44 protein-coding genes (1 of these 44 running past the window's edge) are annotated in these 57,671 nt (G+C 55.6%); 14 read left to right on the top strand and 30 right to left on the bottom strand.

The window, feature by feature from the left end; genetic code table 11:
• The 4 genes from PEH01S_RS20325 to PEH01S_RS20310 form a co-directional block, all read right to left on the bottom strand.
• Positions 1-207 carry the beginning of a carbohydrate ABC transporter permease gene (locus tag PEH01S_RS20325; protein ID WP_127487702.1) on the bottom strand. It extends 663 nt beyond the left edge of the window, so 207 of the gene's 870 nt are visible here — the first part of the coding sequence; it begins with the start codon at positions 205-207; its stop codon lies beyond the left edge, outside the window.
• A gap of 37 nt (positions 208-244) precedes the next feature.
• Positions 245-1,204, bottom strand: a complete 960-nt coding sequence (locus PEH01S_RS20320) for an ABC transporter permease (RefSeq protein ID WP_246063010.1) — start codon at positions 1,202-1,204, stop codon at positions 245-247.
• A 178-nt stretch (positions 1,205-1,382) separates the two neighbouring features.
• Complete coding sequence (locus tag PEH01S_RS20315; RefSeq protein WP_127487700.1) at positions 1,383-3,605, bottom strand: helix-turn-helix domain-containing protein; 2,223 nt, start codon at positions 3,603-3,605, stop codon at positions 1,383-1,385.
• Between the two features lie 58 nt (positions 3,606-3,663).
• Positions 3,664-4,665: a LacI family DNA-binding transcriptional regulator gene (locus tag PEH01S_RS20310; protein ID WP_127487698.1), complete on the bottom strand. Its 1,002-nt coding sequence runs from the start codon at positions 4,663-4,665 to the stop codon at positions 3,664-3,666.
• A gap of 173 nt (positions 4,666-4,838) precedes the next feature.
• Here PEH01S_RS20310 and PEH01S_RS20305 point away from each other — a divergent pair, with 173 nt between their 5' ends.
• On the top strand, positions 4,839-7,247 hold the full coding sequence (locus tag PEH01S_RS20305) for a glycosyl hydrolase family 95 catalytic domain-containing protein (protein ID WP_127487695.1): 2,409 nt from the start codon (positions 4,839-4,841) through the stop codon (positions 7,245-7,247).
• A 74-nt stretch (positions 7,248-7,321) separates the two neighbouring features.
• Here the strand turns inward: PEH01S_RS20305 and PEH01S_RS20300 are convergent, their stop codons facing one another.
• Complete coding sequence (locus PEH01S_RS20300) at positions 7,322-7,654, bottom strand: DUF1904 family protein (protein ID WP_025848001.1); 333 nt, start codon at positions 7,652-7,654, stop codon at positions 7,322-7,324.
• 31 nt (positions 7,655-7,685) lie between these two features.
• Positions 7,686-8,969: an MFS transporter gene (locus PEH01S_RS20295; protein ID WP_127487693.1), complete on the bottom strand. Its 1,284-nt coding sequence runs from the start codon at positions 8,967-8,969 to the stop codon at positions 7,686-7,688.
• 210 nt (positions 8,970-9,179) lie between these two features.
• Here PEH01S_RS20295 and PEH01S_RS20290 point away from each other — a divergent pair, with 210 nt between their 5' ends.
• From PEH01S_RS20290 to PEH01S_RS20270, 5 genes are read left to right on the top strand one after another with little or no spacing between them, the layout of a single operon-like run.
• Entirely contained in the window at positions 9,180-10,415 is a 1,236-nt protein-coding gene (locus PEH01S_RS20290; RefSeq protein WP_127487691.1) for a DUF418 domain-containing protein, read from the top strand.
• An 18-nt stretch (positions 10,416-10,433) separates the two neighbouring features.
• A complete protein-coding gene (locus tag PEH01S_RS20285; RefSeq protein ID WP_275452142.1) occupies positions 10,434-11,069 on the top strand; it encodes a TetR/AcrR family transcriptional regulator in 636 nt (211 codons plus the stop codon).
• 39 nt (positions 11,070-11,108) lie between these two features.
• Positions 11,109-12,614, top strand: a complete 1,506-nt coding sequence (locus PEH01S_RS20280) for an extracellular solute-binding protein (protein ID WP_127487714.1) — start codon at positions 11,109-11,111, stop codon at positions 12,612-12,614.
• Positions 12,614-14,458, top strand: coding sequence for a sensor histidine kinase (locus PEH01S_RS20275; protein ID WP_127487689.1), 1,845 nt, complete (start codon positions 12,614-12,616; stop codon positions 14,456-14,458). The genes PEH01S_RS20280 and PEH01S_RS20275 overlap by 1 nt, the downstream gene beginning before the upstream one ends.
• Positions 14,455-16,053 carry a response regulator transcription factor gene (locus PEH01S_RS20270; protein ID WP_127487687.1) on the top strand — a complete coding sequence of 533 codons (1,599 nt, stop codon included), beginning with the start codon at positions 14,455-14,457 and terminating at the stop codon, positions 16,051-16,053. The genes PEH01S_RS20275 and PEH01S_RS20270 overlap by 4 nt, the downstream gene beginning before the upstream one ends.
• An 84-nt stretch (positions 16,054-16,137) precedes the next feature.
• Here the strand turns inward: PEH01S_RS20270 and PEH01S_RS20265 are convergent, their stop codons facing one another.
• A complete protein-coding gene (locus PEH01S_RS20265; protein WP_025847988.1) occupies positions 16,138-17,184 on the bottom strand; it encodes a YrpD family protein in 1,047 nt (348 codons plus the stop codon).
• 287 nt (positions 17,185-17,471) lie between these two features.
• On the opposite strand from PEH01S_RS20265, the gene PEH01S_RS20260 reads away from it, so the two are divergent.
• The 3 genes from PEH01S_RS20260 to PEH01S_RS20250 all read left to right on the top strand — a co-directional run bounded on the left by PEH01S_RS20260 (position 17,472) and on the right by PEH01S_RS20250 (position 20,890).
• Positions 17,472-18,398 carry an ABC transporter permease gene (locus PEH01S_RS20260; protein WP_127487685.1) on the top strand — a complete coding sequence of 309 codons (927 nt, stop codon included), beginning with the start codon at positions 17,472-17,474 and terminating at the stop codon, positions 18,396-18,398.
• Positions 18,399-18,462: 64 nt separating this feature from the next.
• Positions 18,463-19,344, top strand: a complete 882-nt coding sequence (locus tag PEH01S_RS20255; RefSeq protein WP_407669453.1) for a carbohydrate ABC transporter permease — start codon at positions 18,463-18,465, stop codon at positions 19,342-19,344.
• Positions 19,345-19,405: 61 nt separating this feature from the next.
• Positions 19,406-20,890, top strand: a complete 1,485-nt coding sequence (locus PEH01S_RS20250; RefSeq protein ID WP_127487683.1) for an extracellular solute-binding protein — start codon at positions 19,406-19,408, stop codon at positions 20,888-20,890.
• Positions 20,891-20,944: 54 nt separating this feature from the next.
• Here PEH01S_RS20250 and gabT read toward each other — a convergent pair whose 3' ends face one another.
• The 10 genes from gabT to PEH01S_RS20200 all read right to left on the bottom strand — a co-directional run bounded on the left by gabT (position 20,945) and on the right by PEH01S_RS20200 (position 33,436).
• Positions 20,945-22,306, bottom strand: a complete 1,362-nt coding sequence (gabT, locus tag PEH01S_RS20245; RefSeq protein WP_127487681.1) for a 4-aminobutyrate--2-oxoglutarate transaminase — start codon at positions 22,304-22,306, stop codon at positions 20,945-20,947.
• A gap of 277 nt (positions 22,307-22,583) precedes the next feature.
• On the bottom strand, positions 22,584-23,300 hold the full coding sequence (locus tag PEH01S_RS20240; protein ID WP_127487679.1) for a hypothetical protein: 717 nt from the start codon (positions 23,298-23,300) through the stop codon (positions 22,584-22,586).
• A 289-nt stretch (positions 23,301-23,589) separates the two neighbouring features.
• Positions 23,590-24,651: a Gfo/Idh/MocA family protein gene (locus PEH01S_RS20235; protein WP_127487677.1), complete on the bottom strand. Its 1,062-nt coding sequence runs from the start codon at positions 24,649-24,651 to the stop codon at positions 23,590-23,592.
• 46 nt (positions 24,652-24,697) lie between these two features.
• Positions 24,698-26,272 carry an FAD-dependent oxidoreductase gene (locus tag PEH01S_RS20230; RefSeq protein WP_127487675.1) on the bottom strand — a complete coding sequence of 525 codons (1,575 nt, stop codon included), beginning with the start codon at positions 26,270-26,272 and terminating at the stop codon, positions 24,698-24,700.
• Positions 26,269-27,111 (bottom strand): sugar phosphate isomerase/epimerase family protein, encoded by an 843-nt coding sequence (locus PEH01S_RS20225; RefSeq protein WP_127487673.1) that lies wholly within the window; start codon positions 27,109-27,111, stop codon positions 26,269-26,271. Before PEH01S_RS20225 ends, PEH01S_RS20230 begins: the two co-directional genes overlap by 4 nt.
• A 181-nt stretch (positions 27,112-27,292) precedes the next feature.
• Positions 27,293-28,156: a protein phosphatase 2C domain-containing protein gene (locus PEH01S_RS20220; protein ID WP_025847974.1), complete on the bottom strand. Its 864-nt coding sequence runs from the start codon at positions 28,154-28,156 to the stop codon at positions 27,293-27,295.
• 41 nt (positions 28,157-28,197) lie between these two features.
• The gene (locus tag PEH01S_RS20215; RefSeq protein ID WP_164827953.1) at positions 28,198-29,421 is read right to left on the bottom strand and encodes an extracellular solute-binding protein; all 1,224 of its coding nucleotides are present in this window, start codon (positions 29,419-29,421) and stop codon (positions 28,198-28,200) included.
• A gap of 88 nt (positions 29,422-29,509) precedes the next feature.
• Positions 29,510-31,204, bottom strand: a complete 1,695-nt coding sequence (locus PEH01S_RS20210; RefSeq protein WP_127487669.1) for an ABC transporter permease — start codon at positions 31,202-31,204, stop codon at positions 29,510-29,512.
• Entirely contained in the window at positions 31,191-32,291 is a 1,101-nt protein-coding gene (locus PEH01S_RS20205) for an ABC transporter ATP-binding protein (RefSeq protein ID WP_127487667.1), read from the bottom strand. Before PEH01S_RS20205 ends, PEH01S_RS20210 begins: the two co-directional genes overlap by 14 nt.
• Positions 32,292-32,377: 86 nt before the next feature.
• A complete protein-coding gene (locus PEH01S_RS20200; protein WP_127487665.1) occupies positions 32,378-33,436 on the bottom strand; it encodes an ABC transporter substrate-binding protein in 1,059 nt (352 codons plus the stop codon).
• A 178-nt stretch (positions 33,437-33,614) separates the two neighbouring features.
• On the opposite strand from PEH01S_RS20200, the gene PEH01S_RS35845 reads away from it, so the two are divergent.
• Positions 33,615-33,743, top strand: coding sequence for a hypothetical protein (locus PEH01S_RS35845; protein WP_281281497.1), 129 nt, complete (start codon positions 33,615-33,617; stop codon positions 33,741-33,743).
• 606 nt (positions 33,744-34,349) lie between these two features.
• Here PEH01S_RS35845 and PEH01S_RS20195 read toward each other — a convergent pair.
• The 5 genes from PEH01S_RS20195 to PEH01S_RS20175 form a co-directional block, all read right to left on the bottom strand.
• Positions 34,350-35,939, bottom strand: coding sequence for a response regulator (locus PEH01S_RS20195; protein ID WP_127487663.1), 1,590 nt, complete (start codon positions 35,937-35,939; stop codon positions 34,350-34,352).
• Positions 35,932-37,749: a cache domain-containing sensor histidine kinase gene (locus tag PEH01S_RS20190; protein ID WP_025847961.1), complete on the bottom strand. Its 1,818-nt coding sequence runs from the start codon at positions 37,747-37,749 to the stop codon at positions 35,932-35,934. Before PEH01S_RS20190 ends, PEH01S_RS20195 begins: the two co-directional genes overlap by 8 nt.
• 197 nt (positions 37,750-37,946) lie before the next feature.
• Entirely contained in the window at positions 37,947-38,660 is a 714-nt protein-coding gene (locus tag PEH01S_RS20185; protein WP_025847959.1) for a DUF1963 domain-containing protein, read from the bottom strand.
• Between the two features lie 13 nt (positions 38,661-38,673).
• Positions 38,674-39,105, bottom strand: coding sequence for an immunity 22 family protein (locus tag PEH01S_RS20180; RefSeq protein ID WP_127487661.1), 432 nt, complete (start codon positions 39,103-39,105; stop codon positions 38,674-38,676).
• Between the two features lie 26 nt (positions 39,106-39,131).
• On the bottom strand, positions 39,132-39,602 hold the full coding sequence (locus tag PEH01S_RS20175; protein ID WP_025847954.1) for a MarR family winged helix-turn-helix transcriptional regulator: 471 nt from the start codon (positions 39,600-39,602) through the stop codon (positions 39,132-39,134).
• A 192-nt stretch (positions 39,603-39,794) separates the two neighbouring features.
• On the opposite strand from PEH01S_RS20175, the gene PEH01S_RS20170 reads away from it, so the two are divergent.
• From PEH01S_RS20170 to motB, 3 genes are all read left to right on the top strand, one after another.
• The gene (locus PEH01S_RS20170; RefSeq protein WP_127487659.1) at positions 39,795-41,177 is read left to right on the top strand and encodes an MFS transporter; all 1,383 of its coding nucleotides are present in this window, start codon (positions 39,795-39,797) and stop codon (positions 41,175-41,177) included.
• Positions 41,178-41,394: 217 nt separating this feature from the next.
• Complete coding sequence (gene motA, locus PEH01S_RS20165; protein ID WP_025847950.1) at positions 41,395-42,186, top strand: flagellar motor stator protein MotA; 792 nt, start codon at positions 41,395-41,397, stop codon at positions 42,184-42,186.
• Positions 42,179-43,009, top strand: coding sequence for a flagellar motor protein MotB (gene motB, locus PEH01S_RS20160; protein WP_127487657.1), 831 nt, complete (start codon positions 42,179-42,181; stop codon positions 43,007-43,009). The genes motA and motB overlap by 8 nt, the downstream gene beginning before the upstream one ends.
• A 68-nt stretch (positions 43,010-43,077) precedes the next feature.
• On the opposite strand, the gene PEH01S_RS35510 is transcribed toward motB, so the two are convergent.
• The 3 genes from PEH01S_RS35510 to PEH01S_RS20150 all read right to left on the bottom strand — a co-directional run bounded on the left by PEH01S_RS35510 (position 43,078) and on the right by PEH01S_RS20150 (position 50,827).
• Positions 43,078-46,731, bottom strand: coding sequence for an S-layer homology domain-containing protein (locus tag PEH01S_RS35510; protein ID WP_246063008.1), 3,654 nt, complete (start codon positions 46,729-46,731; stop codon positions 43,078-43,080).
• Positions 46,732-46,733: 2 nt separating this feature from the next.
• Positions 46,734-49,508 carry a phosphodiester glycosidase family protein gene (locus PEH01S_RS35505; protein WP_246063006.1) on the bottom strand — a complete coding sequence of 925 codons (2,775 nt, stop codon included), beginning with the start codon at positions 49,506-49,508 and terminating at the stop codon, positions 46,734-46,736.
• Positions 49,509-49,822: 314 nt separating this feature from the next.
• Positions 49,823-50,827 (bottom strand): helix-turn-helix domain-containing protein, encoded by a 1,005-nt coding sequence (locus PEH01S_RS20150; RefSeq protein WP_127487655.1) that lies wholly within the window; start codon positions 50,825-50,827, stop codon positions 49,823-49,825.
• A gap of 273 nt (positions 50,828-51,100) precedes the next feature.
• Between PEH01S_RS20150 and PEH01S_RS20145 the strand changes: the two genes are divergently transcribed.
• Positions 51,101-52,147 carry an RICIN domain-containing protein gene (locus PEH01S_RS20145; protein WP_127487653.1) on the top strand — a complete coding sequence of 349 codons (1,047 nt, stop codon included), beginning with the start codon at positions 51,101-51,103 and terminating at the stop codon, positions 52,145-52,147.
• Between the two features lie 170 nt (positions 52,148-52,317).
• Here PEH01S_RS20145 and PEH01S_RS20140 read toward each other — a convergent pair whose 3' ends face one another.
• The 5 genes from PEH01S_RS20140 to PEH01S_RS35155 form a co-directional block, all read right to left on the bottom strand.
• Positions 52,318-53,130 (bottom strand): GBS Bsp-like repeat-containing protein, encoded by an 813-nt coding sequence (locus tag PEH01S_RS20140; RefSeq protein WP_127487651.1) that lies wholly within the window; start codon positions 53,128-53,130, stop codon positions 52,318-52,320.
• A gap of 379 nt (positions 53,131-53,509) precedes the next feature.
• Positions 53,510-54,001 carry a hypothetical protein gene (locus tag PEH01S_RS20135; protein WP_127487649.1) on the bottom strand — a complete coding sequence of 164 codons (492 nt, stop codon included), beginning with the start codon at positions 53,999-54,001 and terminating at the stop codon, positions 53,510-53,512.
• Positions 54,002-54,221: 220 nt separating this feature from the next.
• Complete coding sequence (locus PEH01S_RS20130; RefSeq protein WP_127487647.1) at positions 54,222-55,553, bottom strand: IS3 family transposase; 1,332 nt, start codon at positions 55,551-55,553, stop codon at positions 54,222-54,224.
• Positions 55,554-55,679: 126 nt separating this feature from the next.
• Positions 55,680-56,075, bottom strand: coding sequence for a DUF4279 domain-containing protein (locus PEH01S_RS20125; RefSeq protein WP_127487645.1), 396 nt, complete (start codon positions 56,073-56,075; stop codon positions 55,680-55,682).
• A gap of 14 nt (positions 56,076-56,089) precedes the next feature.
• Positions 56,090-57,671: RHS repeat-associated core domain-containing protein (locus PEH01S_RS35155; RefSeq protein WP_246063005.1), on the bottom strand; the 1,582-nt coding region annotated here is incomplete at its 5' end.

Raw genomic sequence — 57,671 nt, 5'->3', positions numbered from 1 at the left:
GATTTTCGAGCCGCGAAGCAGCAGGCCGTACGATTCCAGCGTCCAGCCTTGCGGCCACAAGGCCACGGCGCCGGACATAACGGCATGCGGTTCGCTGAACGAAACCGATACGATATGCAGCAGCGGCAGCAGACAGCTCAGTCCGGCAATCAACAGCAGCAGCGCGTTGACGGCCAGGAACCATTTTTCTCCGGTCGTAGGTTTCATAGCCTTACAGCCTCCTCCATCTAAAATACAGTTGCCGTTACCATAGTCCCCGGTTAAACCGCCGGGCAATCGCATTCGAAGTGACCACCAGCACCAGCCCGACCGCCGATTCGAACAAGCCCATCGCGCTCGTCAGGCTGAACTCCCCCTTCTGGATGCCGAGCGTGTAAATATACGTGCTGATGACTTCGGATACGTCGGCGACGACGGAGTTTTGCAGCGTGTACACGGGGTCGAACCCGACCTCCATCACCTTGCCCATCGCCAAGATCAGCATCAGCACCACGGTCGGCGAGATGCCGGGCAGCGTCACATGCCAGATGCGCCGCCATTTGCTTGCGCCGTCGATGCTGGCCGCTTCGTACAGGCTCGGGTCGATCGTCGACAGCGCCGCCAAATAAATGATCGCGCTGAAGCCCGCTTCCTTCCAAATGCCCGAGCCGATGAAGATCGCCACCCATGACGTCTCGTTGTACAAGAAAGGAAACGGCTGCCCGAACCACTGGGCGATCCAATGATTGATCACGCCCGACTGCTGGGAAAAAAACGTCACGACGATGCCGCCCACGATGACCCACGATAAGAAGTGCGGCAAAAACACGAGCGTCTGCACGGACTTTTTGAACCATGCCTTCTTCACTTCGTTCAGCATAATCGCCAGCAGGATCGGGAACGGAAACCCGGCAACAATATGCAGCAGGCTGAGCATCAACGTATTGCGGATAATGAGCAGCGACTTCGGATTGTTGAACAGCAGCTGGAAGTTTTTCAGGCCGACCCACGGGCTCCCCCAGATGCCGTCGGCGAAGTTGTAGCTTTTGAAAGCGATAACAACTCCGGCCATCGGAATGTACTTGAACACGACGTAGAACGCGATGACCGGGAGAAACATAAGAAGAAGCGGGACATTGCGTCTGAACGTTCGGCTGCGCCGCAGCCGTGCGACCTGTTTGCTGCGCTCCAGCGAGATCGGCGCGGGATGCATGGATTGTTCCATCGATTCACCTCGGCTTTCGTGTAGTGAAACGAATGTACCCCGGCCGGGCGCTGCGGCACAATGGACAGTATTCTTCGAGGTCGCGTTTTTCCGCCGAACGGGCGAAAATGCCGATGCTTCGGGGAGGAGGACATTTTTCCGTGCGCCGGTCATTTTTCAGTTTTGGCGCTGCCGGCCGCTATTTTTTGCGGAATTCCCCGGGCGTCACCCCGGTTGCTTTCTTGAACACGCGCAAAAACGACCGGACGCTCGGATACCCGACCCGGGCCCCGATGTCCTGCACCGTCTCCTCCGTTTCCGTCAGCAGCCGCTTCGCCTCCTTGATCCGCAGCTCCGATACGTAATCGAGAAAATTTACGCCGAAGGCTTCCTTGAACATTTGGCTCAAATACTTCGGACTGACATTCAACTCGCCGCCCAAAAAAGTCAGGGACAAATTCGGGTTCGCATACTGCTCGTGAATGCAGTCCTTCATCCGCAGCATGAGCGTATGGTTCGTGCGCGCCGTTCTCAGCGCCTCCATCCGCCGGGCGCTTGCGGTGAGAATGACGGCGAACCTTTCCCGCCACTCGTCCAGCGTATCCGACTGCCCGATCGCCCGGTGCAGCTCCGGCAGCGTCTCGTCGTTCCACAGCCGGCCGAATTCCGGCGGAAGCTCCGTCATTTCGCGCTGCAGATGATAGATCAGCGAGTGCAGAACGGCCGACACGTCGTCCGCGGAAAACAACCCTTCCTTCAGCTCGGCAAACAGCCGGTTCATCTCCGCTTCCCATCCGGCTTCCCCGGCGCGGAACCGCTGCGCGATCGATCGCATAAGCTGCAAATGCTTGTACACCTCGCCCTGCGTCTTCGCCTGGATGCTTGACGCATCAATAATCCGGTCGGTTCCGAGCGCCGATTTGTATTTGAGCGCCTCCAACGCTTCGGCATGCGAGCCCGGAAGCTCGTCCAGCCGCAGCGCCAGCGTGCCGAGCCCCACCGTGACCGTAAACGACAAATGCTGGTTCGTCCACTGCTTCACGTTCTCGAACATGCTCGCCGCCGCCCCTGTATCCTCCGCCTCCGGCGGCAGATGCAGCAGCACGCTCAGCTCCCGGTTCGAGGTCCATTCCATCCAAGCCGGAAGGCCGGACTGCTGCGCAATTTCGGCGATGACGCTGCTCAGCGCGAATTTAAGCAAATATTGATCGCGCCGGCTGTACCGGCTGCACAGCTCGGCATATTTATCGATTTCGACCACGGCCATCGCCAATGCCGCGGTCCGCTCCGGCATGCCGAAGCGGCGCATTTCCGCTTGAAACCGTTCATCCGTCACCGGGCTGCCGCCCTCCAGCAGCTCCAGAAAAAAGTTGCGCTTGCGAAAAATAAGGTCTTCCTCATGCAGCTTCCGGTAGCTGATCGTCCGCTCCACCAGATCGTCGAGCGCCGTCTCGATGAACCGGAACTCATCCTGATCCGGGAGGCCCCGACTGCCTGCAAAAGCACTGTTCCGCTGCGAAGCGTAAGCGTCGATCCGATCCAGAATGGAGCGGATCGGCCGGTAATTGCGGCGGGTGACGAGCACGATCCAGACGGCCCCGGCCGCGACCAGCCCCACATGAAGCAGAGACCACAGCGACGTATACGAAAACCCGGCAAACGCCGAACGGTTCCTCTGCAGACCGCTTTCGACGGTCCACCCCGTATACTCCGACGTGACCGAGGCCAGCACCGCCGCCCCGTCTTCCCGGGATGACGCCAGCGTCCGGCGGCCTCCGTCCAGCAAGCGGACGAAGCTGACATCGGACTCGGTCATTTCCTTGATAGCGCTTGCAATAGCGGACGTGCGGACATTGACGACGACGATTCCCTTCTCCCCGCCAAGCAGCGGCACTTTGCGTACCTGCGACACGACGGTGACCGGCTGTCCCTGATCGTCGAATTCCCTGTACGACCGGGCGTCCGTCCAGCGGCTTCCGCCGGTCCCGTTCAGCGCTTCACGGATGAATTCCCGGTCCCCGAACTGCTCGATGCCCGCCATCAGATTCGGGCTGAGCACCGTCCGGTCGGAGGCACGCACCAAATAAATCGAATCGATAAACGGCGTATTGACGATGATTTCCCGAAGCTTGCCGGACGTTTCGTACAGGTCCAGCGCCGTTCGCTCCGAGTCCCGGCCGTTGTAGAAGCCCGCCAGCTTCTCGTTCGTCTGAATCTCCTTGATCAGCTGCCGGTCGACCGCCCGCATCGTCTGGTCGACAAGCTGCAGTACATGCCGGGCAAACACCTGATTGGCGCGGACGGCTTCCTTCTTGGCCAGCTCGCCCGCGGAAAAGACGGAGAGAAGAATCAAGGCGGCGGCCACCGACAAAAAGACGGGCAAATACGACAGCAGCAGCCGTTGAAACCAGTTTCTGCGCAAGCGTCACAGCTCCTTCCCGGTGATGAACTGCGGTATCCGGAAACACCGTACCGTCCGGCTACAACTGTCGGGTCGACCGGCGGACGTTCAGCTTGCCCGGCAGCACGATTTCCTGCGCGCCCAGCTCCGGGTCGCGCCACTGCCGGAACAACAGCTCCACGGCCATGCTCCCCATCAGCTTGCCGGACTGATTGACCGACGTAAAAAAGCCGGCATACCCTTCCGGCAGCGCCGCATACGTGTCGTCGAACGTGACAACGCTGAGCTCCTCGGGAATGCGCAGCCGAAGCTCGTTCGCAACCCCGATAAGCACCCCCAGTTGCCCGGGATCGGCCGCATAGACCGCCGTCGGCCGGTCCTCGCTCCGCAGCAGAGCGCGCAGCTCCGTCTCCACCGCAACGCCGCTCTCCACCAGCACCTCATAGCTTGGCGGCAGCTGGAGCTCCTGCTCCGTCAGCGCGAAGCGGTAGCCCTTCACCCGCTCCCGGTGCGTATAATGCCGGTTCGGTGAAAGCAGAGCGATGCGCCGATGGCCGAGCGAGAGCAGATGGTTCATCAGCGCGACGGAGCCCATGAAGTTGTCTCCTCGTACCAAATGCGCCTCCACGCCTTCCAGCTTCTGGTCGACGAGCACCATCGGAATGCCGCTTGCCGCCAGCAGCTCCGCATGCTCACGGTTCTTTTGATCGCCGCTGAGCACGATGATTCCTTCCACGCCGCGGTTGATCATCTTCGTCGTCAGCGCGACCTCCCGGCCCCCGTAGGAATTGCCGATCAGAATCATATAGTCCTGCTCGAACGCCTTCTCCTCGGCCCCGGCCATAATATCGATGCCGAACGAATGGCTCGCAATGTGCTTGCCGAACGGCAGAATCAAGCCGATCATCGCGCTGCCGTCCGGCGAGCGCTTCAGCTCCTCCGCATGAAAATGCAGCTCGCGCATCGCCTCCTGCACCTTCTGCCGGGCCGCGGGCGATACGGTGCCGCTGTTGTTAATGACCCGGGATACGGTCGATTTGGATACGCCCGCCCGTTTGGCTACCTCGTCCAATCTGGACATTGCCACTCCCCCTCTGCTGAACTCTATTTCGTAAATTATGCAGTTGCATGTTCTATCGCTTTCGTTGTATTATAGCATAAAAATCCAGAAACGTTGCAGAAACGTTGCAGATAATTCATTTTTTTGCATCAGCCCTATGCCTGTGCCGTGAGCCCGAAGGAGGACGAAAGACGATGAAGACAAGCACAACCCGGCTTCACCCGGATGGTACCGCTTACCGAAAGCATGTGATGAAAATGGCCAAACCGGCCGTCCGCTGGCAGGACGCGCTGCCGTCCGGCAACGGAACGCTGGGCGCGCTCGTGTACGGCAATATTCAGGAGGACACGATTCTCGTCAATCACGAAGCGTTATGGTACGGGGCCAAGACGAAGGAGCTGCCGGACCTGTCCGTTCACCTGCCCGAGCTGCGGGCGCTGCTCGATGCGGGGCGCTATGCGGAAGCGAACCGGCTGTATCCCGGCCGGATGCGCGAAGCCGGCTACTTCGCGAACACCGCCATGTATCAACCCGGCTTCGACCTGAAGGTGTTCCTGGAGCCTGCGGAAGGGTTCAAGGCCTACGAACGGACGCTCGATATGGAGACGGGCGAGATTGCCGTCGGCTGGAACGAAGGCGATGTCCGTCTCACGAAGCGGCTGTTCGTCTCGCGCACCGACGAAGCGGTCGTGCTGTCCGTGCGCAGCTCGGCGCCGGGCACGCTCCGGGCGGCGCTGGAGCTGACGGTGCACGACCCGGAGGCGGCGGCGGAGCGCGGCTTCTCGCACAACCGGTTCGTGCGGGACGATGTGCTGTGCGCGATCGGCAAGTATGCCGAGGCGCTGGAACCATACGGCGCCGCCGCACGGGTCGTCGTTCACGGCGGACGCCGCTATGTGCGGGAGCAGCGGCTGCAGGTAGAAGACGCCGACGCGGTTACGGTGCTGCTCCGCATCGACCCGAAGCTCGGCGGACCGGGCGCACTGGACCCGCTCACGAGCGGGTTGAGCGAGCTGCCGGCGGACTATGCGCTGCTGTTCGAGCGCCATGCGGCCGAGCACCGCGCGCTGTTTCTCCGCGCCGAGCTGGATTTACGCGTGTCCGAAGGCGCGGACGCCGGCAACGAGCAACTGCTGCTCGACGCCTACAGCGGCACCGTCCCGACGGCGCTCATCGAGCGCATGTACGACTACGGCCGCTACCTGCTGCTCTCCAGCTCCAGACCCGGCGGGCTGCCCGCCAATCTGCAGGGCGTCTGGAACGGCGATTACGCGCCGGCGTGGAGCAGCGCTTTTTTCAACAACGAGAATATCCAGATGAACTATTGGCAGGCACTGCCGGGCCATATGGCGGAGACGGCGCTGCCGTTCTTCGACCTCTTCGAGTCGCTGCTGGACGACATGCGCACGAACGCCCGCAAGTGGTACGGATGCCGGGGCATTCTCAGCCCGCTGTTCGCTTCCCCGGACTCCGGCTTGAAGAAAAACCTGCAGCCACACGTCGTCTATTTTTCCGCCGGCGCGGGCTGGCTGGCGCAGCATTTTTACGATTACTGGCTGTTTACCGGAGACCGGGCGTTTCTGGAGCGGCGGGCCGTACCGTTTCTGAAGGAGTGCGCGTTGTTCTATGAGGACTTCTTCGTGGAAGACGAGAACGGGCGTTACAAGTCCTACCCGTCCAATTCGCCGGAAAACTGCGCCAACGGCGCGTTCGAGGGCAGCGGCACGGTGGCGGTCTGCATCAACGCGACGATGGATTTTGCCGTCGCCAAGGAAGTGCTGACGCATCTGTGCGAAGCGTGCGAGGAGCTCGGGATCGAAGCGGAATCGCTGCCGAAGTGGCGGGCAATGCTCAGCAAGCTTCCGGCGTATCAAGTGAACGAAGACGGCGCGCTCAAGGAATGGATGCACCCGGATTTCGAAGACAATTACCATCACCGGCATTTGTCGCACCTGTACCCGCTGTTCCCGGGATACGAAATTACGCCGGGAAGCGAGCCGGAGCTGTTCGAGGCGTGCCGGAAGGCGGTGGAGAAGCGGCTGGTGATCGGGCTTCAGGATCAAACCGGCTGGTCGCTCGCCCATATGGCCAATCTGTACGCGCGCCTCGGGGACGGGAACCGGGCGCTGGAATGTCTTGAGCTCTTGAGCCGTTCCTGCCTCGGCGACAATCTGTTCACGTACCACAACGATTGGCGGCGTCAGGGGATCAGCATTGCAGGCAAGCGCGCGCCGTTCCAAATCGACGCGAATTTCGGCTGGACCGCCGCCATGCAGGAGATGCTGCTCTTCTCCGCCCCCGGCGTCATCAAGCTGCTGCCCGCACTGCCGGACGCATGGCGCGAAGGCCGGTTCCGCGGGCTCCGCTGCCGGGGAGGCGCGGAGGTGTCGATGGCTTGGAGCTTGGCGGAAGGAACCGCCGAGGTGTCCTTCGTTTCGGCGCGGGCGCAGACGGTGGAGGTGGAATTTCCCTTTGCGCTGCAAGAGGCGGCAGGCGAGGTCAGCTTGTCCGAAGCGCCGGATAAAACGGCCCGGCACCGCATCGTGCATCTGCCTGCGGGACGGACGGTGACGCTTAAGCTAAGGTTTGCAAAAAACGAGTAGTTCCGTTGGATAGGAGCTGCGCATCAAAAAGGCTGGCCCCTGTAGAAAACGATAGGGTCAGCCTTGTTATCCCATTATTCGAAAAAGCGCTCCCCATTCAAATAATAGCTGTCTTGCCGATACGCTATGAACGCCGTCTCCACCTCAGGGATGCCCAACGATAAAACATGACGGGCAATCGCTTGCGCGAACCGGTCCCTCACCTCCTGTCCCCGCTCGAACCATGCTACCTCGATGAACGGATAAGATTCCACTTCGTTTCCTTGAAAGACGGCCGTCGTATGCAAGCACTCGATCATGAAATTGTCGGTGCCGCAGCCGCAAATGGCCGCCAATTCCTCCACCAAAGCCGTGCTGATCTCTTTGAGCTGTTCTACCGGTATCCCTCTAACCACGATATGCGGCATGAAAATTTCCCTTCCTTTGTTCGAAATTGGTTTAAACCGGTTTGGATACGACTGTTCCCGGCACCGTCGACCGGCCGTTCGCTTTCTCCAACGCCGGCATCACGGAACGAAGCATCAGCAGCCCGGCCATCCCGGTCATGAAAATAATAAGCGCCATCCCCCAGCCCGGCAGCATGCCTCCAAGTATAATGTTGATTCCGCTAAGCATCATGCCTCCCCGGTAGGCCATGCCGTTAATCGCCATATAAGAGCTGCGCGCGTGGTCCGGCACGATGTTTACCAGAAGCGCCTGGCTGAGCGGGACGTAAATCAGCTCGCCGACGGTCGCGGCGAACATTACCAGCACGAGCAGCGCCGGCTGGTTGCTGCAGGCGAGAAAGCTGTATCCGGCGACGTTGAGCAGAAGCCCTGCGTACATGATCCGCGAATCCGAGCGCTGCTTGATCAGCGCCCCGATCACAAGCGACAGCAGAACGACCAGCAGCGTATTCTCGGTCCGCAGCACCCCCAGCATTTGCATACCGTCGATCTGCCAGTCGGTCCATGGCAGCCACGGCGTCAACCGCATTTCTTTTTCCAGACGAATCCCGATGTAGTTGACTAAATTAATTTCCACGGAGAGAAGCAGCATAAAGGCGCCGACATAGACCATAAACACTTTGTCCCGCAGCACCTGCCGGTAATTGGCCCACAGCTTGCCTTTCGTCGGCTCCGCCGCCCCGGTTGGCCCGCCATCGGGCCGCTTCCAGGCTTCGGTGATGAAAATCCAGGTGACGGCGAAGGAAACGAACGTCATAAGCCCGACGGCGAGGAACAGCTCGAACAAGTAATCCGCGAACAGAAACGCTCCGATCATTCCCGCTGCGGCCATGGACAGATTGTTGGTCCAATACGTAATCCGGTACATCGCCTGGCGGGCATGCGGCTCGGTCACATCGATCAACATCGCCTCCATGGCGGGCTTGTGCAGTCCCCAGCTCGCGCTGACGACAACCGTCATGGCGAGCGTCGCGACCGGCGATTGGCACCACGGCGAGTTGGCGGCAGCCATGACCAGGTATGCTGCGGCGGTCGCCGCTTCGGAGATCAGCATCATGCGCTTGCGTCCGACCCGGTCCGCATAATAGCCGCCCAGTGTGGCGCAGACAAGCCCCACCACGATATTGAGGATCGCCACGAGACCTGCGGCCGTCGCCCCCAGCGTTTTGGCAAAATAAACGGACATGAACGGCACGACCATGCTGCCGAGCGCCCCGGTCAAAAAGCTCATAATAATACGAAGTTTAACATTTGGATGGAAATCCTGAAATCTCATTGCGCACTCCTTGATGACGGAAAATAAATAAAACGTATTTGAATAGGATATCCTTGGAAATCGGGCCGGTCAAGGGAACGTTTAGTTTAGGATCATTGTCCACCATAGGAATATAGATCATAACGCTTGCTTTTATTTCCAAACGCATATAAAATTTACTTACCGGTCGGTAAACAAAAGTTAAATTTCAATGTATGGAGGTAGATCCATGTGAATCCCCTTCAGGATCGTCAAGGCCAAACCGTCCCGCTCCCTGCGGCGACGCAGCAAGCCGATCGCATTCAAGAGCTCGACCTGATCCGCGGCATCGCGCTGCTCGGCATCTTGATCGTCAACATGCAGGTTTTCTCTTACCCGGTCATCTACGTATCGGAGCTCAAACTGAACTGGTGGGAGGGAATGTGGGATCGCATGGCGGAAGCATTCATTGCTTTCGTAGCCCAGGACAAGTCCCGCCCGATGTTTTCGTTCTTATTCGGCCTGGGCTTTATGATTTTCGTGCAGCGCGCCGAGCAGAAGGGCGGCCGCCCCCTTGCTCTCTTTGCAAGAAGACTGCTGGTGCTGCTCGGCATCGGACTGATTCACGCGTATTTCATTTGGTTCGGCGATATTCTGGTCACGTATGCGGTGCTCGGCTTCTTCCTGATCTTCTTCCGCGGCCGGGCGCCCCGGACGCTGCTGCGGTGGGCCTGCGGACTGCTGCTGGTCCCGGCAGTTCTGTTGACGGCGGCAGGCCTGCTTGAGGGGCCCGGAATATTCGGGGACCCGCAGCTCAAAGCAGCGGCCCCGGCGCTGATCGAACAGTCCTTGCAGGCTTACGGCCAAGGGAGCTGGAAGGATATCTTCGCTCAAAATTCGTTCGATTGGCAGATTGCGTTGGCGGGCTATTTGACCCTCTCTCCGGTGCTCTTCGCCATGTTCCTGCTCGGGGCCTATGCCGGCAAAACCGGCGTTTTCCAGCATGTTGCCGAGCACCGGAAACGAGTGCAAAAGGTATGGATCGGAAGCCTCGCCCTCGGCTTGCCTCTCCTGCTGCCGGCCCTGATGTTCGAGAAGAGCGAGCCTGCTTACAAATTTGTGGAATTTATCGGCCTTTGGCTCACCGGCCCCGTCATGAGCCTGTTCTATATCTGCTCCATCCTCCTGCTGGCGCAAATTCCGCTCTGGCGGCGGCTGCTGGCTCCGCTGCAGGCAGTCGGCCGCATGGCGGCCACCAACTATCTCGGCCAATCCGTCGTCTGCACGTGGATTTTTTACAGCTACGGACTGGGCTTGTACGGACAGGTCGGACCGGCGGGCGGGCTTGCGATCGCCGCAGCCGTGTTTGGCGCGCAAGTTCTGTTCAGCAACCTGTGGCTGAAGCGTTACCGTTTCGGACCTGTGGAATGGATCTGGCGGACGTTGACCTACGGCCGAATGTCGCCCATCCGAAAAGGAGGGTTTTAACATGAAGATGCAGAAGTATTGGGAAATGGGAATTTTCGGGCATGCTACGACAAAACGATTGACGGAGTGATTGTTATCAACGAAACCTACGCCAAAATTTTGGAAACCGCCTACCGGCTGTTCGCGGAGCACGGGTTTGACAAAACAAGCCTGTCCATGATCGCCAAAGAAGTGGGAATCTCCAAGCCTGCGATCTACTACCACTTTGCTTCCAAAGATATGCTGATCGACGTTCTCTTCGATGAAATCACGAAGGAAATCGATTTTTCGAAATCCTTTTCCATCCGGGACTATACAAAAGAGAACTTCGAAGCAAAGCTGCTGGCGGACGGCTGCCGCATGATCGAGGAGCAGCGGCAGGACGAATATTTCCCCCGCATCCTGAACGAATACCTGATCCGGGGCTCCCGCAACGAGCCGAAATACGAGCAGCGGTTCCATGCGGTAACCGAAGGGTTCGCCAGCGGGTTCGAGGAGCTGCTGACGCACGGCGCGAAGCTTGGCGTCGTCCCGGGCGAGCGGATTACGGCCAAAGCGCATATGCTCACCATGGTCATCGACAACATCGGCAACTTTATGATGATCGGCTTCAAATTCAACTATGAGGACATCTGGCAAGAGGCGGTCAAAAGCGTGCTTCGGAGCGAGGGGTAAGCTGGCTTGCAAGCCAAACCACCTTTTCCAAAGGAGTTGATGGCATTGAAGGCGAAACGGATGCATTGCTTCGTGCAGCTCGCATCCATCCTTGGCATCGTCGGATTGACTTCATGTTACCGGGCCGGCCATCCGGAAGCCGTCCCGCCGGAGCCGGTCTCCGTCGTTCTGAACAGCCTGGGATTTACGTTCCCGGCGGGCTTGAACGAGAACCGTAATCCGTATCTCGACTACATCAAGGAGCGGACGAATCTGGATATCCGCGTCATTGTGCCGCCTTCCGAAGGATACGAGGTGAAGCTGAACGCGCTCATGGCATCCGGCAATCCCCCGGACATGCTGAGCTTGTTCAGTGACGTCTGGGTTGCCAATTATGCCAAGAGCGGCGTCCTCCAGCCCCTGAACGATTGGATCGACCGCTACGGTCCCGCGCTGAAGGCGGGCATCCCCCAGGAGGCATGGGATAAAGTCACGTTCAACGGTAAAATCTACGCGGTTCCCAGTGTCAACGAAGTACGCGGCACCGAGCTGATGTACGCGCGGAAGGATTGGCTGGACAAGCTCGGCCTGAAGCCGCCGCAAACGTTGGAGCAATACTACGAGGTCATTCGGGCGTTCGCCCGGAACGACCCCGACGGCAACGGCAAGGACGATACGCTCGGACTGCCCCTGATGGAAAATTTGGGGCGCTCCTCCCCTTTCTTCGGGGCGTTCGGCGTCCAGCTCGGCCAATGGACGGAACGGGACGGCAAGCTGGTCTACGCGGACATTTTGCCCGAAACGAAGGAAGCGCTTACTTTCCTCCACCGCCTGTACTCGGAGCGGCTCCTCGATCCCGAATTTCCGATCAACAAAAACCGGAACCTCGATCAAAAGGTCGCCTCCGGCCACGTCGGGCTGTTCTCGGCGACCTGGTACGATACGCGCGGACCAATAGAGCTAAACCGGAAAAACGACCCGCAGGCTGATTGGATTCCCCTCGATTATCCTGTGGGACCTGCGGGCCGCAAGGGCACCTACGAGACTTCGTTGATCCGCCAGTATCAGGTCGTTCCTGCCCATAGCCGGCAGGCCGGGGCCGTCATCCGAATGCTGAACTTCATCGCCGGGGAGGGCAACCGCGAGCTGAAGCTCGGCTTCCGGAACCAGGTCTGGAGCCGGCAGGACGGGCGCATCGTGACCAACTTCGCGGAGCATGACAAGCATCTGTACCGGGGCATGTACTCCTCGCTTGCCGATGTCCCTACCCCTGCCTTGTTGAAGGAGCGGCTCGATTCGCTCGGCTCCCGCTTCCAGCTGTATTCGAACATTCAGACGGTCGAGCGGAATATCATTCGCAACGAATTCCAGGGGCCCCCTACCCCCGCGATGGAAAAGCACAAGAAGAAGCTGTCCGCGCTCCGCGACGTATTCGTCAAGATGGTGGTCGGCGTCATTCCTTTGGACCGCTTCGAGTCGTACGCCGATTGGTGGAGGCGGGAGGGCGGCGACGAGATTACGAAGGAAGTCAACGAGTGGTATCAAAAGCAGCAGGAGGTGCGTTGATGCGGCTGTGGTCTTGGTTGTACAAGCGGTATTCGGAAAAAATCCAGCTTCGCCTTACCGTGTATTTCGTCCTCGTGCTGGTCCCTCTCGTCATCGTCAGTCTGTTCGTCAACTTCCGTTCCCAGCGCATCCTGCTGGAGCAAACCGAGGAGCGGACCAAGGGCGCGCTGACCTCTTCGATGGATTATATCGAAGTCACGCTGCAAAATGTCGAGCAAATCTCCACGCTGGCCGCTACGAACAACAACATTGTGAGGCTGCTGAACGAGACGGGACCGGAGTTGACGGCGCAATCGTATATCAACTTTGCCGATGTCCTGAAGGAGCTTTCCAGCATCACCTCGATCAGCCCGATGGTCTCCCAAATCTCGCTATACCACGCTTCCTCCCGGATGCTGCTGAACGCCACTAACGGAGGCAAGCAGATCGAGCATCCGCTTCAGGTGCTGCGGCTGCAGGAGCTTGCCGAGGCCGGAGGCACCGCCATTACCTACGTCATGCCCGACATGGAGTTTCCGGAACGGCAGACGTTCGGCTCCGTCATGGGTACGGACAGTATTACGCTGGTCCGTACGATGGACCTCAACAACCCGGACCGCAAGCCGAATCTGCTCATGATTACTCTGAACAAAGACAAGCTGCTCGATTTGCTCGTGTCGCTGCTGCCGTCGCCTCAAGCGCAAATCGCCCTTTATAACGATAAGGGGCACCTGGTAACGGGAACGGAAAGCGCCGACCGGACGCGGACCAGCGCGGACGAAGCCAGCGGAAGCGGGTCCGAAATTTCGACGAAGGTCGACTCGGCCTACTACAAATGGTCTCTCGTGCTGTCCCAGCCGAAGGAAGAATTGTACCGGGAAACGAATCAAAACCGGATGTATACCTACATTATTATCGGAATCAGTTTCGTACTCGCTTGCCTTATTTCATGGGGGGTGTACAGCGGCATCGCTTCACCCGTGCAGCGTCTGCTGAAAGGAATGAAGCGGGTCGGAAGCGGCAACTTTAACGTCCGTCTGGAGAACAACCGGGCCGACGAGCTCGGTTACTTGACCCGGGCCTTCAACAAGATGGTCGAAGACCAGCGTCATCTGATCGAAAATTACTACGAGCAGCAGCTGCAGCTGGCGAACACGGAGCTAAAATTTTTACAGTCGCAAATTAACCCGCACTTTCTCTACAACACGCTCGATTCGATTTATTGGACCGCCAAAAATTACGACGCCGACGAAATCAGCGAAATGGTGCTGAATTTATCGAACTTCTTCCGGCTCAGCCTGAGCAAAGGACGGGAAACGTTCACCGTGGAGGAAACGGTGACCCACCTGCACTACTACATCCGGGTGCAGCAGCTCCGCTTTCTCGATTCGTTCATGGTCAGCTACGAGCTGGCCGAGGAATGCAAGAACGTCCCCGTGCTGAAGCTGATTTTGCAGCCTTTGGTGGAAAATGCGATTCTTCACGGGCTGGAGAAGCGCCGAGACGGTCGTCTGCTCATCGCCGGCCGGATCGAAGACGGCTGTCTGATGCTGACCGTGCAGGACAATGGGACCGGCATCCCACCCGGACGGCTGGAGCATATCCGCAGCGAACTGGCCAAGCTGGCCGTTTCCGAATCGGGGACGCTGTCGTATAAGCAAAGCAATCCCAAGGACTTGTTCGGCCTGCGCAACGTCATGTCGCGCATTCTCATCGTTTACGGCAAACGGGCCGGGCTGCGACTATGCAGCGCCGAGGGCGAGGGGACGACGGCGACGCTGATTCTTCCGCTGGAGAAGTGCAAGGAGAATCACGAGCCGGAGCCGGCCCGCCCCGGGCTGCAGCAAGAGGTGAAGCTGACATGAACTTATTTATTGTCGAAGACGAGATCCGCCTGCGCAACAGCCTGATGCACCATATTCCATGGGAGGACCATGGTATCGAAGTGATCGGCACGGCGGAGAACGGGCTCGAAGCGCTGCTGCTCTTCGAACGCAAGAAGCCGGATATCGTGCTGCTGGATATCGAGATGCCGCAGATGGACGGCATCACGCTGGCCCGCAAGCTGCAGGAGTTGGACCCGCTGGTGAAGCTGATCGTCCTGAGCGGGCACGATAACTTTGAATTCGCTCAAGCCGCGATGGATGTCGGAGTGATGAAGTATTTGCTGAAGCCCGCCGGGGACGCCGAAATCCTGAAAGCCGTGCTGGAAGCGGCCGAACAGCTTCGGCAGGAGCTGGACCGGATCAGCAATCAGGCGATGCTGCAGGAGAAATGGCGGCAGCATCTGCCGCAGCTGCGCAACAGCTTCTTCCGGCGTTGGGCGGAAGGGGCTTACAGCCTGCGCGAAGCGATGCAGTACGGCAAAGACGTGCAGCTCGACCTGAAGCCGGACCGGCAGCTTGCGGTCGCCGTGCTCGATATGGACCCGCTCCCCGAAGAGGAAACCCGCTTCGGCCCGAACGACCGGCAGCTTCTCTTATTTTCTCTTCACAGCATCGTAAGCGAGCTGCTTCAACCGTCCGGGCATTGCAGCTTTACCGATCCGGAAGGCCGTACCGTCATCCTGTTCGATGCGGGCCCGGGAGAGGACCCGAACGGCGTTCTGCTGCATGCGCACACGACCGTGACCCGGCTGCTCGGCAAGGTGAAGGAATGTTTGAAGCTTACGGCGAGCGCGGGCATCTGCGGGACGACCGGGGGGCCGGAGGAGCTGCACAAGCTGTACGCGCAAGCCGGCAAAGCTTTGCTGTGCCGCAAGGTGTACGGACGGGATATCGCGATTCCGTACCGGGAGGAGCCGGAAGGAACCTCCGCGCTGACGCTGCAGCCGACCCTGGAGAAGGGGCTTGAGATCGCGCTGGAAACAGGTGATCCGGTGAAGGCGGAGGAGCTCGCTTCCGCGCTGTGGGCGGAAGGAATGGGCCGGGCCGGGTCCGTGGACGACGTGCACGAGCATGTGCTCTATTTCGTCAGCCTGCTGACCCGGACGATCCAGCGCCAAGGCTGGCGGGTCAAGGAAGTGACCGGGGAGGACTACGTATTCTTCCAGAATCCGCTGCAGCTGGCGACGAAAGAACAGATTCAGGCATGGCTGAACCGCACGGTCCGCCATATTGCCGCCTACGTGCAGAACCAACGCCAATGCGTCAGCCATTATACGGTCCGGGCGATCCTGGACATCGTCGAGAAGGAGCTGGACTCCGAGCTCACCCTGCATACGGTCGCGGACCGGCTGTATGTCAATTCGTCCTATCTCAGCAGACTGTTCAAGCAGGAGACCGGGAAGCCGTTCTCCACGTACGTGCTGGAGCGCAAGATGGAAGCCGCCAAAGCCGCGCTGCTCAAAGGCGCCAAGGTGTACGACGCCGCCATGCTGACCGGGTACCGGGACGTGAGCTATTTTACGAAGGTATTCCGCAAATATTGGGGCGTCACGCCGGGGGAGATGAAGCCCTGAAGCCGGGACCGGCCGCCGGAACGAAAAAAATCGAACAAGCCGCAGGTAAGGACTTGTTCGATTCGATTCCGCACAAATCAAGCGTTATCTGGTAACGGTAATCGTCGCGCTGTTTCCGGAAACGTCGACGGTCGCATAATCCTCCACATCTTTGACCGGATTTCGCGCCGTGCCATCCACATTCACGTTTTTAAATTGGGCATAGCTCCTTCCCGTCACGCTTTCGGAGCCGGCAATGGTCGCCAGCATTTTCCACCTGGTCACGCTGGAGACATTGACATTCGCCACCTCCAGAACCGACGTGAGGTACGTATCCGCTTGGGAAGAGCACGTCATGTCGGAGCAAATGGCATAGCCGCTCATCGAGAGACGCACGCTGCCGTTCAGATTCCGGTAAGCGGTAAGGTTTACATCCGAACCGGGCTTATAGCCGTTCTTGTACTGCACCTGATTATAAGGCGACACAAACGTGCCGTATGTCTTGGAGCCTTTAAATACGGCCATCACAGGCAGCCATTTATGATTATTGTACGCATTGCTGTACTGCAAGCCCATATCGGTTTCTACCGCTTGGCTGCCGGAGGTTCCGGTAAAGCCCGCATAAGTGTAGGTTGCTCCCGAAGGCGCGCCGGTAAGCTGGCTCGGCGTCGCCAACCGCACCGTCGTGTTGAGGTACGAGCCGTTCGTATTGACAACCGCCCTGCCCCCGATGCCGCCCGGAAGGTTGCCGGCCAACATCCGCTGACCCGCATCGCTCCCCGCTTCCGAAGCTGCGACTTCGTAGACGTAGACCTTCTCCTTCGCCTGAACGGGGCTTTTCTCATAGAAATAGGCGGTGTTCCCGTCGATCAGCGTGTAATCGACCGTATGCTCAGCCGCAGCCGTGCTTCGCTGCAAGCCCTGGGCTTGTACGCTCTCCCTGCCCGCCTGGCGCGCCTTGGCCAGCACCTCGTCGATTTTCGCAGCCGTCGCCGTTTTCGTAAAGTCCGTCACTTCCGCTCCGCTCATTTCGATCGACGCCGATTCGCCTCCGCTTGTCGCGCGCCCTGTCGCATCGCTCGCGCTTATCGCGGTCGGGAACACCGTCATCACGGCTGCCGCCACGGCCAATAAAACGAACTTTTTCTTCATCACTAACCACTCTCCTTAGGTTTAAAATAGGATTGCTCCTTTAGTCTACAAGAAGCACATTCATCCACATATAGTAATTTAATTACTTTATTTGGTATATTTATGACAACCTGCAATAGCGCAGGTCCGCTGCCGTCGGCATTCAACCAAAAACAATCAAACTACCAAAAAAGGTCATCGCCCTCGTCTACCCTCCCGGGCCTCCCCCCGTTACACTGAAATCAAGCTTCCAAATCAAGCTTCCCCGCACCGCAAACCGTCGTTGAACCAAGGAGGTGCCGCACCGCGTGCGAACCGGCAAAATCAAACGGACCCGGCTTTGGGCCGATGTCCGCAAAGACTGGGACTTGTACGCCGCGCTTATTCCCGGCCTGCTGTTTCTGTTGTTGTTCAAATATACGCCGATGTACGGCATCGTCATCGCGTTCAAGGACTTCAACATCTTCGACGGCATGAGCGCCAGCCCATGGGTCGGCTTCAAGCATTTTGAAAAGCTGCTGACCTCCTCCGGCTTCCTGCAAGTGTTCCGCAATACGCTGCTCATTTCCGTATACAAAATCGTTTTTTTATTCCCGCTCCCGATTATCGTCGCCATTCTGATGAACGAGCTGAAGCATATGCTGTTCAAGCGCACCATTCAGACGATTATCTATCTGCCGCACTTTTTGTCCTGGGTGATCGTCAGCGGGCTGTTCATTGATTTGCTGTCGGTCAACGGAGGGGTCGTGAACCGGTGGATCGTCGCACTCGGCGGGGAGCCGGTGAAGTTTTTCCTGGACGGCGAGGCTTTCCGCTCCGTGCTCGTCGCATCCGCCGGCTGGAAGGAGGTCGGCTGGAGCACGATCGTCTACTTGGCCGCCTTGACCGGCATCGATCCGCAGCTTTACGAAGCGGCCAAAATCGACGGGGCGAACAAATGGAAGCAGACGCTGCACATTACGCTGCCGGGCCTTGTGCCGATCATCCTGCTCATGTTCATTTTGCGGCTCGGATCGATACTGGAGGCGGGAACCGAGCAGATTCTCGTCATGTACAACCCGAGCGTGTATCACGTGGCCGATGTCATCGGCACGTACGTTTACCGGATCGGCCTCGGGGAGCAGGATTACAGCTTCTCCACGGCGGTCGGCTTGTTCGAATCCGTCATCGCCTTCGTGCTGATCGTTACCGGCAACGGGCTGGCGCGAAAATATTTGAAGCGCGGCATCTGGTAAAAGGAGGGGCCTCATGTTCAACATGCTACAAAGCTCGAAGCCCGCACCCCGCACACGCAGCAGCATGTCGGCTTCGCCCGCCGGGCGGGTATTCTCGGCGCTGAACTACGCATTCTTCGTGCTGCTCGGCTTGACCACGGTTTTTCCGTTCCTGAATCTGATCGCCAAATCGCTGAGCAGCGAGGAAGCCGTCGTCTCCGGGCGCGTCATGCTGCTGCCGGTCGACATGCAGATCGGAACATACCGGTACGTCATGAGCCATTCGCTGTTCGTCGCCTCGTTTCAAGTCTCGGTGTTCGTCACGGTCGCAGGGACGCTGCTGGCGCTGTTCATGACGACGCTGGCCGCCTACCCGTTATCCAAACCGCGGCTGCACGGCCGGAAATGGTTCATTCTGATGTACATTTTCACCATGCTGTTCAGCGGAGGACTTATTCCGACCTATCTTCTGATGCAAAGCCTGCAGCTGATCGACAAGCTGCCGGTGCTGTTCCTTCCCGCGATGATCAGCGTTTACAACATGCTCATCCTTAAAAATTATTTCGAGAGCCTGCCCGACAGCCTGGAGGAATCGGCGAAGCTCGACGGAGCGGGCAATCTGACGATCTTATGGCGCATCACGCTGCCGTTGTCCCTGCCCGTGCTGGCGACGATCGCGCTGTTCTACGCCGTGGCGTTCTGGAACGATTACTTCGCTTCGCTGATCTACATCAATACACCGGAGAAAAAGCCGCTGCAGCTGTATTTGAAGGAGTTGTTCGTCTCCTCCAGCGACACGTTTCTGCAGATCGGCACACACCTTAACGTGGACGCGGCCATGAACACGTCGCCGCAAGCGATTCAAGCGGCCTCGATTTTGCTCGCGACCGCGCCGATCCTGCTCGTATACCCGTTCCTGCAAAAATATTTCGTCAAAGGCGTTCTTGTCGGCTCGGTCAAGGAATAACCGTAGTGAACAAGCACTCTGTATTTTACTTCGACCAAGACCATCCAAGGGAGGTTCTTCTATGATCAAGAAACTGGCTGCCGTCCTGTCCGTGACCATGCTCGCTTCCGTCGCAGCCGCCTGCGGCGGCGGGAGCCCGGCCCCCGAGCCGGCCAAATCGGGCGCCGCGAAGCCGCAGCTGCGCCAGCTTCTGCAATACAACCGGTTTGACCCGAACAACAACCCGGTCGGCAAATACTTGCAAGAAAAAACCGGCTACGACGTCAAGTACGATATGCTGCCGGTCGAAAACGCCGATGAAAAGCTGAACCTGCTCATGGCGAACAAAGAGCCCTACGATATCATGAAGCTGAACGCGAACCAGTACGCCAAGCTGTCTTCCTCCGGTGCGCTGGAGCCGCTGGACGACTTGATCCGGAAGTACGGCAAAAACATGCAGGAAGTCATCGGCCCGGCCTCGTGGAACGGCGCCAGACTGAACGGCAAATTGTACGCCATCCCGGAAAGCAGCTCGGGCGTGGCGACCGGAACGGCGCTCGTGTACCGGCAGGATTGGCTCGATGAGCTGGGGCTGAAGCCTCCGGCGACCCGCGACGAGCTGTACGCCGTGCTGAAGACGGTCAAGGAGAAGAAGAACGTCATCCCGATGACCGGGGGCAAAGATCCGTTCCAGGCGGAGATCGGCTCCACCTTCGGCTGGTATTACGGTCCGGCCACGAACTGGAGAGAGACGGGCGGCAAAATCGTGCATATGGTCGAAGACCCGAAGACGAAGGATTACCTCGCGTTCATGAAGAAGCTGTACACCGAGGGACTGCTTGACGCGGAATGGGCGATCAACCAGCCGAACAAGCTGCTGGAGAAGTTCACGAGCGGCAAGGCGTTTATGTTCCGGTCCGGGTGGTGGGACGCCGCCAATCTCAACAACGCGCTGTCGAAAAACTTCCCGGACGCCAAGATCGGCATCCTGCCTTACCTGACCGGAGACAGCGGAAAACCGGCGCAGGTCGGCACCGGCGGCATTCCCTGGTTTATTGCTATCCCCAAATGGTCTCCGAATAAAGAGGAAGCGATGAAATATTTGGACCTCAAGCTGGAGAAGGAGATTTTCAAGGGGCTGGCCATCGGCCAGGAAGGGGTACACCATGAAGTGAAGGATGGCAAGTACTATCCGATCCTGCCAAAGTTCAACGACGAATGGAACTTCGGGAGCGACTTTCTGACGGGAACGGACGAGAAAAATTACGAGGCCTACTGGCAGGCGCGCGTGCGCAAAAACGAGTTTGTCCAGAAGTATTATGAAACGTACCAAACGAATGCGAAGGGAATCCTATACTACGACGCGCTGACCTACGCCCCGCCGATAGCGGACATCTCGAAACATTTGCAGAAGCTGCAAAAGCAGGCCGAGGATGCCTTCATCAAGTACGTAACCGGAGCCGAGCCGCTGGAAACCTATGACCAATTTCTGGAGCAGTGGAAAGCAAGCGGCGGCAGCGACATGATCAAAGCGGCGAACGATTGGTACAAGAGCAATCGCAAGTAAAAGCCGCATAAAAGCCCGCCTGACCTTTCCGGTTACAGGCGGGCTGATGCGGTTTTATTTGGCAACGTAGTGCCGGGACCTGACTTCCGCGTCCACGGCGGATAAGACTTCCTCCAAAATGTCCAAGGCTTCGGCTAATTGCTCCTTCAATATATTGAGCGGGCTGAGGAAGCGGATCACATTGCTGTAAATGCCTGCTTTGAACAGGATGACCCCTTTTTGCTGGCATCTTCGGATAATCTCCTTCGTTTCCCGATCTGCCGGCTGCTTCGTCTCGCGGTCAAGAACGAGCTCCATCGCCACCATAGCGCCGACTCCTCTTACATCTCCCACAAGCTCGTAGCGCTCGCGGAAGCCGTTCAGCCGGTCTGTCAACAGCTTGCCGACATCAAGTGCCCGTTCTCCCAAATTATCCTGATCGTAAATGTTGAGCACCTCAAGCGCCGCAGCACAGGAAACGGGGTTGCCCACGAAGGTTCCTCCAATAGCCCCCGGTCCCGCAGCGTCCATGATGTCAGCGCTTCCGACAATGGCCGACAGCGGCATGCCTGCGGCAATCGATTTCCCCAAAGTGATGATATCGGGCTCAATTCCGAAGTATTCCGAGGCAAGGAAGCGACCGGTGCGCCCGTAGCCTGTCTGCACCTCGTCGGCGATGAGTAACATGCCATGGCTTTTGCAAAAATCGTTCAATTGATGGAGAAAGGCGGCGGGGGGTACGATAAATCCGGCTTCGCCTTGGATCGGCTCAATAATGACCGCAGCCACATCGTCGATGGAAACTTGGGTGACGAACAATTTTTCGAACAGCGAGAACGCTTCGGCGGCGATCTGGTCGGGAGTTGTTGAGGAACCGGGCCAGCGGTAGACGTAAGGATAGGGGGTACGGTAAACATCCGGAGCAAAAGGGCCTAAACCGGCTTTGTACGGATTGATTTTGCTGGTTAGCGAAAGGGACATGAACGTTCGGCCATGGAAAGCTCCTTCGAAGCAGATGACCGCTCTTTTTTTCGTCGCTTTTTTGGCGATATGGATCGCATGCTCAACGGCTTCCGTACCGGAATTAAAAAAGCAAGCTTTCTTCGGGCTTGTCCCCGGCGCTCTCCGGCACAGCTCCTGCGCAAGACGAATGAAAGAGGCATACGGAACGACCGTGAAGTCGGTATGGGTAAACTTTTGCGCCGCTTCGGTAATCGCCTCGACGATTCGAGGATGACTGTGTCCGACATTCATCGCTCCGACACCGCCGGCCAGATCAATAAATTGATTGCCGTCGATATCCAGGATCAAAGAGCCTTCCGCTCGTTCAATAACAGAAGGCAGCAGACTCCCGAAAGAGGCTGCGACCGCATCGTTCGATAATAATTCTCTGGATAAAATCCCTGGCAGTTCGCCTTTCACTTGAGCATACTTCATCAATGATCACTCCTTGTCAGGTGAAGTTCCTTTCCCGATCCGATGCGAATTCCCTCCATTTCGTTTTGGCACAATGCGGCGATTTTACCGGTTTCCATTTTATAATATTTATTGCTAAATAATACCTTTTAATTCTACCTGTTTTATCAACTAATTACAAGGTAAAATCGTACGAATTTTCATGAAATTTAAGACCCATAAAAGCGGTCAGCCGTATAATCACCTCTCCTGCTTTTTGGTACGGCGGGACTTATGCGGCTGACCGCTTACTTTCGGATTAAGATGGCTTATTCGTTTCCGGCTCGCGAACCGCTTGGCTTACCAGCGACCGCAGGAGCTCCACCTGCTCTTGATGCTCTTGCGCCCATTGCTTGTACGCCGCCGCATCGCCCTCCGCCTTCAGACCGGCCGCAGCGCTTTCGGGAATTAATTGCCGCAAAGCGGGCGCCATGTCCGTATGGCCCTGGTCCACCTGCTCCAGGATGTACGGAATGGCCGGGGCGCCAAGCTTGACCAAGGACTTGATTTTCTCGTCCCTGCTTTGCTCCGAAGCGGCAATCCGCTCGACCTCTGAAGGAACGGCTTGCAGGTGAAGCCTCCAGGCCCGGACGAATTCTTCCGCATGGGACCATCGGTACGGACTTTGTTTCAAGTCAACCTTGGCAATACGCTCGGCGGCGATAGCGAGAATATCCTTTTCGAGCCCGTACGTATCGCCCTTTGTCATTTCTTTCTCGATCAGAGGCAAAGCTTCGTAGCCGTAACCGACAATTCGGTCGAACACTTGATTATTTTCCGTATATTTATACGGGTTCGAGCTGAGCGCAAGCTGCGGATTTCGCCCGGTCAGCCTGCCGATCTCCGCCCTCATGTCATGCAGATCGACCTTGCTTTGCGAGGCTGTGAATACCAGAGATTGCGAATGCACCCATACGAACGCTCCCAGCCCGAGCATGATTCCTAAACCGGCGCTGATGATCCAATGTTTATTCATGTGTCCGCCTACCGCCCTTCTGGTTTTTCCGTTTATTCACCGCCAAGACGCGGTGTCCGAAGCAGGAAACTCATTTTTGCTGCGGCTCCGGCCCGTTGCAGGACCAGCCCCGATTCTCCTTTAGTCCATAGAAGTTATGTTTTTTCGAGCATACCACAAAATGTCATTCGTTACATTTCACCGCAGCCTCCCCTGCTCTCCTGCGCTCCATCAACGGCTTTCCGTAAAAGATAGAAACCCGCCATAACCAGGTTAGGCGGGCGCAGCGTACGCTCTGCAAAGCGTTATTTTAAAATCGAATTTCAACGCCTTGAGCGGCGGACTCGTAAATGCCGCACAGCATCTTCATCATCTCGACGCCGTCCTCCACCGGGCTGAGCGTTTCCTTGACGCCCTGACATACCTCGATGAAATAATCGATCTCGTCCTGAAAGCCGGCGGTGAAATCGAACGACAGGTTGTTGATCTGCGGAACGATATTCAAAATTGTGTCGTGCCGCTCCGTGATGATCGCAAGCTTCGGCTCCAGCTCCACGCCGCCCTTCTCGCCGTACAGCTTGACGGTCAGCTCGTCTTCCTTGGCGTGCAGCGTGAAGCTGACATCCACAAGCAGGGACGCCCCGTTCTCGAAGCGGATCATGGCGTTCGCCAAATCCTCCACATCGTTGTGCCCGGCGTCGTAGTCGGCGGCCTTGTAGAACGCAAGGTTTTTAATGTTGGAGCGGTTCCCGAGCCTGCGGTACGTATTGCCGGATACGGACTTAACCTTCGGCCTGCCCATCATATACCAGCACAGATCGATCACGTGCACGCCTACGTCGATCAGCGGTCCTCCGCCGGAACGCTCGCTATCCGAGAACCAGCCGCCCGGGTTGCCCAGTCTGCGGATGCAGGACGCCTTGGCGTAGTAAATGTCGCCGAGCTCCCCGTTGTCCGCAAACTGCTTGACAATACGCGTGTTGGACGCGTATCTGCGCACGAAGCCGACCTGCAGCGTCTTCCCGCTGCGGCGCACGGCCTGCTCCACGGCTAACGCTTCCTCCACCGTCTTGCAAAGCGGCTTCTCGCAGAGGACATGCTTCCCCGCATCGAGCGCTGCGATGCTGATCGCCGCGTGGCTGTTATTCCACGTGCAGATGCTGACCGCGTCGATATCGGGGCGGGACAGCAGCTCCCGGTAATCCGTATACACGTGCGGAATGCCATACTTTTCCGCTTTTGCTTTCGCCCGGCTTTCGTTCAGGTCGCAGATGGCTGCAAGCTCGGCTCGGGGATTGCTCTGGTACGACCGCAAATGCAGTTCCGAGATCGAGCCTGCTCCGATGACGGCAATATGGATTTTGTCGCTCATGAAAGCTACACCTCGTTTTGAGATCAGAATGGGTCGATCCGCCCGATTAAATGGCGTGCACCGATGGCCAAGCCAGCTCCACGCCTTCCCGGGTCAGCAGCGACTGGAACGCGGCGAGCTGCTGCGCGTTTCCGCGGACCGCGCGAGGACTGAGCCGCTTGTCAAGGCAATAGGCGGCGAGAGCGCCGGACGCTTCCCCGATGTTCCACTCGACCGGATGAAGCCGGTAGCAGCCGTTCGTAATATGGGTGACGCCCAAATTTTTGCAGGCGGGCAGCAGATTGTCCACGCGGATCGGAATCAGGCTGCCGAGCGGAATTTGAAACGGCAGGGACGAAATGTCGATATAGTTCCGCCCGCCCGTGCTCGGATGCAGATCGATCCGGTAGGCCCCGATGCCGACCGAATCACGGAACGTTTCCGCTTGACCGCCAGGGCGGCAATCAGCGCCCACATGCTGCTCCAGCACGGTAAATTCGGCCCGGATGCGCCGCGATTCGCGAATGTACGGATACATCGCCAGTCCGTCCTCCGTGCCGACGATGTCGGGACGCAGGCGCAGGCCCGGGTAGCCCTGCCCGCCGTCCGGCCGGGGCGCTTCCGTCTGCAGCCAGTACAGCAGCGACAGACTGAGCTGCTTGGCGCCCTCCAGATGGCGCCGGCGCTCTTCCTCGCTCACCTCGAAGACGGGGCCCAGCCAATAGTCGTTTTGGGGCCAATTGACGAGCGTCGCATTGCTGCGGTACGTTCCTTCGGCGAAGTGCGTTTTATCGACGATCTGCCTGTAATGAAACAGCGAATACCGCTCCGTTCCCGGGAACAGCTCGTAAGTGACCGGCTCCAGCGTAGACGGGCGCACGCCGGTCCAGCTTAACTGCTTATCCGGCCAGAAGTCGGCCCGGTAGTTCCGCCAGAACGAATATTGGGCGGGCTTCCCGATCGTATGGTCTTCGCCGGGCAAGTAATCCATCGCGAAGCAGTAGGTAAAGCCCTGCATATCGAGCGGGTCGGCCGCTCCGTCCAAAGCATGCGGCTCCCCGGTCTGGCTGCGGGCTTCCGCTCCGGTCACGTATTCGACTCCGGCCAGCGGCAGCACATCCCCGCATTCGGTCGCGTCGATCGTGTAAGGGGCCGACAGCACGGTGCGGTCCCCGGTCCGCAGGCAGCGCACCGTTACCGAGACGACGCGGTCCCCGTCGGTTTCGGCGCTTTCCGCCATATGTCTCGTCAAGATCGTTAACCGTCCGCTGTGAACGTACGGAGCGAGCATCTGCTGCAGAACGGCGAGGGCCGTCCGCGGCTCGTGACACAACCGGCTGACGCCGCCGCTGCCGGGGTTCAGCAGCAGATTCGCCCGCGCTGCGGCCGTCAGCGGAAAATGCCGCCGGTAATAATCGCGAACGCCGTTCCGGAACTGCCGGTAGCTGCGCGTACAGCCGAACTGCTCGATCCACGGATGCTCATCCGGCGGCACCGCCTGGCTCGTCAGCTGCCCGCCGATCCATTCCGTCTCCTCGGTCAGGATCACCCGCTTCCCGAGTCTGGCCGCCGCCAGCGCCGCCGCACATCCGCCGGTGCCGCCTCCGATGATGACGATCTCCGCCTCCCGTTCCCGGATCATGGCCTTTCCTCCCCGTGCGTGCGGTTATATTCATCTACGAAAGCGTAGCTCCCGCGAACGCCCTCGGCTTCGTCGCCCGTCCCTTCGTACTCCAGCACGTACGCTCCGGCATAGCCGGACGCTTCAAGCCGTTCGATCAGCGAAGCCAGATGCGTATCGCCCTCGCCCGCCACAGTGCCTTCGAACGTTTGGCCCCCCAGCGATGTGTACCTTCCTTCGGGATGCCGCTTGAAATCCTTGACATGCACATGCGCAATATAAGGCAGCAGCGGCTCGATCGCTTGCGAAGGGTGCTCGTCGACCAGCAGGAAGTTGCCCGTATCGAACGTCGATCGCAATGCTTTCGACCCGACTTGCTCCAAGATGTCCTTCACCTGCCCGCCGCGCCCGGCCAGCTGGCCATGGTTTTCCAGAGCCAGCGTGATCCCTGCCGCTTCCGCCCGCTTCGCCGCTTCGGACAAGCCGCTTACGATCCAGCCGAGCGCCTGGCCGTAATCGATTCCGGGATGCAGACTGCCCGAGAAGACGCGAACGAGGGACGTGCCGAGCGCCTTCGCCACCGGAAACGCATCCGTAATTTCCCGCAAAGCCGCCGAGCGCCTTTCCTCTGATTCGCTGACAAAATCGTTGCCGACCGCATAGCTGGCGACCCGGATGCCGTTTTCCCTGCAATAGCGAACGACCTCGTCAAGCTCCCGATCCTGATTTTGCCAAAATACGTTCAACAGCTCGACGGAATCGATGCCCTCCTTACGGCAGAACGACAAAAAATCCATGACCGTCCAGCTGTTTGCTCTTACCGTACGGTGCAAGCTCCACATGCTTAACGAAAGCTTCATAAGGCTCCTCCCCGAATGCGGATAGCGATTTGAGAATGTTCTTCCCCCTCATTGTATTCAATGGCCCCCGGATTCAATAGAGAGAACGATGACTTCTTCTGGTAAATCGATGCTGCGTTCATGAAAAAGGCCGGACAATAAACAAACGGGCGGTCCCGGAGGATCACCCGTCTTCTATGTGCTATTCGGCGTCAAAGCGAATCAGGACCGCCGTTTTATCGTCGGATACTTTGAACCGCGGATATTTGCGGCATTCCTTGTCCTCCGCCTCCAAATCCATTAGCCATTTCGCATACCCTTCCAGCGACATCTTCTCGATGAGCGTCACCAGCTCGCCGATGCCATCGGCTGGCGGCTGGGCGCTCGTCTTCGGCGGGAACAGTCCGTCGCTCACGATCAGCATCGACCGCAGCTGGATGCGGTTGATCCGTCCGTATTCGATGAGGTCGTTCGCCTCGGGCTGCCCGCTGAGCACGGAGTAGCCGTTTAACGTATTCATCCGCGTTTTGTTATTGCGGATGTGCGGCTTCACCAGCTCCCACAGCTCTTCCCGCGTCTGAACGCCGGTGCGGAGGCCTTCCTCCCAAATCTTCTTGGACTCGTAATCGATGTGCGCGACCTGATCGCGCGATACGGTGCGGACCGTTCCGTCGGCATAGGAGGCGGCGATCATGCAATCTCCCGCCTGCGCGTATTCGATATACCGGTCGTGAATCCGGACAACCGCCAACGCGCTGGTCCACAGCGCCGCCGGATCGGTCAAGTCGACTCCTGCTTCCTTCATTTTTTCCCTTAGCCGAACATTCGCTTGAACGACCGCTTCCATTAAGTCGATGCCCTTCAAGTCTTCCGCCTGCAGCGATTCCAGATACCGCTGAATCGTCCGGGAAGCCAAATATCCCCCGGTTTCCCCGTCAGGCCCGCGGAACGGATGCAGAGAGGTCGCTCCGTCAAGCACCCCGTACATCGATACGCCCGGGTTGACGACCAGCGCATCCTCGTTCCATTCGGCGGTTCCCTGCAAAGTTAACGTTTGTATGTTCATGTTCTCCTCCACCCGATCCTCTGCTTTTTCGTGGTAAGACTCTAGTACAGCATTCCGATGTCCTCAACGGGCTCTTGCGGATTCAGCTCGATCTGCTCCAGCATGCGTTCCGTCCGTTTCCACCGCTCGTAGTCGTCGTACCGGGGGGCGCGGCCGGCCAAGGAGGGGAGCCAGTTCAACATCCGCCGCAGCCGTTCGCTCAAGGCGGGCTCCTCCTCCAGCTTCTCCAGCACATCCCTGCGCACCGGCAGCAGTCCCGCCGTATTCCACAAAACCGATTGCGCCTCCGGAGCCGTCAGCTCCTGTACGAAGCGCTGCGCCGCCTTCAGCCGCTCCGGGTCGCTGTTCAATAGCGCCAGTCCGTGAACGCCTGGCAGCAGCGCCGTTTGCTTCCAAGCGGGCAGCTTCGCCAGATCGAACGAGAACTTCCCGCCGATGTAGCGTTCGATCGTGGGCAGCTTATCGGAAGAGCCGACGTACATGCCGGCCTTGCCGTTAATAAAATCGCTCGCCGCCTTATCGTGCTGCAACGGCTTCATCAGCCCGGATTCGTGCGTCAAAGTCCGCCATAGCTCCAGCGCGCTTCGCGTCCGTTCCGCGGCCGGGCTCCCGGACTCCTTCGGGGCGTAGCTCAGGCTTGCCAAAAACCACGGCAGCTCTTTATCCACCGTAATCGTCCCGTAGCCCTTCGACACCTCTTCCCCCGGAGGCTCCTTGGCGAGCGACAGCGTGTGCCGGACCTCCTCCCAGGTGCCTAACGCCGGGGCATGCCCGGCCAGCCGCTTGAACGGCTCCTCCCGGTAGTAGAGCACAGGCACGCTGCCTCCGAAAGGGACAGCCCAATCCTCGTCCCGATACCGGAACGCGGCGGAGAAGGCCGGGATCGTGGGCGGCTTCTCTGCGGATAAGACGCTCCCCGCAGGCAGCACCGCGCCGGTAGCCGCAAGCTGGGCGATGCCGTAGAAGCTGTGGACTTCCGCAAGCTGCGGAGCCGCACCGGCCGAGATCGACGCGAGCAGTTCGGTGTACAGCTGTTCGTAAGAACGAAACGAGCGAATTTGGACATCGATATGAGGGTAGCTTTGCCCGAAGGCGCGAACCGCGTCCTCCCAGCCTTTGCTGTATACCCAGATCGATAGCGACGCGGAAGGGACCGACGGCTTCGGTTCTTCCTCCGACAGCTTTCCGTGAGTTAAGCCGTAGATTAGAGCGCCTGCGGCGATGCATCCGAGAACAAGCCGAACCGGCCAAGTGCGCAGCTTCATGGTGTTGATTCCTCCAGTTCCTGATACGAGCGGCTTTATGACTTCCATTGTATCACGAACATGCCTTCGGAAATCAGCTGCCCGGCAATTACAGCTGGAGCCCTTTTTTGCTCAGCTTGCTGGCGATCAGCAGCGAGATTAACGTACTGATGGACAGGATCGAAGCCAGCGCCGCGCCAGTGCCGTAATTCGCCGTGAACACTTCGCTGTAGATCGTGACCGAAATGGTCGCGGTCGCCCCGGTGTACAGTACGACCGTCGAGCTCAGCTCATTGATCGTCGTTATCCAGCTCAGAATCGCTCCGGACATGACGCCCGGCGCCATCATCCGTCCCGTCGTCTTGAAGAACGTCTTCATCGGCGGCACGCCGAGACTGATAGACGCTTCTTCCACGCTTTTGTCGAGCTGTGTCAGGATGGCCGTGCTGGAGCGGATCGTATACGGCAGCTTGCGGACCACATAGGCGATTACCAAAATGACCCACGTCCCTGTCAAAATAACCGGCGGCTTGTTGAACGCGATGATCAAGCTGATCCCGAGCACTGTGCCCGGCATGACATAAGGAATCATCAGAATACCGTCAAGCATCGCGGTGAGCTTCGATTTGCGGCGGACAAGCACGTAGGCGACCAGCATGCCCATCACGATCATAATGACGATGGAAATGAGCGAAAAGCTGTACGTATGGGCAATCGCCTTCGGCACCCGGTACAAAATTTCCTTATAGCTGTTCAAGCTGAAGCCGGGGTGAAACACGGGCCCCTTTGTTTTAATGAAGGACGTCACGATAACGGTCGCCTGCGGAATGATCGAAATGCAGGCTACAAGCAGCGCCCCGAAGGTCAGCAGCCACTTCGGCAGCGTCTTCAGCGGCTGCACCTTCGGCGTGCGCATGCCGGTCATCGAATAATTTTTGCGCGAGACGAAATACCGCTGCACGAACAAAATCGCGGTCGAACAGAAGATCAGGATGACGCTGAGCGTGCTCGCCATCGCCGGATTGCCGCCCATTTCGCTGATGAACTGCTCGTACGCGAGAATCGGCAGCACCTTGAACCCTTGGCCCAGCAGCATCGGCGTGCCGAAGTCCGCGAACGAAGCCATGAACACCATCAGAGCGCCCGCCGAGAGCGTCGGGAAAATAAGCGGAAGCGTCACGGTCATCAGCCGGTGGAACGCGCCGCGTCCCAAGCTTTCGGCAGCCTCCTCCAGCGAAGTGTCGATCGTCTTGAGCGCGCCGGACACGTACAAGTAAATATGCGGGTAAAATTGCAGCGTAAACACGAACACGATGCCCTTCCAGCCGTATACCGACTGGAACGGAATCCCGATATCCTGCAGGAACCGGGTAATGAAGCCGTTGTTGCCCAGCATCAAGATCCACGAATAAGCGCCGATGAACGGCGGCGACAGCAGCGACATGATGACGAGAATTTGAATCAGACCTTTAAATTTGACGTTGTACCGGGTCGTCACGTAAGCAAGCGGAACACCGACGAGAATCGCGAAGACCGTCGCCAGCGCCGACACCTTCAAGCTGTTCCATAGAGAGCCGTAGTAATATTTCAGCTTCAAGAAATTGCCATAATTTTCTAGCGATAAATCTCCTTTGTCGTTGAAAAAGCTGTTGTAAAACAACGAGACGAGCGGGTACAAAATGAACGCAAGCAGAAACACGTACACGATTACCGTTACCCAAGTCCAGAAATCCCACTGCTTGGGCTGAAGCAGACGTTTGAACGGATTGGGCCGCAGCGCCCGGGCGGCGTTAGTAGGCTGCACGGTACAGAACCTCCTTGCCCGATTCGTCGAATAAGGTCGCCTTGTCGAGCTGCAGATCGACGTACACGGTCTGATGCGCTTTTCTCATCCGGTGCGGCTCGATCGCATGCTCCTGAATTTCGATGACGGAGTCGTTGGAGAGCCGAACCGCATAGCTGACCTTCTCGCCCAGAAACGTCACGCTGTCGATCGTCCCCCGGACCAGCCGCTCGCCTGGCTCGTCGCCGCGCAGTCGGATCCGCTCGGGACGAAGCGAGAATAAGACTTTACCCTCGTACGGTCGCGACAGCTTCTGGCTCCACTGCGTCTCCAGCAGCCGCATACTCGCCTCCTGCGCCGCCTCGTTATAGCCGGTGCAATGGCCTTCGATAAAATTCGAGGTGCCGATAAAATTGGACACGAACTTGTTCGCGGGATACGAGTAGATGTCTTCGGGAGAAGCGATCTGCTGAATGACGCCCTCGCTCATGACGGCAATCCGGTCGGAAACGGCCAGCGCCTCTTCCTGATCGTGGGTCACGTAGATGGTCGTGATGTTCAGCTCCTTTTGCAGCCGCCGGATGTCGGACCGCATCTTGACCCGAAGCTTCGCGTCCAGGTTGGACAGCGGCTCATCCATCAGCAGCAGCCCCGGACGAATGACAATTGCGCGGGCGAGTGCGATCCGCTGCTGCTGCCCGCCGCTCATATCCGAAGGGACGCGGTCGCGCAAATGCGTCAGCTGCACCATTTCAAGCGCTTCCATCGCGCGCTGCTCCATTTCCTTTTTCGGGACGCTGCGCGCCTTGAGCCCGTAGCACACGTTCTCGAACACGGTCATATGCGGGAATATCGCGTAGTTTTGGAACACCATCCCGATGTTGCGCTGATGGGTCGGCACGTCGTTGATCAGCTTATCGCCGAAGTAAATGTCGCCTTCCTCCTGGCGGTAAAAGCCGGCAATCGTGCGCAGCAGCGTCGTTTTGCCGCAGCCGCTCGGGCCGAGCAGGGTGAAAAACTCGCCTTCGTTTATCGTAAAATGAGCGTCGTTGACCGCTTTGTGCGTGCCGAAATATTTGGTGACATGGTCAAATACGATCTTTTGCATGGATCGGGCCTCCGTTTCTTTGAAAAAAAAGGGCGCCCTCGTTTGGACGATCGTCAAAGGCACCCGTGGAACATAGGCGGACTGCGTTATTCCGCGCCGGTTATAATTTTGGAGAAGCGCTTGATGTTGTCGTCCTTCTTGCTGGCGGCGAAGTCGAAGTCGTAGTTGACCAGCTTGATATCCTTCGTTTGGACGATGCCTTGGATCGGCTCGGCGTCCTTGCGGACGGAGCGGCGCTTGAATTCTTTTTGAATCAGGGACTGCACGTCTTTCCCCACGAGGAAATCGATGAACTGCTTGGCCTTCTCCATGTTCGGCGCCCCCTTGATGATCGCCGCGCCGTCCGGTACGGCGGACGTGCCTTCGGACGGATACACGATGCCCACCTTGGCTCCGCCTTCCACGTAGCGAAGCGCCGCTTCCTCCAAGGTGATGCCGATCGCGAACTCTTTGTCCGCAACGCCTTTATACACGAGACCCGAGCCCGACAGCACTTTGCCGTCCAGGTTGTTCACGAATTTTTTGACGAAGTCCCAGCCCTTGTCTTCCTTGCCAAAAGCGGTCAGCATCGTCACAAGCTGCGTATACGACGAACCGGATTTGGCCGGGTCGGCGAACGCCATCTTGCCTTTCCATTTCGGATCGAGCAGATCGTTCCAGCTCTTCGGCTCTTCGCCCGCTTTCACAAGCTCTTTGTTGTACATGATAACCATCGGCAGCGCGGCGAAAGGCGTCCATACGCCGTTTTTGTCGACATACTCCGGCAGCAGATTGTCGATTTCTTTCGTTTTGTACGGCTCGAAAAATTTCTTGTACGCCTCCAGCGAGTCGGCGCCGCCGGCCCAGAACACGTCGCCCTGCGGGGAAACCGCTTCCGCCTGCACCCGCTTCAGCAGGTCGCCCGTGCCACCGGAGATCAGCTGCACCTCGATGCCCGTGCGGTCCTGGAACTCCTTGATGATCGGGTTATTGACTTCGGCGGCGTTAGGCGAGTATAGCGTCAGTTTGCCCGCTTTTTTCGCTTCGTTTTTCGTTCCCGTGTCTCCGGATGCCGTATTTTGCGGTGCCGCCGGCTCCGTGCCGCAGCCTGCCAACGTCGTAACCAGAAGCAGCGAGGCAAGAATGCCCGTAAACGCTTTTTTCATCTGTAGAACCCCTCCGTATTAAGTTTGATATGGTAAGAAATCCGGAACAAAGGCGGACCTTGCTTTTGTAATAAAGCGCTTTCGTCCGCTTCGCTTGAAGTTTCCCGCCGGATTTCTTTCTTCTGTTATTAACTATAATCGCTAAAGTAAACGCTCTCAATGCGGTGAAATTTCTTCTTTGTTTAATTTTTTGCACAATTTTGCGGCACAGCGGAAAAACCGTCCATGGGTTTGGACGGTTGTGTTCGTCATCGCGATGCGTCAAGACGGCGACGACGAAGGCTTATTCACGATAACCGCGGGCTGACACATGGCGACTGCTGCGGGCCCCTAGCATAGCGGTCGGCAATATTTTGCGACACAGGTATATGATGCTCGCTTCCGGCGCATGGTCAGCGCTCGTTATACGAAGGTTGGCGAGCCGCTTAACTTAGCGGAAGTCAGATGCGCTATAGCATGCAAGTTTGACACCTTGCCAAAAATAGCGGAACTCCAAAAACACTATCGTGGCAAATCGAAGTGCAATTAAGATTTTTCGACAAAGTTAAGTCCTCTTGAGTTCCGCTATACACCACAAAGTATGCGTAAATTCCTGCTTAACACATCTGCTTTCCTCTAATTCCACCGATTGAGCACGCCTCCCGAATCGCGCAAGCGACTAACCCCGCCAAAGCACGCGCCACGTGCCAACGAAGCTTCACGGCGCGGGCGATCGCTCCGGGTTTGCCGGGAACATAGAACAGGCCAAAACAAGCGCTTCCCTCTACCCGCCGTCATCTGAGCAACCGCACCCGCCTTCTCCCGAATGCTTTCTTCATCCGTTCTTAAGGCCTGTTCCCGGCCCAAACCATCTCTTCTTCAATGCCGCTCCCGGGACGGTAACCTGCGGCCCCCGCAGCGGATCGCATAAAATTCAAATCGGAACGTTCGGGATCCCGAGCCGCTTGCGGAACTCCGTCGGCGTCTCCCCGGTATATTTGCGGAAAATTTGGCTGAAATAGCGCGAGTCCTGATAGCCCGCCTGAAGCCCGACCTCGTAGATTTTCAGCCGCGGGTTCGTGAGCAGCTCTTTCGCCCGGCGCATCCGCAAGGCGGTCAAATAATCGACGAAGCTCGTGCCGACCTGCTTCTTGAACAAGCGGCTAAAGTAGCTCTCGCTCATATTGCAGCGCTCCGCGATGCTCTGGAGCGTGATGTCTTCGGCGTAATGCCGACCGATGTAGTCCTCGATCTCCTCGAATCCGGTCCTTGACTGCGGCTTCGTTTGTTCCTGATAACGCACACTCCATTCAAGCAGCATCCCGTTCAGCCGCTCCAGTCCGTCCTCCAGCCGAACCGTCCTGTCCAATGAGGTCAACAGAATCGCGGAATCCTGCACAATAAGCCGCAGCTCATCCTCGCGAAGCAGCAGCGTATAGAGCGATACGATCCAGCCGAAAAACGCCTTTCTCGCCTCCAGCTCGTTCGTCGGGTGCTGCTGCACGATCCACGTGAAGCAAGCATGGCTTTTCGCCCGGATGGACGCCTCCGTTCCCCACTTGACCGCCTCGATCAGCTCTTCCGCCAAGCCGGGCAGCGCCGGAACCTCCGCCGCAAGCCGCTCCGTATCCTCGAACCAGGCGAGACGTTCCCCTCCCCAGAAGAACGACGTCACCAAGGCGTGCGTCGCTTGCTGGAACGCAGCCGGAACCTGATCCAGACGGTTGTGCCGCCCGCTGACCCCAAGCACCAGCTGCCGCTGTGACGCTTGCGATGCGCTGAGACGGACCACGTTCAGCAGTCGCTGCAGCTCCCCGCGCTCCGTCTCCCGGTCCAGCAGCAGCGCATATTTGGCATCGTTCATGCGCACGAGCGGATACGACGACAGGCCGGAGCTCCAGGCTGCGATGCTCCGGTACAGCTCGCCCGGCGGCTTCGATTCGCCTGGGGTCGTCTCCGCATAGAGCAGGGCGACCCGGAACGTGTCCAGCACTTCCCCTTGTTCGGCCGCATATTCCAGAAACAGCTCCTGCTCCATCGCGCCCGCATGATCCAGCATCAAGTCGTACAGCATCTTCTCGACGATCAGCGGCTGGCCGAACGCCAGCTTGTGCTCCAGCCGCTCCCGCTCCGTCCGCCGCCGCCGCTCTTCGTCCAGCCTTGACGCCATGCGTCCCATCAGCTGCGTCAGCTCGTCCGGATTCGTCGGCTTCAGCACGTAATCCGCGGCTCCGAGCTTGATCGCCTGCTGGGCGTACGCGAATTCGTCGTAACCGGTCAAAAACACGACCTTCATCCCCGGATACCGGGACGCAATTTCCTTGGCGAGCTGGATGCCGTCCATCTCCGGCATCCGGATATCCGTGAGCACGATATCCGGCGTTTCCTCCTCCATCAGCCGGAGCGCCGTCTCGCCGTCGGACGCTTCGCCCATAATGCGGCAGCCGACGTCTTCCCAGTCAATCGTATGCTTAAGCCCTTCCCGGACGAGCCATTCGTCCTCCACGATGAGCACCTTATACATGCGTATCCTCCCCCGGCGTCCGAATGATCGGAATTTCGATCGTCGTTGTCGTCCCCTGCTGCGGCTGGCTGACAAGGGTCAATACATAGCGGTCTCCGAAATAGAGCTGCAGCCGCTTTTTTACATTTTCCAAGCCGATGCCCGTCTTCCGTTCGTCGACCGACACAAACTGCCCGGACGTAATGCGTTCGAGCTTCTCCTGCGGGATGCCGACGCCGTCGTCGCGCACTTCAAAACGGACCCGCTCCCCCTGCACCTTGCCGGTAATCCAGAGCCGCCCCGGTCCCCGCTTCATCTCGAGCCCGTGCGTAATCGCATTTTCCACTATCGGCTGCAGCATCAGCTTCAGGGTGTAGAGCCGCTCGACCTCGTCATCCAGCTCGATATGCACCTCCAGCTTGTCTCCGTAGCGCATTTGCTGAATGGTAAGAAAATTGCGGATTTGCTGCATGTCCTCGCGTACGGGAATGAGCGCTTGCCCTTTGCGGATACTGAACCGAAGCAGCTCGCCGAGCGAGACGACCGTCCGGCTGATATGGTCGAGCTTATGAATACGGGCCATCCAGTTGATGGAATCGAGCGCATTGTACAGAAAATGCGGATTGAACTGCGCCTGAATCGCCCGGATCTCCGCTTCCTGAAGCATCAACTGCTTTTTGTACACTTCGTCGATCAGCTGCTTGATGCGCTGCACCATCGCATTGAAGCTTCGCCCGAGCTGCCCGACCTCGTCCTTGTACTTCGTCGGAAAGGCGACGTCCAGGTTGCCCGTTTCCACCGTACGCATCAGCGATTTCAGCTTGCGCAGCGGATGGGTGATGTTCACGGACAGCAGGTAGGCAAGCACGCACGAAACGGCTGCGCCGACGGCGATAATAAGCAGGGTCAGATTGCGGATGCTGCTGCTCTCCCGCGTCAGCGCCGCCACCGGCAGCACGTTCACCAGCTTGAAGCCGGTCACCTCCGACGTATCGTACACGACCATGACGGGCGGCGCTCCCTCGCCGGCCTGCTCGAAAAAACCTTTGCCGCCCGCCAGCACCCGGTCCACAAACGGCTCCTCCAGCTTCGTCCCGACCTTGTGCTTGGACGGCGTGCTGGAGATGATATAGCCATTGCGATCCAGCAGCAGCATCTGTCCGCCCGGCTGCAAATGGGCTTTTTTGTACTTGTCCGCGAGCGCATTTTCCATCATGTCCACGACCAAATAGCCCAAGGGCGCGTTCGTATCGATGCGCTTCAAGAGCCGGCCGCTGCTGAGCACGATGCCGAAATCGTCCGTCTTTTTCATGCTGTAATGCGTATCCCAGACGACGTTGCCGCCCGCGAGCCTCATTTTCCGGAAAAGCCCCCACGAAGCGTTGTAATCGTCGTAAGCCCCGGGCAGCAGATCGCCGGTAAAATAACGGTCCCCGTTTTCCCCCAGCAAATACATGGAAATGTCCCAGTTCTTGAATCCAAGAAAAGACTCCAGCACCTCGCCCACCCGCTGCTTGTCCCGGTGCTTCTCCGCGAGCGGCCGGTCCGCCGGCTTGGACAGCACGTCCTGAATGTCGCGGCTGCTGTAGATGTACATCGTGAGCTGCTCGATATCTTTTACAAAATAGTCCAGACTGTAATTCACCTGCGACAAGCTTTCCAGAATGGTCTGGCATACCTGCTGCTGTACGACCTGCGCCGACTTATGATATGAAAACGTTCCCAAAACTGCGAGCGGAATAATCGCCAGCGGCAATACCGCCAAAAGCAGCTTGGTTTGCAGGCTGGTTCCCAGCAGGTTGTTCTTCAGCGCGCGTATCCAGTCCGCCATGTCCCTTGGCCCCCCGAACAATCGTTTGCTAGTAATTATGGCATAAGTTGAAACCGGTTACTAGCCCTAAGCCCTGCTGGAAAATGGAGGATGGAAGCGATACGGATATTCCCGCAAAAGCAAATAGCCTGTCCTCTCCATCTTTCCATGGCATAGGATCAGGCTATTTATTGTTATATCCCGCATGCCTCGGCTGCTCAATAACAGTCCCAGGTCATGCGCCACTCGTTCGTTCGCGGGTCCCGGAAAAAGTAGGCACAGCCGGAGTCGTGCCCCCACATGAGGTTGCCTTTTTCCGTCGAATCGATCTGCAGCACGAACTCGAACGACTCGCCAACCGACATGCCGGGCTGGATAAAGCAAGGGTGGCCTCCGATTTTAAAGCCGCCGTGCAGCTCGATCAGATCATGGTAGTCCTCAATCTTGCCTTCGTCTTCCAGCTGCAGGATCAAATCCGTGATGTCCTCCGGAATGTCTCCCCCATCCCATACGGGATAGTCTTCCACCGGCTCGCCCGGCCGCATCGGAAACGGCTTCAAATGCGAGCTCGTCTTCATCGGCTCTAGCGGCGCCAGCTCTTCCAACGATGCGTATGTGCGGATCAGCCAGTTCGTTCCATTCGGGTCTTCCTGCTGCGGATGCTTGGGCCCGAAAAAGATCGTAAGAAACGCAACATCCTTGAGCGCCTCGGGCACGTAATCCAGCGCGGCCAAGTTCACTTGCCCCAAAGCCCACATCGGCGTTCCGTCCGCATTCGTCGGCCACCGTTCGGCGCGCGCGGCGACCGTCACCTTGCCGAACCAAGGCGTAAGCGGGTCCTCCGGCGGACGAAAGCCGCCGATTTCAAATACGACGGCAGGCCGTTTCAGACGGTTTTTAATTTTATCGACAGAGTCCACGGTTTCGTTCATCCTCTAATCCCCGCTACCTTTCTTCCGTTTCGTAAACGATTTTCGCGATGAGCGGGACAGACGGCTGTCCGGCCCCGGAGCCGCTCTCCGCCAATGAAAACAAAGCTTCGTTAACGGACCCGTACCGCGAATCGTTGCCATAGAGCATGATCACCGAAGGGTATGGCGCCATGCTCTCCCTGAGCGAATCCGGGACCTGCGGCGCAAACTGATCCGGGTCAGAGGCATAGTCCAGCTTCAAATATTGCACAAATGCCTCGCAGCTCTCTTCGTCCGGCAGCCAATGAATCTCCATAAAATCCTCGTCGATCCACGATAACCCGGCGCTGCTCACGAATTCGGACGGAATGGCGTCCCCATCCTCCGTATACCCAGACTCGACGAAGGCGGCAAGCTCCTCTTCCGAGCGGCAATTCGCGCCCCAAATGGCCACGACATGCTTCATCAGATATTCTCCCCTCCCGTTACCCTTTACCGGTCCTTGCGGGAACGACCGCTCTCCAAGCGGCGGTTGTAATCGCTTAAGTATTGGCTTAAACGATGGACCCGCTCGCTAAAATGGTCCAGCTCCTCCTGCGGCACCTGCGCAAAAATAACATCCGCGTGCTCGGAAAACTGCTGCCTCCAGCGAGACAATTGCTCTTTCCCCTGCTCTGTCAGCCGGACATTCATGATGCGCCGGTCCTCTTCGGAGCGCACCCGTTCCACCCATTGCTTTTCTTCCAATTTGTCAATGAGATTGGAGGCAGCGCCGATGGTGATGCCCAAAACCTCGGCAATATCGTTGATTTTCCTCGATTCTTTATGCTCCAGCTTAAAGACCAGCGCCACCGCGGACGGAGGAACCTCCTCCGCCGAGCTGAGCAGACACAGCGTCTGGTTCAGCTTGCGGTTCATATCCAGAAGGCTGTGCCACAACGTATTCATTGAATTCGAAGGCATAAGCGACCCACCTTAACATCGTTCTCTTCCTTCCATACTACACCATACCCGGGACAAAAGAAAAATTTAACAAAGACCCCGTTGACAACATCCGGGCCTGTGATATATATTTTAGCACAAATACTATTTTAATAATAGTATTATCCAAAAAGTATTCAAGTACCATTTTTCATAAGGAGGCTGCTACTTGTTATGAAGCCTGAAGCACCAAGCCCGTCGTTTCGGGAATCGTTAATTATCCCCCTTTGGGGTCTCACTGTCCTGCTGGTCGTCATGAACACGACCATGTTCAACGTCGCGCTGCCGTCCGTAGCCCATGATTTGGGACTGACCACGACAGCCGCTTCGTGGATCGTCACCGGCTACTCGATCCTGTTCGCCATTTCTTCCATCACGTACAGCCGCTTGACCGACTTCGTCCCGATTCGGACGCTGCTGATGATCGGCCTTGTGCTGCTCGGCATCGCTTCCGTCATCGGCCTGCTGTCGCACAATTTCTACGGTGTGCTGGCCGCCCGCCTGCTGCAGGCGATCGGAGCGGCTTCCGCGCCGGGTCTCGGGATCGTTCTCGTCACCCGGTACATCCCGCTGGAGCGCAGGGGCAAATCGATGTCCGTCATTATTTCCGCGGCGTCGTTCGGCTTCGGTCTCGGCCCGATTGTCGGGGGCGCGATGACGCAGTATTTCAGCTGGAACTCGCTCTTCGTCGTAACGGCCTTGGTGCTGCTGACGATCCCTGTATTTTACCGTAATCTGCCCGAGCAGCCGTATACCCGCATTCAATTTGACGGATGGGGCGCCCTCTTCATCGGTGTCGGCGTCACCGGTCTGCTGCTCTTTCTGACGCTGCATCCTTGGTGGGCTCTGGTTCTGGGACTGCTGTCGCTGGCCGCCTTTTGGTTCCGGATTCACCGGGTCGACCAGCCTTTCCTGCAGCCCTCGCTGCTGCGCAACCGGCCGTATATGAACCTGACGGTGATGGGCTTTGTGGCTTACGTGCTTCATTTTGCCACGCTGTTTCTCATGCCTCTCGTGATCATTCGCCTGTACGGGCAAAGCTCCGCCGTCACCGGATTCCTGATTTTCCCGGGGGCGATTCTGACGGCGCTGCTCTCCCCCCGGATCGGCCGATGGATCGACCGGCTGGGCAATTCCCCGGTCATCTTGGCCGGACATGCGACCCTGCTGGCTGCCGCCTTGGTCTTTGCGCTGCTCTCCACGCAGTACTTGTACGCCATCACCGCAGCGTACATGCTGATGAGCGTGTCGGTATCCGCCATCGGATCGAGCGTATCGAACGAAATGTCGCGCATCCTGGCGAAGCATGAAATCGGCGGCGGGATGGGCATGGCGCAGCTGACGCAGTTTTTTGGCGGCGCGCTCGGCGTGGCGCTCACCGGCGCTTCGCTGGTCTGGCAAGCGTCCGCTCCGCTCCATGCCGCTTACCGGAACATCTTCTGGGTCATGGCCGCGGTCGCTGCCGCTTCCCTGCTCGTCTCCGTCAGCTACGTCCGCGCAAGCCGCAGAACAGCCCCGCTGCCTGCTGCTGTCGAAGAAGCCGCAAACGCCGGATAAGGCCGCATCCCATGATTAATGGTATTCAGAGCCCTGCTTTCCTTCGCACAGGAAACGGGCTTTTTTTCATTTTAGTCAAAGCCTTGCAACTCTAAAAAAAATTTAAAAACCGCCAAGTCGTTTCGGCAGGATTTGTGTCGTATTGTGTCGAACTAATGAACTGCTCATCTAATGGCATATCATGCCTGAATAAACAGAAGCGGAAGGTGTTCCTCGCGTGGAAAAATCAACAATCATCGGCATTATTCTCGCAATTATCGCAGTAGGGGTGGGCATGGTTTTAAAAGGGGCAAGCCTGGCCGCACTAGTCAATCCGGCGGCAATCCTCATCATCTTCGTCGGAACGGCGGCGTCGCTCTTTATCGGGTTTTCCATGGAAGAGCTTAAATTGTTTCCGAAATTAATGAAAATTGTGTTCACCGAGCAAAAGATGATCTCCAAAATGGAACTGATCGACATGTTCACGGACTGGGTAGCGATTACCCGCCGCGAAGGCTTGCTGGCTATGGAAAGCAAGGTCGAAGAAATCCCGGATCCGTTCTTGCGCAACGGGATGCGGATGATCATCGACGGGAACGATCAGGATTTCGTTCACGACGTATTAATGGAAGATATTCATACGATGCAGGAGCGGCACCGGACGGGCGCGCAAATTTTCACCCAAGCCGGTACGTATGCGCCAACCCTCGGCGTTCTCGGGGCGGTTGTCGGTTTGATCGCGGCACTCAGCAACTTAAGCGAAATCGAGGCGCTCGGCCATTTGATCTCCGCCGCATTCGTCGCTACGCTGCTTGGCATCTTTTCGGGATACGTGTTATGGCATCCCATCGCGAATAAGCTGAAGCAAAAGTCGAAGAAAGAAGTGGAATTGCGTCTGATGATGGTCGAAGGGCTGCTTTCCATTCAGACCGGCATTTCCGCAACCGCCGTCCAACAGAAGCTTATGGTCTTCATTCCGACGTCCCAGCGGGAAAAAAATAACGACAATGCGGTGAAAGCAGATGAGTAAAAAACGACAGGAGCATCACGAAGAACACGTTGACGAATCGTGGCTGATCCCCTACGCCGACCTGCTGACGCTGCTGCTTGCGCTGTTCATTATTTTGTTCGCCGCCAGCCAGACCGACCAGAAGAAATACCAGGCCATCATGCAGTCGTTCAACTCCGCCTTTACCGGCGGCGTAGGGCAATTTAACTTCTCAAATCTCATTCCGCTTACCACGGAACCGAACATTGATCAGAAGAAATTCGATCAGCCGACCAATCCGGCGATACCGAACGGTTCAGAACAGCAGCAAAAGCAGCAGCAGCTCCAGCAGCAGATGGAGAAAGAGCAGTACGACCTGCAGCAGCTTAAACAAAAGCTGGATCAATACATAGCGGAAAATAAATTGACCACCCAACTTGAAACGAAGCTGACCGAAGATCTCCTGATGCTTACGATTCGCGACAACGCCTTGTTCTCGTCCGGATCGGCCACGGTCAAGCCGGAGGCGAAGCAGCTTGCGGGTACGATCTCCGAGATGCTCGCCCAATATCCGGATTACCGGATCGAGGTCGCCGGCCATACGGATAACGTGCCGATTCGAACGGCGGCCTTTGAAACCAACTGGGATTTAAGCGCCAAGCGCGCATTAAATTTCATGAAAATCTTGCTCGAAAACGACAACATCGGTCCGGAGCGCTTCCGCTCCATCGGATACGGCGAGTATCACCCGATCGATACGAACGATACCGAAGCCGGCCGTGCGAAAAACCGCCGCGTCGAGGTCAGCATCCTGCGCAGCGTGAAGCCGCCGCAAATGATTGACGCCGCTGCGAAGCAGCCGTAGCTTAACAAGAGTAGAGCCCAACCTGCACGCTGTCGGCGTACGGATTGGGCTCTTTTTGCGTTGTGGAATTACTTGTAAATCTTGTTCAAGATGCGGTACATGAACACGGCGACTTCCGCTCTCGTGGCGTTTCCTTCCGGGTTCAGCGCCTGACCGTCACCTTCAATCAGACCTTCCTTGACCATCCCCGCCAGACTGTCCGCCGCATAAGCTGCGACCTTCGCACGATCCGCGAAACCGGCTAACGTCTCGGTGCTCGCGGTCATTTTCATGTTTCTGACCGCGCCCAGCGCTCTCGCCGTGATCGTGAACATATCCTGACGGGAGATTTTTCCTTTCGGATTAAAGATCCCGGCGCCGGTTCCTTCAACAATCTTCAGTTCCTTGGCCGTGCCCAGCGCTTCGTAATAGTAATCGCCGCCGTTCACGTCTTTGAAGTTTCCGGTCACGGAGGCTTTCAGCTCCAGCGTTCGCACGACCATCGCGACAAAATCCGCTCGCGAAATGTTCAGCGCCGGGGCGTACGTGCCCGCATCCATGCCCTGGATAATGTCGCGCGCCGCCAAAGCCTCGATCGACGGCTTAGCCCATGCATACTCCGCAATATCCGCAAATGTCTTGTCGACAAACGCTACGGCATATTTGCTAAAATGCTTCACTTCAAACCGCACCATTCCTGCCGCCGAATCGTAGATGCCGCTCGGCACCGGAAGGATGCGTCCCGCCGCATCAAGGTACCGGATGACTATCTTGCCCGGATTCTCCTGCTCCTTCGCTGCCGGCATATACGGAATGGCGATGCGCACGATCGTATCCGGGTTGTTCCATGCGCGGAACGCCCCTTTTTCCTTGACCTCCAAGCTGATGATCGGACGGCTGCCGACTTCTTTCCGGGCCTCTTCGCTTAGGGAAGACGAGTCCTCCTTGCTGATAACCAAGCTTACGAAGTCGGTGTCCGCCGCGTTCTTATCCTTCAGGAAGTCCGAAGGCACGGTCACGCTGCCGATAGGCGTCACGATCTCGAACTTGTTGTCCGGCGCCGGCTTCGTTACCGATTTCTTAGGCAGCGACACTTCCACGTGGTTCGCATTTTGAGCGCCCTTCACCTCGACACGGACCACTTTAGCACCGTCGGAGTCCGACCTTGCTTCCTTCTGCGCAAGCTCCAAATCTTCCGCGCGAATCTCGACCTTCGCGGTTCCCGCTTCGATCTTCGCCTCGACGGAGATGGTGCCCTGCGTTACCGTAGCTTTACCCGGCGTAACGGCCGGAGGCTCAGTATTGCCCGAGTTGCCAGACGTTACCGGCGTGCCCGAACCACCGGAGCTTCCGGAGTCGTCCCGTTCTTTTACAATCAACTCCATCTGCGCATACTTAGTCGGGTCCATCTGGCTGGTCGCGCGAATGAATACCGTTCCCGGGTTCAATGTGGTAACCAGACCTTTGTCGGTGACATTGGCGATTCCCGCCGGACCTTCCACCGACCAGATGACGTTTTTGTTAAGCACGTTCTCCGGCAGCACTGTTGCAAACAATTGCAGCGTTTCTTCCACTTTCAGCACCGCAACCTCGCGATTAAGCCTAACCTCGCTGACCTTCGGATTGGTCGGCTTCTCCGCTTCTTCTACGGTCAGTCGGAAGTCCGCGTATTTCGTCGCATCCACTGCGCTCATCGCGCGGATCGTCGCGGTTCCGGGCGCAGCCGCCTTAACCAGACCACTGCCGTTGACGGTGGCAATGCCTTTTGACGTATCGCCATATACGGTCCAATAGACGGACTGGGTTACATTCACCGGAAGAACCGTTGCGTTCAACTGAAGCTCTTGCCCAACTTTCAGTTTGCCGCTCGTTTGGTTCAACCGCACTTCTTCCACGCGAATCTGAGGCAGTCGATCCACCGTAATGACGCTGTCGGCGTATACGTTGCTCCATACGCTTGTCGCCCGAACGACAGCACTGCCTAATTTTTGTGCGATCACCAAGCCGTCCGCTGCCACCTTAACAACATTGTCCGCGGAAGAGCTATACACGGACCATGTTACACTCTTGTTGCTGGCATTGGCCGGCAGCACGGTAGCATTTAATTTAACGCTCTCGTTCACGGCCAGATTGGCCATCGGTTTATCGATCACGACCGACTGCGCCGGAATTTTGAGCAGTCTAAACTGATCCACTACGCGGTCGTTGATCGTTTTGACGACAAATTTCATCTCGTCCCCGTCGATCTCGGCAGCGACGTACATCTGCACCTGCTCGCCGTCCGTCACCTTCTGCCACTCTCTTGCCCATACTTGGTAAAACTTCGGACCGGACGAGCCGCCGACGATATAAGTCGTGCCTTCGCCATCGGCGACCGGCTTTTTATCTTTCATCGGATACGTCCGCACATAGACGTGATCGTGACCGTTCATGACCAAATCGACTTGGAACTCGTCGAAAATCGGCGTCCAGGTATCACGGATATGCTCGGAATCGTACATGCTGCCGAACGGTCCGCGGTGGAAAGCGACGATCTTCCACTTCTTGTCGGTCGCGGCCAAGTCTTTGCGCATCCATTCCTTCTGCTGCTCGAAATCATACTCACTGTTCAGCACCACAAAATGCGCATTCTTGTAATCAAAGGAGAAGTTGCTTCCTTTGAGACTGTCGATCCCGTTCTGCGGATGGTTGAAGTGAGCCAGGTAATCTTCCGTTTTCCGCGCACCGGTCACTTCGTGGTTGCCCACGACAGGCACGACGGTCGTTTGCATCAGGATGCCTTGAGCGGCATTGAACCACATGTTCCACTCGTTTTCCTTAAAGCCGTCCTCGACCAAGTCGCCGCCCTGCACGACGAACTCCGTATCCGGATGATCCGTCATCGCTTTTTTCAAAATGTCTCCCCACAGCTTGAAGCCCGCTTCGTTCGACGCCTGCGAATCCGCCAGGAAAATGAACTTCGTGCGTTCGCCCGTGGCAGCCGCAGTCTGAAGCGTCCCGTTCTGGCTGTAGTTGCCATGGCCGTCGCCCACGCGGAACACATAATGTGTTCCCGGCTCCAACCCGCTTGCAATGGCTTTATGAACTCGAACGGTTCCCGTATCCGTCGTATTGAACAAATAGCTGCTGCCGGTAAACCGCTTCACGTTCGGCGCGTTGAAATCTGTAAACTCCGACTTCTTCACGACCTCAACCACCGTATCGCCCGTAGCCGGGTCCGTATGCCAAGTGAAGGCTTTGGAGGTCGTCGTGTCCACTCCCATCGTCACGCTGACGTTGCTTGGAATCGGGCTGCCCGCCAGCTTCGATACTTTAAACTTCGAGATCGGGCTGTAGGCGTCGCCCTTGATCGCTTGAAGCTGATACTCCTTCACTTCGGAAGTAAGAGCTCCCGTAACCAGCGTACCTTGAGCGTCAGTCACACCGATTTCGGCACCGCCAACGACGGTTACTTTCGCTCCTTCGACCGGAGCTCCGTTCTCGCCGGCTACCTTGAATGTGGTAGGCATCCCTTGAACGACACCGTGCTCATCCCAGCTTAGCTGCAAATGATGCTTGACGGCCGCTTCCACCGGCAAGCCGAAGAAGCCGAAGGTTGTATCGCCTTTATCTTTAAACGTAATGGCTCCCGTTTTAAAAGCGATTTTGACCGTATCCTTGGCGTCCGCCTTAATCCGGTACTGAATTTGGCCGAGCAGATCCTGACCGGTCAAGCCTGCCGTATAAATATTGTTGAAATTCAATTTTACGGCGCCTGTGGCTTCATCGACCGTAGAGACGAGTTGGCTTTCCGCCAGCTTTCCGCCAGCTTACCGCCTTTCAATACCTTCAATCCGTCAACCTTCGCCGGATCGAAGCCGAATTCCATCGTTCCGCCCTGGATATCCGCCGCTTTCAGCGCTTTAATATCGACGGTGTACGTATTTCCTGCATAAACGGTTGTCGGTGCGTCGTAGACGATCTTCGACGAACCCGTATCTACCGTAAAGGTCCATTCCTTCTCCGTAACGTTGCCGGACAAGTCTCTAAGCTTGATCCTCGCCGAGTGAAGCCCGTCAGCCAGCGGTACGTTCGGCGTATAATGAATTTGTCCTTTCGGAGGATACAGCGTATGCTGCACCAAGACACCGTCGACGTAAAAGCGAATTTTGTCCGGGTCGATCAGCGTCGTTGCCGGATGCTTCACCGGATCGTAGCCGTAATCTTCACCAATTGCCTCGATTTTCGGCGTGTTCGTCGTGACCGTGCTGCCTTCCGCAGGCTTGAAGTTTTTCAGCACAGGCGGGTCCATATCGTCATTGGTCGGCCCGTAAACCGCCCGGATTTGGTCGATGTACAGGACTCCAGCCGTCTTGTTGTCGTTTTTCGTTTCCATGTAACGCACAGGCTGATCCATGCGCAGCGGAAGCGGACGCCCCTTCGGTACGACAGCCTCCAAGTATCGCCAGCCCGTAAAATCGACGCCGACCGTCTGGTCTACGTAATCAATGCCGACGGCCGAACCGTTGCCGTCGCGGATTTGCCCGCGCAGCCAGTGCTTTTTCCCGTCGCCATACACCCACAAGCCGATTTTCTCCGGATAGCCGGGGATTTGAATATTGCTTTCCAAATCCTTCGCCGTGATGTAAGCCCCGGAAGTCCCGATCGTTTCGGTGAAATCATACTCCAGCTTGGCCGCTTTATTGCCTAAACGGACGAAGTCCTCATTCGTTTCCTCGCTAATCTTCACCGTCTTGTAACGTGCGCCGGATTCGGTCAAATATTTGCCCGTACCGTTCTCGAAATCCTCCAGCACGACCGGCGGAAGTCCCACCTTGACATCCATTGACGCTTCAACGTTGTTGTATTTCACGAAAATTTTGCCGCTCTGCTCCGTTGCATTCGTCGCGGTAAACATGCCGTCCGCATCGATGCTGCCGATCGGTCCCTCTACCCGCCATTCGAGCTTGTTGTTTTGCGCGCGAATGAGCTGGCCGTTTCGGAGCGCGCTGACGCTCATCGTGACCTTTTCGCCCGATGTGAAGGTTTTCATCGCGTCGGGGAATTTCAGCTCCGTCAGCTCGTTCACCACTTCCACTTGCCCTATGCCGGTCAAACCGCCAGCGGTCGCTGTCACGTCAGCCGTTCCCGCCTGGTTGCCCGCAGTAAATTTTCCTGTGGTATCGATCGTTCCGAGAGGAGCGCTCAGACTCCACTCCGGCGTTCCGCCGAACGAAGCCGGATGACCGTTCGCATCCACGGCGGCCGCTTTGAACGTAACGGAAGAGCCGACCAGTACCCGCTCCAAGTTCGGCTGCACGACGAGTTTGGAAGCTGCGCCTTCCGGCGCTTTGTTCACGAGCAGGAGCCCGTTCGCCGTCTTCCGCTCCGAGCCGTCGGAAGGCCGGTTCAAAATTTGCCGTTTCGTTTCTCCCGGAAGCTTGGCCACGAACGTCGCAGAGCCGCCGCCATCCAGACAAAGCGCGTTCACGGCACCCATATCCTTCATGATCTTCGCGAGATCGTCATAAGACACGCCTTCGCTAAAGCCCGGCGCTCTGCCGTCGATTTCAACCATGATGATCGAACCGTCCGCTTTGGTGCCGATTCCGACCCGCGGGTACAAGGCTTTGTCATCGTGGGTTTGCGCCACGCCGTCCTTCACCAGCATGAAGACGCCGCCCATCGCCATCTTGACGTCTTTCCAAGCATCTTCCAGCTCGAAGCTGGCGGTGACCTCGTCGCCGATTTGCAGTCCGGCCAGCTCGGCCCGATGGCTGCCCGATGCGGACAAAACGACTTGTCCGGCCTTCAGCGGCGTATTTCCTTTATCCTTATGAATCCCGGCCACTTTGAGCCGCAGGCTCTTGCCGCTCTTCACTTCGCCTTCCTGCACGTCAAGCACAACCTCGTCGCCGAGATCGTTCGTCATCGTGGAAGTATGGAAGGAAGCGGTATACAGCATGAGCGCTTCGCTATTTTCCCGCATCCGGTTGATGTGGGAGATCGGCACCGTCTTGCCCCCGATCGTGACCGTCCGGGTCAGCTCCGGACTCAAGCCGTAAATCGTCGTGCCGTCGTTCTTCAGACCGAAGGCAAGCCAACTCCATTTCTCCGGCGGACTGGTCAGAATCTCGCCGTCCCCCATGAACAAACCGAGCGGGACGCCGGTCGCCATGTCGTAAAAGTCGCCGTTGATAGCCGCAATAACCCGGTTCCCGGGGGCGTCGGCATCGTCGGCCATTTTGGTTACGCCCTGCATCCCGTATACTTTGCCGTTCGTTTTGCCCGGCTGCAGGTCGAGCGCTTTATTTTTCGGATCAAATTCGACAGAATGAATTTTCTCCAAGCCCTGCGGCAGCTTCATGTCCTGCCAGGTGTACTTTGCACCCGGACCGAGCTCCATTTGGCGCGAATCCAGAACTTGTCCGAATGCCGCCTGGGGACTGTCCGCCGCCAAAGCTTGTCCCAAAGGAGAAACCAAAGAGAACATGATAAAAAGGTTGAGTAACAAAGCCATACTGCGTGTCTTTCGTTTCATCTCGTTTCTTTTCCTCCTCGCTGGATTCCAGTCGCCTGAACGACCTGTCCTAGTATAATATGCAAGGCAGGAAAAGTAATGAATCGATCTTATTGTTTCTGAGCCGATTTTCTTCTTAACGAAATCTTTAAAAGTCCAGTGAATAAGTCGCGGATCGTGCGGAATCGTTCTGGAGAAGCGGCAGCGTTCACCTTTGTCTCCGGATTCTAACCTACCAATGGCTTATAGAATCCAAGAATCCGGGGACAAGAGTGATCGGAAGAACGATCCGTAAGAGTAGCGCTCACTTATTCACTGGACTTTTAAACGCCACCTCAAATCCCAAGTCTTCTCCGGTATTCTCCCGGCGTCATCTGTACGGCTTGCTTGAATACTTTATTGAAATACTGCAGCGTGTCATACCCCACTTCTCCGGCCACTTCGTAAATCTTCAGATTCGGCTGCAGCAGCAGTTCCTTGGCTTTCTCGATCCGGACGCGGTTCAAATAATTGACGAACGAGTAGCCCGTGTACTTCTTGATCTGCACGCTGAAATAAGAGACGCTCATCCCGAAGCGCCCGCTGACCTCGGCCAGCGTATGATCGCTCCGGTAGTTCTCCCGGATATAGTCGCAGGCCCGCTTCACGTTCAGCTTCACGCTGTTATCCGCCGCCGAGGCGGACTGGGCGAGCCAGAACTCGCACAGCCTCTGAAAATAGGCGATAGCCTCCTCTTCGCGCTCCCATGAGATAGGCTCGTCGAGATGGAGCCCGTGTTTCTTGAGAACGTAATGCCATTTGGCATAAAGCATGCGAAACAGGCCCAGCCGCTCCCCCTGCTGGCCCTCCTCGAAGCTCTGCATGCTCTGGATCATCTCGGCATGCTTCTGAATGATCTCGCCCGGCTGGAGACGATCCAGTCTCTCGAAAAATTGCTGCGCCTGAACGAACTCGCGATGCGCGGCATGGAAATACCCCACCCGCTCTTCCGCCCGCTGCAGCGCGCGCCTCAGCTCTTCGGCCTTCACCGGCTTAAGCAAATAATCGATCGCGCCTGCTTGCATGGACTGCCGTACGTAGTCAAAACGCGTATTGTCGCTCAGGACGATCGTTACTACAGGAATACGCTGTTCGTATACCTGTCTCACCAGGGCCAGTCCCTCAAGCCGGGGCAGCATAAGATCGGTCAGGAGAAGCGTCGGCCACCCCTGCTCCATCAATTCTATAGCTTCTCCCCGATCACGCGCCTCCCCGACGACGATATGCCCCATTTCCTGCACCATTTTTTTGATTCTCGCACGTTTCCCCGTATAAGGCTCCACAATAAGTACATGAAGCATCGCTGCTGCCCTCCCCATCCTCCTCGCAATCAGGATCCGTTAGATATGGAGTCCGCTCGTGGTCTTTAAACGTTTCATCGGATGAAAGGTTGCAGGAAGTGATCGTCTTTGCAAAATCTTTAAAATGGGGGATTGTGGAATTAATATTGAATTCTCAATAAAGTCTAGTGGGAAACAAATCACTAGAATTCTGAAAAATATGGAAGAAAAGCTCTATCTAGTTTAAACTTGTAGTGAATGTGCTATACCAAATATAAATAAGGGGTACGTCTTATGAAAAAAATCACAATAGTTATATTTCTGTGCGTTTTGCTATTTGTTCATACTCAAACAGCATCTGCAATTCAATACGTATATTCTAGTTCTGGAAAACTAGTATTAGCTGATTTTTTTAACGGGAAATATATAAATTATCAATTTGATCGAAATGGGAGTTTGGAAAGTAAGACTAATTTAATTTGTTTGCCTTCAGAATATAAGCTCATAAATGTTGGCAGCAACAAAGCCCTTGATGTATCATCGGGCGAGACTATTCAGGGAACTCGTGTGCAAATATGGAATGAAAATGGAACTAATGCTCAGAGATGGTTGATATGTAATGCAGCAAATAATTCATATAAACTTATTAATGTAAATAGCGGTAAAGCGCTTGATGTATCACAAGGCGGTACCGCGGACGGAACACCAGTACAAATATGGGGTGATAATGGTACAGGAGCGCAGCAATGGCGTCTGATTGATAATGGCGATGGTTCCCATAAGTTTATTAATTCGAACAGCGGTAAAGCACTTGATGTTTCGCAAGGTGGTACTGCCGATGGAACATCAGTACAAATCTGGAGTGATAATGGAACAAACGCTCAAAAGTGGAAACTGGTTAAATCTATACCCAATGGTTCAGAATATAAAATAATTAACCTGGGTAGCGGAAAAGCGCTTGATGTAACATGGGGTAGCCTTATTGATGGAACGCGCATTCAAATATGGGATGATAATGGTACATATGCTCAAAGATGGCGCATTTATGACATCGGAAGCGGCTTATATAAACTCATTAATGTAAACAGCGGTAAAGCGCTTGATGTATCGAATAGCGGTACCGCGGACGGAACACCAGTACAAATATGGGGTGATAATGGTGCAGGAGCGCAGCAATGGCGCCTGATTGATAATGGCGATGGTTCCCATAAGTTCATTAATGCGAACAGCGGTAAAGCACTTGACGTTTCACAGGGCGGCACTGTCGATGGAACACCCGTACAAATATGGAACGATAATGGAAGCCCCGCGCAAAAGTGGAGCTTAGTGAAAATAAATTAAGATTTTTCATACGAAAAATTAATAAACAATAAGAAGCTCTCGCTGCGTGTTTAGAGACAGGAGCTTCTTATTGTTACCATAGTCTATTTTTTTGAATATTATTTCAACTTAAGCTCGATATAAACATTACTTTTGTAAACTAGCGTAGCGCTGAAATATTAAAGGAAGATTTAAGGTAACACCTGAATATTCGCTCCCCAGATTCCTATACTATTTCCGTACTGATCATAACAATAGGCATGCGTGCTATACATTCCTGTCTCGTAGTTATGTTCGCTAAAAGGGATTGTCGCTTTCCAAGTTCCGTTTGCCTGTTTTTGGCCTTCCACATGTTTGATATCGTCTTGTCCATTCGCTTCCGTCCACGTTGGAAACGTTACTCGCTGTACTTGATCGCTGACGCCTTCAAGAACCACCTCATAAAAACCGGCTTTGAACCCTACTTTTTCCGGGGCCCGTAAGGACGTAGTTTCTTTGACCATCGTCTTCGCCCCGCCAAAAAACTTGCCATCCACCCATACGTCGTTATCGTAAAGGCCTGTTTCATAGTTATGTTTGCTAAAAGGAACCGTTGCCTTCCATACCCCTTCGCTTACTTTCTGCCCCTGAACCCATGGATTCTCCAGATCATCGTTTCCGTTCGCCTCTGTCCACGTAGGAAAGCTTACGGAGGCCGCGCCTTTCGCTACCCCGTACGCGTACACGTCATATGAAGCGTTGGACAGACTCACTTCCGCTGGCGCTTCGACACTTGGGATTTTTACTACTTTTTTAACAATAAGATTGCCTGCATTATCATAGCGATTGATAATGGCCAATCCATTATTCGTGTCGGTATATATCAATCTCCCTGAGTTATCGTAGTTATATTCCGAAGCCTCAGTAGAGGCATTAGATTCACTATTAGGAAGGAAAATCGAGATTATTGCAAAGCTTAAACAAATCATGTAAAACATTTTTTTAACGTTATTGGAAATGCACATGAAATTATCCTCCAAAACATCAAACTGTAGTTAGTTCTACAGGCTCATAAAAATTTTTCTACTAAATTATACCTTTAGCAGATGATGTCTGTATATAGGGGATTTAGTAAGTATTTCTCTTTCGTCGCTTCCAACACATGTGGAGTGCGTGCTAAGCAGGTAGGTTAAAATCCTAGTACTCAAAAATTCCGTAATTTAGATTTCAAAGATTTAACGAAACCTTTGAGAGTATAATGTATAGCGTGATAATTGCCCCTCATATGCTTGTTCTCTTGTAAATTCTCTATGCCATATAATATTTGGGGTAATTCTCCATTTTTCTGGCGGTAAGGCTTCCTGGGCCAATATTTTACACTAACCTCTGCCTGTTCGTTGTTATTTAGCGTTTTTCTTCTCCGTACCACAATCGCATGGAATCCACATAGATGGTTCCGCTCCCTCCATCACCCAGCGATCGAATCATAGCATATACTTTTGCATACGCTGCATTACTTGGCACTGTACCCGAGCCGCTTATGGTTATGTATCCACCATTCGTTGGATAGTTATATTCTGCCGTTGCAGGCTGGGCCATCGTGTACTTTCCTTCAGCCGTCATATAGTCTACATATAAATAAACTCGCGCGTTCTGCAATTTTTCAATGTTTATCCGAGCATTCACATTGATAGAACGATTAGGCACCACGGCGGTTTCTTGGACTATACCGATATAATCCCAATTCTTTATTCCACTCCCCGATATTTTTTGTACATTTTTCGGGGCTCTTACGATTTCAAACTCATTATTTGCATTGGGGGCTTGTTGCTTGGTCCACGCTTCTGCTACATCATTAATTCCAGTGACTTGTTTAAAACTCGAATTTATTAACAAGTTATTTGTTATATTTTTTCTTATAAGGTTTCCTTTCTCATCTTACTGATACTCAATAGTACCTTCTGAACTTGCTGCCTCTGCTAACTGCCCTTTACTATCATAAAGATATTTTGTTTCGCCTGCCGTCGCAATTGAATCAACGTATGTAATTATAAGAACAATGCACAGTGAACTGTAACCTCATTTATGGACAGTGTTGAAAAACGGTATTGAAGCCTTAAGCAGCTAGGAGATGACTTCTGAATTCATCAGGAGTCATCTTTTTTAGTGTCCACTGATAGCGTTCTGAATTGTAGTGGATCACATACTCATTGACCCGTAGCCGCAGCTCTTTAAGAGATTTACAGTCCTTGTAGTCAAGCTCGTCCTTCATATGACCAAAGAACGTCTCCATGGACGCATTATCCCAGCAGTTCCCTTTACGAGACATCGACTGCTTAAACCCAGCTTCGGCGATGAGGAGGCGGGTTTTCGGGTGCGTATAGTGCACACCCTGGTCGGAATGGAAGATGGCATCTGGATGAATATTTCCATCCAATCGTTTGAGTAGGCGAGCCATTGTCCGTTCAACTAAGGATAGCTCCAACGTTGAAGATAGATAGTGTGCCAGAATCTGCTTCGTAGCACCGTCTTTCACACAAGAAAGATATGCCCACTGCCCGTTACCATAGCGCATGTATGTGATGTCTGTAAGGAGGACCTTCTCTGGTTCTCCTTGATCAAACTGACGCTCCAAGAGATTAGGACATGTACGATGTTCTTGCGTCGCTTTAGCCATTTTGCGATAGGGATTGGTTTGACGGATCGTAGCTACTAACCCAAACTTACGCATGATACGACGAATCTTTTTATGATTCATGACAATGCCATTCAATTTCTCCAGCCTCATTTTGATAACCAATGCGCCTGCTTTCCTGTTCAACGCTTCAAAATGCTCCCTAATAAGCTGAAAGTCGTATTGATCGGCTGTCTCTAACAGTTGACGCGACTCCTCAGCGCTACACCAACGGTAATAGCCGCTTGTACTTACTTCGGCAATCTGACAGAGGTAACGTGTTAAACGTCGTAAATCATGCTTACGAATCGTTTGATGAATGAGCTGAAAGCGCTCGGAAGGCGTCAACTCCTTACTTTTTCGCCTTTCGAGCGCTTCTAGCTTTTTTAATAGCTCGTTCTCCGCTTCGAGGAGTTTAATCCGAGCTTCTGCTTGTTGCAGCTTCTCTTCTACTGATGATTCCGTTTTTGATCGTCTACCCGTACTTCCAAGGCCTCGGCGCTCTTCTAACAAGCCAGCCTCACCGTACTTAGCGTAGGTCTCTCTCCAGCGATAGAGGCTTTCTGTAGGTGTTCTCTGGCCAACGAGTTCGATACTAAATCCTGCTTTCAAAAAAATCTCCATTGGTGGCTCTCCTGCCTGGTTAGCTTGCACTGCTGCGAGTTTAAAAGCTGGAGCATACGAGATGTTTCTCCCCGATACGCGGCTTACGTTCGGATTGGACTCCAATAGCCTGATCTCTGTTTCAGTAAATCCTGTTCTGATTTTCCTCATGATGTTCTTTCCCCATGTATTCTCGATAGTATGATTAAAGCACAAAAACCCGTAAGAGGTCACTTTTTTTCAAGTGTCCATCTTACGGGTTACAGTTCAAATCGCATTGTGGTTAAAGTTAAAACTTTAAGAAATGTAAAGGTCTATATCAAATTCTGCTTTTATATAATTAGCAAATTCAATAACATCTTGTTCAAGGTAAACTGCTGGGGCTTGATTTTCTTTAATATTAATTACAATGCTAAATAAATATCCTAGCTGATACTTAATTTTTAAATCTACCAATTGGTTCCTTTGATTAATTAATAAATCAATGATTTTCTTAAGTTGGTCATTAATGTCTAACGATTCCTCATACTCAGTGCTAATATACCAACTAGTTTCTTTTCTTTCAACATATTTTCCTTTCTGGCCCTTTAGAAAAAAAGCCTTTGGCTGAACTTTTAACTTCTCAGTTATTTCATCAATTGGGAAATGATCTCCGGTTATAATGAATTTAACCAAAATATTAGTTTTGTTCATTTTTTTCACCCTACTTATTTTATATGCATTCCGGTTTCTATTGGCACTCCTTTACCACCTTTTAAATATATAAGAATTTCTCCAGTTACTTTATCTACATATAAATCATATCTAGAAATTTTCCCACCGACAAACTCTTCTTTTATTTGGTGGGCGTCAAAACCATTCTTTTTCAAAAACTTATCATCTAGCATTTTAATATTTCTTCCTTGAGAAAATAGTTGCAAGTCTAATTTTAATGCGAATTCCCCGGTTTCTTCAACAGCTTTTGCAGCACGGGTCGTGGCACCCGCTGGAGTTACCGTTAAAATTGTTTGAGCTATTGGATCTTCAGAAACTGGTAATAATCTTGCACAGTCGGAGCAACTTGTATCTCCATTGAATACAGTACCCTTTTCCCTCAAGTTATCGACGTTTAAAGTCATCTTCACATGATTATTTTTATAATAATTTTCGGAACCTGAGACACCAACGAGTCTCTTAAGCTCTCCATTTTCAACGACTGCATGACCAATCCATTTATCGTCATGTCCTAAATTTATGGAACCTGCCGTGTTACAGTCACCTTCATGAGCATTTTTGCCATCGGCAGATACGCAATAATGCCCCGTCGGATCAACATTTGTCAACGGATTATTCTCCACATACGTATACAAATTCAAACTCAGCGGATTGCTAATATCCCCTTCATACGTATCCTGACTCATAAACCGGCCTACACTTGGATCATACCATCTTGCCCGCAAATATTGAAGGTGCGCGCTGTTGTCCCAGAATTCTCCGCTATAGCGGAACGGCTGCGGCACTTGCTCCGTTACCGTCAGCGGATTTCCCCATATATCATACGTATACCGGTTCACGACATTTCCACTGCCATCCGTTAACCCCACAACATCTCCATGCCCGTTATGAAGATAATACGTCTTGGCACCATTTGCATCTGCGCGCGCTGCCAGTCCATTTCCACGAATGTACCGAGCTTTTAGCGCGGCAGAACCGTTCGCTACCGTCCCTTCGGCGATCATATTCGCTCCGTCATAGTAATAACGAACCGTCTGCCCGTTCTCCGTCCGCTCGTACAACAGTCCATCCCCGTTATAACGGTACGTTACGTTCTTCCCGTCATCGGTCGTCACTTGAACGAGCCGGTTTCGCTCATCGTACCGGTAACTTGCTCCGCTCAGGTTCGGACTATTGCTGCTCTGCATCGTTTGACGGTTGCCGCGGGAATCATACGTATACTGTTCGCCAAACTGGCTCGACGTGCCGATCCGGTTCGGTGGGTCGTAGCTGAATTCATGCCGCGTTCCGTTCTCCGTCTTGCTTGTCTGATTACGATTGTTGTCATATCCGTAGGCAAAGGTATTGAGCGTTGCTCCCTGCTTCTGTTGGGAGAGTCCGGTCAGATTTAATCCTTCATACGTGTAAGACCCGGTCACTCCATTGCGCTGCACGATTGCTGCCAATAAATCATTATGCTTATACTCGTATTTCGCATCCCAGTCGTTGATGTTTGGTCCTACGCCTGCCAGCCGGTTACGGTTATCGTATCCATAAGCCGTGACGTAACCGAACGGATCGGTCATTTTCTCTCGA

This window comes from Paenibacillus ehimensis NBRC 15659, assembly GCF_004000785.1.
GTDB classification, from domain to species: domain Bacteria; phylum Bacillota; class Bacilli; order Paenibacillales; family NBRC-103111; genus Paenibacillus_G; species Paenibacillus_G ehimensis.
This window is presented reverse-complemented; position numbering and strand designations above follow the sequence as displayed.

Excerpts from the sequence above, each read along its gene's own strand:
- PEH01S_RS20215 (WP_164827953.1), bottom strand. The coding sequence starts at position 29,421 with ATGAAGCTGCGCACTTGGCCGGTTCGGCTTGTTCTCGGATGCATCGCC.
- PEH01S_RS20230 (WP_127487675.1), bottom strand. The coding sequence starts at position 26,272 with ATGATCCGGGAACGGGAGGCGGAGATCGTCATCATCGGAGGCGGCACC.
- PEH01S_RS20295 (WP_127487693.1), bottom strand. The coding sequence starts at position 8,969 with ATGAGATTTCAGGATTTCCATCCAAATGTTAAACTTCGTATTATTATG.
- PEH01S_RS20270 (WP_127487687.1), top strand. The coding sequence starts at position 14,455 with ATGAACTTATTTATTGTCGAAGACGAGATCCGCCTGCGCAACAGCCTG.
- PEH01S_RS20150 (WP_127487655.1), bottom strand. The coding sequence starts at position 50,827 with ATGCTTCATGTACTTATTGTGGAGCCTTATACGGGGAAACGTGCGAGA.
- PEH01S_RS20180 (WP_127487661.1), bottom strand. The coding sequence starts at position 39,105 with ATGAAGCATGTCGTGGCCATTTGGGGCGCGAATTGCCGCTCGGAAGAG.
- PEH01S_RS20265 (WP_025847988.1), bottom strand. The coding sequence starts at position 17,184 with ATGAAGAAAAAGTTCGTTTTATTGGCCGTGGCGGCAGCCGTGATGACG.
- PEH01S_RS20320 (WP_246063010.1), bottom strand. The coding sequence starts at position 1,204 with ATGGAACAATCCATGCATCCCGCGCCGATCTCGCTGGAGCGCAGCAAA.
- PEH01S_RS20170 (WP_127487659.1), top strand. The coding sequence starts at position 39,795 with ATGAAGCCTGAAGCACCAAGCCCGTCGTTTCGGGAATCGTTAATTATC.
- PEH01S_RS20225 (WP_127487673.1), bottom strand. The coding sequence starts at position 27,111 with ATGAAGCTTTCGTTAAGCATGTGGAGCTTGCACCGTACGGTAAGAGCA.
- PEH01S_RS20195 (WP_127487663.1), bottom strand. The coding sequence starts at position 35,939 with ATGTATAAGGTGCTCATCGTGGAGGACGAATGGCTCGTCCGGGAAGGG.
- PEH01S_RS20240 (WP_127487679.1), bottom strand. The coding sequence starts at position 23,300 with ATGAATAAACATTGGATCATCAGCGCCGGTTTAGGAATCATGCTCGGG.
- PEH01S_RS20190 (WP_025847961.1), bottom strand. The coding sequence starts at position 37,749 with ATGGCGGACTGGATACGCGCGCTGAAGAACAACCTGCTGGGAACCAGC.
- PEH01S_RS20275 (WP_127487689.1), top strand. The coding sequence starts at position 12,614 with ATGCGGCTGTGGTCTTGGTTGTACAAGCGGTATTCGGAAAAAATCCAG.
- PEH01S_RS20235 (WP_127487677.1), bottom strand. The coding sequence starts at position 24,651 with ATGAGCGACAAAATCCATATTGCCGTCATCGGAGCAGGCTCGATCTCG.
- PEH01S_RS20305 (WP_127487695.1), top strand. The coding sequence starts at position 4,839 with ATGAAGACAAGCACAACCCGGCTTCACCCGGATGGTACCGCTTACCGA.
- PEH01S_RS20125 (WP_127487645.1), bottom strand. The coding sequence starts at position 56,075 with ATGAACAAAACTAATATTTTGGTTAAATTCATTATAACCGGAGATCAT.
- PEH01S_RS20205 (WP_127487667.1), bottom strand. The coding sequence starts at position 32,291 with ATGCAAAAGATCGTATTTGACCATGTCACCAAATATTTCGGCACGCAC.
- PEH01S_RS20200 (WP_127487665.1), bottom strand. The coding sequence starts at position 33,436 with ATGAAAAAAGCGTTTACGGGCATTCTTGCCTCGCTGCTTCTGGTTACG.
- PEH01S_RS20220 (WP_025847974.1), bottom strand. The coding sequence starts at position 28,156 with ATGAACATACAAACGTTAACTTTGCAGGGAACCGCCGAATGGAACGAG.
- PEH01S_RS20185 (WP_025847959.1), bottom strand. The coding sequence starts at position 38,660 with ATGAACGAAACCGTGGACTCTGTCGATAAAATTAAAAACCGTCTGAAA.
- PEH01S_RS20140 (WP_127487651.1), bottom strand. The coding sequence starts at position 53,130 with ATGTGCATTTCCAATAACGTTAAAAAAATGTTTTACATGATTTGTTTA.
- PEH01S_RS35505 (WP_246063006.1), bottom strand. The coding sequence starts at position 49,508 with ATGAAACGAAAGACACGCAGTATGGCTTTGTTACTCAACCTTTTTATC.
- gabT (WP_127487681.1), bottom strand. The coding sequence starts at position 22,306 with ATGAAGTATGCTCAAGTGAAAGGCGAACTGCCAGGGATTTTATCCAGA.
- PEH01S_RS20175 (WP_025847954.1), bottom strand. The coding sequence starts at position 39,602 with ATGCCTTCGAATTCAATGAATACGTTGTGGCACAGCCTTCTGGATATG.
- PEH01S_RS20250 (WP_127487683.1), top strand. The coding sequence starts at position 19,406 with ATGATCAAGAAACTGGCTGCCGTCCTGTCCGTGACCATGCTCGCTTCC.
- PEH01S_RS20255 (WP_407669453.1), top strand. The coding sequence starts at position 18,463 with ATGTCGGCTTCGCCCGCCGGGCGGGTATTCTCGGCGCTGAACTACGCA.
- PEH01S_RS20130 (WP_127487647.1), bottom strand. The coding sequence starts at position 55,553 with ATGAGGAAAATCAGAACAGGATTTACTGAAACAGAGATCAGGCTATTG.
- PEH01S_RS20145 (WP_127487653.1), top strand. The coding sequence starts at position 51,101 with ATGAAAAAAATCACAATAGTTATATTTCTGTGCGTTTTGCTATTTGTT.
- motB (WP_127487657.1), top strand. The coding sequence starts at position 42,179 with ATGAGTAAAAAACGACAGGAGCATCACGAAGAACACGTTGACGAATCG.
- PEH01S_RS20310 (WP_127487698.1), bottom strand. The coding sequence starts at position 4,665 with ATGTCCAGATTGGACGAGGTAGCCAAACGGGCGGGCGTATCCAAATCG.
- PEH01S_RS20280 (WP_127487714.1), top strand. The coding sequence starts at position 11,109 with ATGGCATTGAAGGCGAAACGGATGCATTGCTTCGTGCAGCTCGCATCC.
- PEH01S_RS20300 (WP_025848001.1), bottom strand. The coding sequence starts at position 7,654 with ATGCCGCATATCGTGGTTAGAGGGATACCGGTAGAACAGCTCAAAGAG.